General features: G+C 59.1%; 45 protein-coding genes, 1 rRNA gene and 1 riboswitch (1 of these 47 running past the window's edge). Of the genes, 38 read left to right on the top strand and 8 right to left on the bottom strand.

Annotated elements, in window-relative coordinates:
• From ACFQZG_RS19060 to argH, 16 genes are all read left to right on the top strand, one after another.
• On the top strand, nt 1–236 hold the final stretch of the coding sequence (locus tag ACFQZG_RS19060; protein ID WP_378155364.1) for a tetratricopeptide repeat-containing glycosyltransferase family 2 protein. Its footprint begins 826 nt before the window's first position; only the last 236 of its 1,062 coding nucleotides appear in the window; its start codon lies off the left edge, out of view; it ends in the stop codon at nt 234–236.
• 134 nt (nt 237–370) lie between these two features.
• Complete coding sequence (gene hpf, locus ACFQZG_RS19055) at nt 371–934, top strand: ribosome hibernation-promoting factor, HPF/YfiA family (RefSeq protein WP_378155362.1); 564 nt, start codon at nt 371–373, stop codon at nt 932–934.
• 156 nt (nt 935–1,090) lie between these two features.
• Nucleotides 1,091–3,607: a preprotein translocase subunit SecA gene (secA, locus tag ACFQZG_RS19050; RefSeq protein ID WP_378155360.1), complete on the top strand. Its 2,517-nt coding sequence runs from the start codon at nt 1,091–1,093 to the stop codon at nt 3,605–3,607.
• A gap of 49 nt (nt 3,608–3,656) precedes the next feature.
• A protein-coding gene (prfB, locus tag ACFQZG_RS19045) for a peptide chain release factor 2 (RefSeq protein WP_378155358.1) occupies nt 3,657–4,776 on the top strand; the annotation gives its coding sequence in 2 pieces (ribosomal slippage) (nt 3,657–3,734 and nt 3,736–4,776; 1,119 coding nt in all).
• 184 nt (nt 4,777–4,960) lie between these two features.
• On the top strand, nt 4,961–5,515 hold the full coding sequence (locus tag ACFQZG_RS19040) for a SiaB family protein kinase (protein WP_378155356.1): 555 nt from the start codon (nt 4,961–4,963) through the stop codon (nt 5,513–5,515).
• Between the two features lie 3 nt (nt 5,516–5,518).
• On the top strand, nt 5,519–5,920 hold the full coding sequence (locus tag ACFQZG_RS19035; protein ID WP_378155354.1) for a DUF1987 domain-containing protein: 402 nt from the start codon (nt 5,519–5,521) through the stop codon (nt 5,918–5,920).
• Complete coding sequence (locus ACFQZG_RS19030) at nt 5,917–7,749, top strand: SpoIIE family protein phosphatase (protein ID WP_378155352.1); 1,833 nt, start codon at nt 5,917–5,919, stop codon at nt 7,747–7,749. Before ACFQZG_RS19035 ends, ACFQZG_RS19030 begins: the two co-directional genes overlap by 4 nt.
• A gap of 53 nt (nt 7,750–7,802) precedes the next feature.
• Nucleotides 7,803–9,419, top strand: coding sequence for a bifunctional diguanylate cyclase/phosphohydrolase (locus tag ACFQZG_RS19025; protein WP_378155350.1), 1,617 nt, complete (start codon nt 7,803–7,805; stop codon nt 9,417–9,419).
• A 245-nt stretch (nt 9,420–9,664) separates the two neighbouring features.
• Nucleotides 9,665–10,492: a YitT family protein gene (locus ACFQZG_RS19020; protein ID WP_378155348.1), complete on the top strand. Its 828-nt coding sequence runs from the start codon at nt 9,665–9,667 to the stop codon at nt 10,490–10,492.
• Nucleotides 10,493–10,713: 221 nt separating this feature from the next.
• A complete protein-coding gene (gene argC / locus ACFQZG_RS19015) occupies nt 10,714–11,766 on the top strand; it encodes an N-acetyl-gamma-glutamyl-phosphate reductase (RefSeq protein ID WP_378155346.1) in 1,053 nt (350 codons plus the stop codon).
• A gap of 28 nt (nt 11,767–11,794) precedes the next feature.
• Entirely contained in the window at nt 11,795–13,024 is a 1,230-nt protein-coding gene (gene argJ / locus ACFQZG_RS19010; RefSeq protein WP_378155344.1) for a bifunctional ornithine acetyltransferase/N-acetylglutamate synthase, read from the top strand.
• Nucleotides 13,025–13,037: 13 nt separating this feature from the next.
• Entirely contained in the window at nt 13,038–13,829 is a 792-nt protein-coding gene (gene argB / locus ACFQZG_RS19005; RefSeq protein WP_378155342.1) for an acetylglutamate kinase, read from the top strand.
• A gap of 12 nt (nt 13,830–13,841) precedes the next feature.
• Nucleotides 13,842–15,035: an acetylornithine transaminase gene (locus tag ACFQZG_RS19000; protein ID WP_378155340.1), complete on the top strand. Its 1,194-nt coding sequence runs from the start codon at nt 13,842–13,844 to the stop codon at nt 15,033–15,035.
• A 44-nt stretch (nt 15,036–15,079) separates the two neighbouring features.
• Nucleotides 15,080–16,012 carry an ornithine carbamoyltransferase gene (argF, locus tag ACFQZG_RS18995; protein WP_378155593.1) on the top strand — a complete coding sequence of 311 codons (933 nt, stop codon included), beginning with the start codon at nt 15,080–15,082 and terminating at the stop codon, nt 16,010–16,012.
• Nucleotides 16,013–16,062: 50 nt separating this feature from the next.
• Complete coding sequence (locus tag ACFQZG_RS18990; RefSeq protein WP_378155338.1) at nt 16,063–17,307, top strand: argininosuccinate synthase; 1,245 nt, start codon at nt 16,063–16,065, stop codon at nt 17,305–17,307.
• A gap of 147 nt (nt 17,308–17,454) precedes the next feature.
• Nucleotides 17,455–18,870 carry an argininosuccinate lyase gene (gene argH / locus ACFQZG_RS18985; RefSeq protein WP_378155336.1) on the top strand — a complete coding sequence of 472 codons (1,416 nt, stop codon included), beginning with the start codon at nt 17,455–17,457 and terminating at the stop codon, nt 18,868–18,870.
• 344 nt (nt 18,871–19,214) lie between these two features.
• Here argH and ACFQZG_RS18980 read toward each other — a convergent pair whose 3' ends face one another.
• Nucleotides 19,215–20,654 carry a VanW family protein gene (locus tag ACFQZG_RS18980; protein ID WP_378155334.1) on the bottom strand — a complete coding sequence of 480 codons (1,440 nt, stop codon included), beginning with the start codon at nt 20,652–20,654 and terminating at the stop codon, nt 19,215–19,217.
• Nucleotides 20,655–20,958: 304 nt separating this feature from the next.
• Between ACFQZG_RS18980 and ftsE the strand changes: the two genes are divergently transcribed.
• The 7 genes from ftsE (at nt 20,959) to ACFQZG_RS18945 (ending at nt 27,827) form a co-directional block, all read left to right on the top strand.
• Nucleotides 20,959–21,645: a cell division ATP-binding protein FtsE gene (gene ftsE, locus ACFQZG_RS18975; protein ID WP_378155332.1), complete on the top strand. Its 687-nt coding sequence runs from the start codon at nt 20,959–20,961 to the stop codon at nt 21,643–21,645.
• A complete protein-coding gene (gene ftsX, locus ACFQZG_RS18970; RefSeq protein WP_378155330.1) occupies nt 21,635–22,552 on the top strand; it encodes a permease-like cell division protein FtsX in 918 nt (305 codons plus the stop codon). The genes ftsE and ftsX overlap by 11 nt, the downstream gene beginning before the upstream one ends.
• Nucleotides 22,553–22,582: 30 nt before the next feature.
• Nucleotides 22,583–23,758, top strand: coding sequence for a murein hydrolase activator EnvC family protein (locus tag ACFQZG_RS18965; RefSeq protein WP_378155328.1), 1,176 nt, complete (start codon nt 22,583–22,585; stop codon nt 23,756–23,758).
• A gap of 146 nt (nt 23,759–23,904) precedes the next feature.
• Nucleotides 23,905–25,380 carry a S41 family peptidase gene (locus tag ACFQZG_RS18960; RefSeq protein ID WP_378155326.1) on the top strand — a complete coding sequence of 492 codons (1,476 nt, stop codon included), beginning with the start codon at nt 23,905–23,907 and terminating at the stop codon, nt 25,378–25,380.
• A gap of 80 nt (nt 25,381–25,460) precedes the next feature.
• Nucleotides 25,461–26,885, top strand: coding sequence for a PDZ domain-containing protein (locus tag ACFQZG_RS18955; RefSeq protein WP_378155324.1), 1,425 nt, complete (start codon nt 25,461–25,463; stop codon nt 26,883–26,885).
• Nucleotides 26,886–26,925: 40 nt separating this feature from the next.
• A riboswitch (guanidine-I (ykkC/yxkD leader) is annotated at nt 26,926–27,039 on the top strand.
• Nucleotides 27,040–27,160: 121 nt separating this feature from the next.
• On the top strand, nt 27,161–27,508 hold the full coding sequence (locus ACFQZG_RS18950) for a DMT family transporter (protein WP_378155322.1): 348 nt from the start codon (nt 27,161–27,163) through the stop codon (nt 27,506–27,508).
• Between the two features lies 1 nt (nt 27,509).
• Nucleotides 27,510–27,827 carry a DMT family transporter gene (locus ACFQZG_RS18945; RefSeq protein ID WP_378155320.1) on the top strand — a complete coding sequence of 106 codons (318 nt, stop codon included), beginning with the start codon at nt 27,510–27,512 and terminating at the stop codon, nt 27,825–27,827.
• Here ACFQZG_RS18945 and ACFQZG_RS18940 read toward each other — a convergent pair.
• Together ACFQZG_RS18940 and ACFQZG_RS18935 are read right to left on the bottom strand one after the other, a co-directional pair.
• Nucleotides 27,824–28,942 carry a TFIIB-type zinc ribbon-containing protein gene (locus tag ACFQZG_RS18940; protein WP_378155318.1) on the bottom strand — a complete coding sequence of 373 codons (1,119 nt, stop codon included), beginning with the start codon at nt 28,940–28,942 and terminating at the stop codon, nt 27,824–27,826. The two genes, ACFQZG_RS18945 and ACFQZG_RS18940, sit on opposite strands and share 4 nt — an antisense overlap.
• A 3-nt stretch (nt 28,943–28,945) precedes the next feature.
• Nucleotides 28,946–30,061, bottom strand: coding sequence for an SPFH domain-containing protein (locus ACFQZG_RS18935; protein ID WP_378155316.1), 1,116 nt, complete (start codon nt 30,059–30,061; stop codon nt 28,946–28,948).
• A gap of 184 nt (nt 30,062–30,245) precedes the next feature.
• On the opposite strand from ACFQZG_RS18935, the gene uvrB reads away from it, so the two are divergent.
• The 3 genes from uvrB to gdhA all read left to right on the top strand — a co-directional run bounded on the left by uvrB (nt 30,246) and on the right by gdhA (nt 34,969).
• On the top strand, nt 30,246–32,246 hold the full coding sequence (gene uvrB, locus ACFQZG_RS18930; protein WP_378155314.1) for an excinuclease ABC subunit UvrB: 2,001 nt from the start codon (nt 30,246–30,248) through the stop codon (nt 32,244–32,246).
• Nucleotides 32,247–32,564: 318 nt separating this feature from the next.
• Entirely contained in the window at nt 32,565–33,539 is a 975-nt protein-coding gene (locus ACFQZG_RS18925) for a diaminopimelate dehydrogenase (RefSeq protein WP_378155312.1), read from the top strand.
• 47 nt (nt 33,540–33,586) lie between these two features.
• Nucleotides 33,587–34,969, top strand: a complete 1,383-nt coding sequence (gene gdhA / locus ACFQZG_RS18920) for an NADP-specific glutamate dehydrogenase (protein WP_378155310.1) — start codon at nt 33,587–33,589, stop codon at nt 34,967–34,969.
• 95 nt (nt 34,970–35,064) lie between these two features.
• Here the strand turns inward: gdhA and ACFQZG_RS18915 are convergent, their stop codons facing one another.
• Nucleotides 35,065–36,072: a dienelactone hydrolase family protein gene (locus ACFQZG_RS18915; protein ID WP_378155308.1), complete on the bottom strand. Its 1,008-nt coding sequence runs from the start codon at nt 36,070–36,072 to the stop codon at nt 35,065–35,067.
• A gap of 223 nt (nt 36,073–36,295) precedes the next feature.
• Between ACFQZG_RS18915 and uvrA the strand changes: the two genes are divergently transcribed.
• The gene (uvrA, locus tag ACFQZG_RS18910) at nt 36,296–39,154 is read left to right on the top strand and encodes an excinuclease ABC subunit UvrA (RefSeq protein ID WP_378155306.1); all 2,859 of its coding nucleotides are present in this window, start codon (nt 36,296–36,298) and stop codon (nt 39,152–39,154) included.
• Between the two features lie 71 nt (nt 39,155–39,225).
• Here uvrA and ACFQZG_RS18905 read toward each other — a convergent pair whose 3' ends face one another.
• The gene (locus tag ACFQZG_RS18905) at nt 39,226–39,768 is read right to left on the bottom strand and encodes a hypothetical protein (protein ID WP_378155304.1); all 543 of its coding nucleotides are present in this window, start codon (nt 39,766–39,768) and stop codon (nt 39,226–39,228) included.
• Between the two features lie 55 nt (nt 39,769–39,823).
• Nucleotides 39,824–39,970, bottom strand: a complete 147-nt coding sequence (locus ACFQZG_RS18900) for a hypothetical protein (RefSeq protein WP_378155302.1) — start codon at nt 39,968–39,970, stop codon at nt 39,824–39,826.
• A 242-nt stretch (nt 39,971–40,212) separates the two neighbouring features.
• On the opposite strand from ACFQZG_RS18900, the gene ACFQZG_RS18895 reads away from it, so the two are divergent.
• From ACFQZG_RS18895 to ligA, 10 genes are all read left to right on the top strand, one after another.
• Nucleotides 40,213–40,416 (top strand): hypothetical protein, encoded by a 204-nt coding sequence (locus tag ACFQZG_RS18895; RefSeq protein ID WP_378155300.1) that lies wholly within the window; start codon nt 40,213–40,215, stop codon nt 40,414–40,416.
• Nucleotides 40,417–40,602: 186 nt separating this feature from the next.
• Nucleotides 40,603–41,721, top strand: a complete 1,119-nt coding sequence (locus ACFQZG_RS18890) for a S1C family serine protease (RefSeq protein WP_378155298.1) — start codon at nt 40,603–40,605, stop codon at nt 41,719–41,721.
• Nucleotides 41,722–41,760: 39 nt separating this feature from the next.
• Complete coding sequence (locus ACFQZG_RS18885) at nt 41,761–43,683, top strand: stalk domain-containing protein (protein WP_378155296.1); 1,923 nt, start codon at nt 41,761–41,763, stop codon at nt 43,681–43,683.
• Between the two features lie 36 nt (nt 43,684–43,719).
• Nucleotides 43,720–45,636 carry a stalk domain-containing protein gene (locus tag ACFQZG_RS18880; RefSeq protein WP_378155294.1) on the top strand — a complete coding sequence of 639 codons (1,917 nt, stop codon included), beginning with the start codon at nt 43,720–43,722 and terminating at the stop codon, nt 45,634–45,636.
• Between the two features lie 157 nt (nt 45,637–45,793).
• Nucleotides 45,794–48,310 carry a U32 family peptidase gene (locus ACFQZG_RS18875; RefSeq protein ID WP_378155292.1) on the top strand — a complete coding sequence of 839 codons (2,517 nt, stop codon included), beginning with the start codon at nt 45,794–45,796 and terminating at the stop codon, nt 48,308–48,310.
• A gap of 82 nt (nt 48,311–48,392) precedes the next feature.
• The gene (galU, locus tag ACFQZG_RS18870; protein ID WP_378155291.1) at nt 48,393–49,268 is read left to right on the top strand and encodes a UTP--glucose-1-phosphate uridylyltransferase GalU; all 876 of its coding nucleotides are present in this window, start codon (nt 48,393–48,395) and stop codon (nt 49,266–49,268) included.
• Nucleotides 49,269–49,407: 139 nt separating this feature from the next.
• Nucleotides 49,408–50,931, top strand: a complete 1,524-nt coding sequence (locus ACFQZG_RS18865; RefSeq protein WP_378155289.1) for an FAD-dependent oxidoreductase — start codon at nt 49,408–49,410, stop codon at nt 50,929–50,931.
• Nucleotides 50,932–51,031: 100 nt separating this feature from the next.
• The gene (gene pcrB, locus ACFQZG_RS18860; protein WP_378155288.1) at nt 51,032–51,751 is read left to right on the top strand and encodes a heptaprenylglyceryl phosphate synthase; all 720 of its coding nucleotides are present in this window, start codon (nt 51,032–51,034) and stop codon (nt 51,749–51,751) included.
• Nucleotides 51,741–54,188 (top strand): DNA helicase PcrA, encoded by a 2,448-nt coding sequence (gene pcrA / locus ACFQZG_RS18855; RefSeq protein ID WP_378155286.1) that lies wholly within the window; start codon nt 51,741–51,743, stop codon nt 54,186–54,188. The genes pcrB and pcrA overlap by 11 nt, the downstream gene beginning before the upstream one ends.
• Before the next feature lie 35 nt (nt 54,189–54,223).
• Nucleotides 54,224–56,248: an NAD-dependent DNA ligase LigA gene (ligA, locus tag ACFQZG_RS18850; protein ID WP_378155284.1), complete on the top strand. Its 2,025-nt coding sequence runs from the start codon at nt 54,224–54,226 to the stop codon at nt 56,246–56,248.
• Between the two features lie 54 nt (nt 56,249–56,302).
• Here ligA and ACFQZG_RS18845 read toward each other — a convergent pair whose 3' ends face one another.
• Entirely contained in the window at nt 56,303–56,704 is a 402-nt protein-coding gene (locus ACFQZG_RS18845) for a hypothetical protein (RefSeq protein WP_378155282.1), read from the bottom strand.
• A gap of 116 nt (nt 56,705–56,820) precedes the next feature.
• Complete coding sequence (locus ACFQZG_RS18840; RefSeq protein ID WP_378155280.1) at nt 56,821–57,243, bottom strand: DUF4395 domain-containing protein; 423 nt, start codon at nt 57,241–57,243, stop codon at nt 56,821–56,823.
• Nucleotides 57,244–57,584: 341 nt separating this feature from the next.
• On the opposite strand from ACFQZG_RS18840, the gene ACFQZG_RS18835 reads away from it, so the two are divergent.
• Nucleotides 57,585–57,671 (top strand): 16S ribosomal RNA (locus ACFQZG_RS18835); the annotation flags it as partial.

Genomic DNA, 57,671 nt, shown 5'->3' with positions numbered 1-57,671 from the left:
CCACGCAGGACTATTCGGTCATCGGCAATATCGAGAACGGTTATCTGAAATGCTTGGAGCTTGGTCGTGCGGGGGTAAAAGAAATCGTCATCGGGGTCTCGACTTATTTGGCGGCGTACAACCTTGCCGGGTTCTACGAAGCGACCGGCAACGGGGCGAAAGCCAAGGAGTACTACGAGTTATCGGCTTCTTACGGGTACCAACAGGCCATAGACAGGCTTGCGGCAACCATCTGAAACTCGAACGTTACTCTCTCTTTTGCCAAAGAATGAGAGTTTTCTAAAAATTCAAATTTATTTGGCGAATGTTATGCAAGGGCTAATGCGGATGTGGTATGATGGAGGTGTAATCAGCAAAGGAGGCCTGCCGCATGAAATACAACATTCGTGGTCAGCGTATGGAAGTTACCGATGCTCTTCGTGATTATGTCGAGAAGAAGCTCAGTAGGCTAGAACGCTACTTTGAAGCCCCTCCCCAATCTGATGTTAACGTAACCTTAAGCGTAACGAAGGGCCAACAGGCCGTCGAGGTTACGATTCCGTTGTCGGGTTTTCTGCTCCGGGCGGAAGAGAAACGCGAAGACATGTATGCTTCGATCGACTTCGTTGTGGACAAACTCGAACGCCAGATCCGCAAGCATAAGACGAAGATCAACCGTAACTTCCGTCATCCGGAATCCGCAAGGGCGCTCTTCAAGGATGACTACGGTAACGGCAACGGCGTATCGACGCTCGTTCGCGAGGAAGAAGACGAACTCGAGCTCGTGCGGACGAAGAAGTTCAATATGAAGCCGATGGACATCGAGGAAGCGATTCTGCAGATGAACCTGGTCGGTCATAACTTCTACGTATTCGCCAATTCGGCGACCAAGGAGATCAGCGTCGTCTATCGCCGTCACGACGGCAAATACGGCTTGATCGAAGCCGCGGAATAACCTACCTACACAAGCGACACCCCGGTTGCCCATGCGGCGATCGGGGTTTTTATTGGTTGCCAGTGTCTCAAGCCCCCCTTTCCTTGCCCCCTTTTCTCCAAACTGTTAAAATGAGAAGATGCTGTATTACCCGCAGGAGAGAGGGGTACTTCCTATATGCTCGGATTAGTCAAAAAAATATTCGGCGACGCCAACGAACGAGAAGTGAAGCGACTCGCCAAAATCGTAGAAACGGTCAACGGCCTTGAATCGAACATTCAAGCGTTGAGCGATGACGCGCTGCGCGGCAAGACGGAGGAATTCCGCGGCCGACTCGCGAAAGGCGATACGCTGGAAGACATTCTTCCGGAAGCGTTCGCCGTCGTGCGGGAAGCTTCCAAGCGTACGTTGAACAAGCGTCACTACGACGTGCAGCTCATCGGCGGCATGGTGCTGAACGGCGGCAAGATCGCCGAGATGAGAACCGGCGAAGGCAAGACGCTCGTCGGCACGCTGGCGGTATACTTGAACGCGCTCGAAGGCAAAGGCGTTCACGTCGTCACCGTCAACGATTACCTGGCCCAGCGCGATAGCGCGGAGATGGGACAAGTCTATACATTCCTCGGCATGACCGTAGGCTGCAACCTTCACGGCTTGACCCACGAAGAGAAGCAGCAAGCGTATGCCTGCGATATTACGTACGGCACGAACAACGAGTTCGGGTTCGATTACTTGCGCGACAATATGGTGCTGTACAAGGAGCAGATGGTCCAACGTCCGCTCCATTACGCGATTATCGACGAAGTGGACTCCATTCTCGTGGACGAAGCGCGTACGCCGCTCATCATTTCCGGGCAAGCGCAGAAGTCCACGGAGCTGTATTACGCCGCGGACCGTCTCGTCAGCAAGTTGAACGACACGGAAGACTATACCGTAGATATCAAAATGCGCAGCGTCTCCTTGACCGAAACCGGCGTAACGAAGGTAGAGCGCGCGTTCAACATCGACAACCTGTTCTCCCACGAGCATGTTACGCTGAACCATCACGTCAGCCAAGCGCTGCGCGCCCGCAACATCATGAAGCGCGACGTCGACTACGTCGTCCAAGAAGAAGAAGTCGTCATCGTCGACGAATTCACGGGCCGCCTCATGGCGGGCAGACGCTATAGCGACGGGCTTCACCAAGCGATCGAAGCGAAGGAACAGCTCAAGGTTCAGAACGAGAGCATGACGCTGGCGACGATTACGTTCCAGAACTACTTCCGGATGTACCGCAAGCTGGCCGGCATGACCGGTACGGCGAAGACCGAGGAAGAAGAGTTCAAGCGCATCTACGGGCTCGACGTCATCCAAGTGCCGACGAACCGCGCGATGATCCGTAACGACATGCCGGATATCGTGTATAAGTCCGAGAACGGCAAGTACAAGTGGGTCGTCGAAGAGATCGTGAAGCGCCATGCGACCGGTCAACCGGTGCTCGTCGGTACCGTCTCGATCGAGAACTCCGAGCGGATCTCGGACTTGCTGAAGAAGAAGGGCGTCAAGCACCAAGTGCTGAACGCCAAGTACCATGCGGAGGAAGCCGCGATCATCGCGCAAGCGGGTCAACGCGGCACCGTTACGATCGCGACGAACATGGCCGGCCGCGGTACGGACATCCTTCTCGGCGAAGGCGTTGCCGATGTCGGCGGCTTGCATATCATGGGCACCGAGCGCCATGAATCCCGCCGGATCGATAATCAGCTACGCGGACGCGCGGGACGTCAAGGCGACCCGGGCTCCTCGCAATTTTACTTGTCGATGCAAGACGAGTTGATGCGCCGCTTCGGCGCCGACAATATTATGGGCATGATGGAGCGTCTCGGCTTTGACGAGGATTCGCCGATCGAGAGCCGTCTCATTACCCGCGCGGTCGAATCCGCGCAGAAGCGCGTCGAAGGCAGCAACTTCGATGCCCGCCGGATCGTCCTGCAGTACGACGACGTCATTAACCTGCAGCGGGAGAAGATCTACGGCGACCGCCGCGAGATTCTGAACGCCGAGAACATCCGCGACATCGTTACGCCGATGGTGCAATCCGTCGTTACGCGTTCCGTCGATAACCATTGTTCCGACAGCGACGTGCCCGAGGATTGGGACTTCGACGGCTTGGTCAGCTACGCGCACAGCCACTACTTGCCCGAAGATCGCCTGACCAAGGACGACGTGTGGGGCAAGGAGAAGGAAGAGATCGTCGAATTCTTGATGGGTCTCGTCGACCAGCTCTATAACGAGCGCGAAGAGTCGATCGGCGAAGAGACGATGCGCGAATTCGAGAAGGTCGTCGTGCTGCGCGCCGTCGACAGCAAGTGGATGGACCACATCGACTCGATGGACCATCTCCGCCAAGGCATCCACCTTCGCGCGTACGGCGGCAACGATCCGCTCCGCGAATACCAGTTCGAAGGCCACAACATGTTCCTCGCCATGGTCGAGCGTATCGAAGAAGAGGTTACGCTCTACATCATGAAGGCGAACGTCGAGAAGAAGCCGCAACGCGAAGCGGTCGCGGAAGGCCAAGCGGTCGACTCGAAAGCCGAGGAAGGACCGAAGCGTCCCGTCAAGCGCGACGATGCCGCCCGCGTCGGACGCAACGATCCGTGCCCATGCGGCAGCGGGAAGAAATACAAATTGTGCCACGGCCGCATAGATTAAGTGAACGGCGCCGCGCGGCGCTTAAGATAGCCATGAGGTGATTGCTTCCATGTACGAAATCGACGTGAAAGACAAGCAAGATCTTCGCGAGAACGCGAAGCGACTACAGCAACTTAGGGGGTCTCTTTGACTTAGATCTGAAGAAAGAACAGATCGAGAACTACGAAGTCAAGATGGCCGATCCGAATTTCTGGGACGACAACGACAAGGCTCAAGCGGTCATCGGCGAGATGAACGCGATCAAGACGGTCGTCGAGCAATACGAAACGCTCGAGAGCGAAGCGCGGGACCTGCTCGATATGCTCGACATGTTGCAAGAAGAGATGGACGAAGAGATGGCGGTCGAATGGGCGGGCAGCGTCGCGTCGCTAACGACCAAGATCGATTCGTTCGAGCTGACGCTGTTGCTGAATCAGCCGTACGACAAGCTCGACGCTATCCTTGAACTGCATCCGGGCGCGGGCGGCACCGAGTCGCAGGACTGGGCGTCCATGCTATACCGGATGTATACCCGATGGGCGGAGAAGCGCGGCTTCAAGGTAGAGCTGCTCGACTACTTGCCCGGCGACGAAGCCGGCATCAAGAGCGTGACGATCCAGATCAGAGGGCATAACGCATACGGTTATCTGAAGGCGGAGAAAGGCGTTCACCGGCTCGTCCGGATTTCGCCGTTCGACGCTTCGGGCAGACGTCATACCTCGTTCGTGTCATGCGACGTCGTTCCGGAAATCAACGAGGACATTCAGATCGAGATTCGCGCGGAAGACTTGCGTGTCGATACCTATCGCGCCAGCGGCGCGGGCGGCCAGCATATCAACAAGACCGACTCCGCGATCCGGCTCACCCACATTCCGACCGGCATCGTCGTCGCGTGCCAGACGCAGCGCTCGCAGATCCAGAACCGCGATAAGGCGATGAAGATGCTCCAATCCAAGCTCTACGAGCTGAAGATCCAGGAGCAGCAACAAGAGCTTGCGGCTCTGCGCGGCGAGCAGATGGACATCGCGTGGGGCAGCCAGATCCGCTCCTACGTGTTCCACCCTTACAGCATGGTGAAGGACCACCGCACCTCGGTGGAGACAGGCAACGTCGGCGCCGTCATGGACGGCGATCTGGATGCCTTCATCGACGGCTATTTGCGGAGTCAGATCCGGCAGCAGGAGAATTAAACTTACGCGGTCGACGCGTAAGCCCAATAAAGGCAGGGCAACCCGATGGGACGCCCTGCTTTTTTGCATTCATTTTCCTGCGACGATTGTCGCAACCTGTCAATTTGTTCCGGCGTATATGATATAATCGCATCAGACGAGCGCCGTCGCATGCGAGGCGCATACCGGAGGGGTACATTCCGCCATGAACGACAACCACTTGTTGGAAGTCCGAGATTTGCTTCGCAAGAACGGCATTCTGATCACGTTCTCCGGGAAGCTGTCCCAACAGCTGATCGAGGAATACGGAGAAGCGGTGAAGACGTACTTGGAGAACGAAGACCAGTCCACGAAGGAAATCATACATACGTTCTCGATCTTCATCGAGCAAACCCAGAACATCAAGAATTATTGCGCGACACGCGCGGAGAGCGCGGCGAAGGATCGGATCGCCCAATCGAGCATCGTGACGATCGGCATGAACGAATCGGGCAATTTCATCTCCTCGGGCAACTTAATCGAGAATGCGGACCTGCCCGCCCTGAAGTCTAGGATCGACGCGATTCTGCAGTTGGACAAGGACGAACTGAAGAAGCTGTATAAGGAGCGGCTCAGACAAGGGCTTTCCGATAACCCGGCGGAAGCCGGCGCGGGCGTCGGTCTGATCGACATGGCGCGCAAGGCGTCTTTGCCGCTCGAATATACCGTTACGCCGCAGGGCGACGAGCTATCATTTTTCACGTTAAAGGCGGTCGTATAGGATATGGCAACGTTAAGCGAAATCCGCCTAGAGGCGACGAGAAGCACGCCGGAAGTGCGCTTCGATTCCGTCGGCAACCGGCTATCCGTCATCGGCCAATCGTATCCGGAGAACGCGTTCGCCTTCTACCAACCGCTGCTGCAATGGTTAGACGACTATTTCGCCCAGCTTGCGCCGGGTACCGAAGTGTCCGTGGAGCTGCAGCTTCCCTATATCAATACGACAAGCACGAAATGTTTGCTGATGTTTCTCGAGAAGCTGGAGGAAGCGCACGCGGACGGACATCGCGTCTCCGTACGGTGGCTGTACGACGAAGATAACGAGAGCGAGCTGGAGTGCGCGGAAGAGTTCAAGGAGGATCTAACGCTGCCGTTCGACATCATCGCGAAGTCGGCCGACCAATGAGCGGTGGCGGGCGCGCGAAGCTGAAGTACGATCGGAGCGTGTTCCGGGTCATCGTTCTCGCGGGTATCCTGCTGGTGTTCGCGACGAGCATAACCGGCATTCTGTCTTATCGCATCGCCGAGAGCGAAGTGCTCGAGAGGTTGAAGGCGAACGATCTCGTCCGCACCGCCAAGTCGATCTCGAACCAGGTCGAAGCGAGAATCGAGCGCGCCATCGAGACGTCCGTCATGTTGGCGCAGGATCCGGCCGTATCCGAATGGGTAAGCGAAGGAGAACGGGACGGTCGGTTAGGCGAGATCGTGCTGGAACAACTCGTCTCTCTTCCGAAGTCCTTCGACTATACTAACTCCTTCGTCGTGAGCGCCGTCACGAACCAATATTGGGCGGAGACCGGCCGCATGTTCAAGGTGATCGACCGGAACAAGGCGGACGACCAATGGTTCTTCCAGACGTTGGCCTCGGGGAAGCGGACGCACGTCGTCGTCGATACCGACGAGAGCAGACAGGATACGTTCGTGTTCGTCAACGTGCTAATCGGCGACTTGGCGAATCCGCTCGGCGTCGCCGGCGTAGGCATGAGCCTGAAGGCGCTGTCCGAGGAATTCGTGAATTACAAGTACGGTCCCGACAGCCATCTGTGGATGGTCGGTCCGGACGGCACCATTCATCTGTCCGATTCGTTCGCGCAGACGGGGGATAAGATCGGCGAACACTTGGCGTACGAGACGATCGATCGCTTGCAGCTCGCGAAGCCGGGCGAACAGCTCATTCTCGAAGCCGAGAACAAGGAAGGCAAGCGGGTCGACATGATCAGCTATCCGATCCAATCGGCGGACATGCGGCTGATCGCCCAAATTCCGCGCAGCGAGACGGTCGGGTTCCTGAATTCAATCAAGCTGAACACCGCGCTTGCCGTGCTCGTCTCGGTCGTGCTTATCGTATTCTTCTTCGTCTATATCTCTCGGAAGCTCGCCGACCCGTATAAGCAGGCATTGCTCATGAACGCGGAGCTGGAGCGTAACGTGCAAGCCCGCACGAAGGAACTGGCGGAGCGCAACAAGGAGATGACCGACAGCATCGTTTACGCGAAGCGGATTCAAGAGTCCGTATTGCCTCCTTCCGAGTCGATGGCCGGCAGTTTCGCCGATCATTTCGCTATATGGAAGCCAAGGGACGTCGTCGGGGGAGATTTCTATTGGGTCAAGCAAGTCGGCGACGTCCGATGGATCGCCGTAGGCGATTGTACCGGCCACGGCGTGCCGGGAGCGCTCATGACGATGCTGAGCGTCTCGTTGCTCGACCGCATCGCGGACCAGGGCGGCAACGCATCGCCTGCGGTCGTGCTTGGCAAGCTGAATGTGTTGTTGAAGGAGACGCTCAATCAGATGGATCGGGATCGGGACGGATTGTCCGACGACGGACTCGATCTCGGCTTGATGTTCCTCGCCGGCGATAGCGCCGTCTATGCGGGCACCGGCGTTACGCTGGCGGTTGCCGGTCGCGACGGGATGAGCAGCGTCAAAGGGGACAAGCGCAAGATCGGTTACCGCCGAACGCCGGTCGACATCGCGTATACCGATCACCGGTTCGAGGCGGCGCCCGGACAAGTATTCTATCTCTTCACCGACGGCATCGTAGACCAGAATACGATAGGCAGCACGTCTTCGCTAGGTAGAACGCGGCTGATGGAGTGGCTGTCGCGGCATCGCGACAAACCGCTCTCCGAGCAACGCGAACGGTTCGAGAGCGAGTTGGCCGCTTACATGGGCAGCGAGCCGCAACGAGACGACATGACGCTGGTGGCTTTCTTGCCTAAGCCGAAGGCATAACGCTGACACGGCAAGGGCAACGACAACCGAAATACGCAATGAGGCGGTGACGCATGGGAAAGCGGAAGAAAGAGCTGGAAGTATTCGCGGACGAGCGCCGGGCGATCGCCGCGGCTCGCAGAGAGCTGCAGGCGGACATTCACCAGTCGAACGAGCTGAAGGCCGGCTATGCGGCGCTGCTGGAGAGATACGAGAAGTTCATGCGGGAGACGGGCAAGATCTGGAACATCAGCGACTCGCAGAGCCTCGCGCTCATGCGGATGGAGACCGAGCTGAAGTCGATGCTAGACAGCGCCGGTCAAGGGTTCCTGACGATCGACGGCGACTTGAAGGTTCAGAAGCAATCCAGCGCCGAATGCAAACGGATTCTCGGTCGCAAGCTGGCGGGGCAACCGTTCGCCGAGCTGATCTGGCCGAACGATCCGGACCGGCGAGGGGAGGCTGAAGCCCTCCTCGCCCATATGCTGGAGAACGAGGCGGACGCGGAAGCTTACGCCAAGCAACTGCCTTGCGAGTTCGAGAGGAACGGGCTGCTCGTACGGATCGAATACAAACGAATCGTGAAGAAGGCGGGAGACGAAGACGACGCGCGGATCATGATCATTCTGACCGACGTGACCGAGCAGCAGCAATCCCGGGAGCGGCTTGAATATCTGAGTACGCACGATACGTTGACCGGCTTGTACAACCGCAGCTATATCGAGCGGCGAATGAACGAAGGGCGGGAGCCCGTCGACGCGCCGCTTAGCATGATCATGACCGACATGAACGGACTTAAGCTCGTGAACGACGTGTTCGGACATCTGCGCGGCGACGAGCTCTTAGTCCGCAGCGCCTCGTTGCTGAAACGATCGTTCGGCGCCGAAGCCGTCTGCGTCCGGTGGGGCGGCGACGAGTTCCTCGTATTGCTGCCGGGAGCGGACGCCAAGGCTTGCGCGGAGAAAGTGGCGCTCCTGAACGAAGCATGCGCGGCCACGGCGCCCGATCCGATCAAGATCAGCATGGCGATCGGAACGGCGACGGCGAGACCCGGCGCGCGCGATTACGCGCAGCTGTTCCAGCAAGCGGAGAAGGAGATGTACAAGAAGAAGCTCATCGAGAGCCGCAACGTCCGCAAGAAGCTTATCGAGGATATTTCCGAGACGATGTACGAGACGGGCATCGAGGATCCCGCCCACATCGAGCGGCTGACGACGATGGCGGTCGAGCTCGCGGAGCGCCTCGGCATCTCGCGCAATTCCGCCCAGATGAACACGCTGCAGCTTCTCGTCAAGCTTCACGACGTAGGCAAGATGGCGATTCCGCGAGAGGTGTTCCGGCACGATCGCGACTTGACGCCGCAGCAATGGGACATTATGCGCACGCACAGCGAGATCGGCTACCGGCTGGCGTTCTCTCTCGGAGAGCCCGCGCTGGCGGAAGCGATACTGTCTATGCACGAGCGATGGGACGGCAAAGGCTATCCGTACGGGCTTCAGCAGGAGCAAATCCCGGAGATGTCCAGGCTGCTCGCGCTCGTCGACGCGTACGATATCATGACGCACGCGCAGTCTTACCGCAAGCCGTTGACGAAGGAAGAAGCGATCGGCGAGATTATGGAGAAGAGCGGCACGCAGTTCGATCCGCTCGTCGTAGAGGTGTTCGTCAGCTGGATCGACAAGGCCATGTAAGCCTAACGAACGTCGGTATAGACGTTATAAACGAATAGGCACCGCATAACGGAAGATCTGCTCGCATCCGAGGCAGATCTTTCATATTTTGTACAATACGGGTACAAGCTGTACATGACGACACGAGGAGGTGCGCATCAGAAGCGATGACCCGACAATCATCCCATCCAAGCAATCAACGACACTCGCCGCAAGGGCCAAAAAGGGACCGGCGCAGACGAACGGCATCGCCGGCGCTCCGGACGATGTTCAACTATGCGGCGCTGCTGATCGGGGCTTTCCTGATCGCCGTCAGCTTCAATCTGTTCCTGTTGCCCAACAAGATCGCCTCGGGCGGCGTATCGGGTATTTCCGTCATCGTCAATTCGCTCTTCGATATTCCGCCCGCTTACGTGCAATGGACGCTCAATATTCCGCTGTTCATCGCGGGCATTCTCGTGCTCGGCAAGCAATTCGGCGTCAAGACGGCGGTCGGATCCGTGCTGTTGCCGCTGTTCGTCCTGCTCACTTCCCATTGGGAGCCGCCGACGCACGAGCCGCTGCTCGGCGCGCTGTACGGCGGTCTCGGCGTCGGACTCGGACTCGGGCTCGTGTTCCGCGGCCGGGGCTCGACGGGCGGTCTCGATACCGCGGCGCAAATCCTGCATCGCCTGACCGGTCTGCGCCTAGGCCTTGCCGTCGCCGTGTTCGACGGCTGCGTCATCCTGTCGGCGGGCTTATTCATCTCGCTAGAGAATGCCCTCTACGCGCTGATCGGATTGTTCGCGACGAGCAAGACGATCGACTTCGTGCAGACGGGCGCGCAATCCTCGAAGGCGGCATTCATTATCTCGAAGCAGCCGGATATCGTATCGAACGCGATTCTGCACGATTTGGACAGAGGCTTGACGAGGTTGCAGGGAGTCGGCGGGTATACGGGGGACGAACGGCCGGTGCTGCTCGTCGTCGTCGGGCAGAACGAGGTGACGCGTTTGAAGCTGCTCGTGCGCGACGCGGATCCGGACGCTTTCGTCATCATCAGCAATGCGGCCGAGGTGTTGGGCGAAGGATTCTACGACGACAAGCAACTCTAATAAGGTGGACGGCAATTCGTGAAAATGTTGTGAATATTGTTGTATAAATAATACTTCGAGTGTATAATAATTCATCATCAGTCCTTGCGAAATCGGCTTTCATTCCTTCCATTTATTCGGTACAATGAGTGTGGTTTTCTATGGACGGGACGGGGTTGCAGGCTGTTTATGGACACACGCTCGCGCGTCCGAATATCGCGAATCGGCATGGAGGAATGACAATGAATACTGCGCATATCCGCGCTGCGATCGTCGGTTCTACCGGCTATGGCGGCGTTGAACTCATTCGACTGCTTCAATCTCATCCTTACGTAACGGTAACGTCGGTCATCTCGTCGTCGGCTGCCGGCACGTCGCTTGCGGATTCGTTCCCGCATTTGACGGCCGTTCACACGGACCTGCTCGACGGCGTCGACGCGGAGCTCATCCGCGGCAAAGCCGACGTCGTGTTCCTCGCGACGCCGCACGGCGTCAGCATGAAGCTCGCGCCGGAATTCCTGGCCGCCGGCTTGAAGGTCATCGACCTGTCCGGCGACTACCGCTTGAAGGACGGCGAGACGTACCGCAAGTGGTATAAGCACGAGCCGGCGCAACAGGCCGATGTCGAGCGCGCCGTCTACGGTCTCTCGGAAGTGTACGGCGACCAAGTGGCGAAGACGGACTTCGTCTCCAACCCGGGTTGCTACACGACGACGTCGCTGCTCGGCCTGTATCCGGCGGTTCAAGCCGGCTGGATCGATCCGGACAGCATCATCATCGACGCGAAGTCCGGCGTATCCGGAGCGGGACGCGGCACCGGCCTCGGCACTCATTTTTCCGAACTGAACGAGAATTTCAAAGCTTACAAAGTCAACGCGCACCAGCATACGCCCGAGATCGAGCAAGTGCTGTCCGAAGCGGCGGGACGGCCGGTCATGGTTACGTTCACGCCCCATCTCGTGCCGATGACGCGCGGCATCCTATCGACGATGTACGCCAAGATGACGGAGAATCGCAGCGCGGAACAGTTCAACGAGCTGTACCGTCAATTCTACGAAGGCAGACGGTTCGTCCGGATTCGTCCGAACGGCCAATTGCCGGCGACCAAGGAAGTCTCGGGTACGAACTATTGCGATATCGGCTTCTCCGCGGACGAGCGGACGGGGCGCATCACGATCATTTCGGTTACCGACAACCTGGTCAAGGGCGCGGCGGGTCAAGCGATTCAGAACTTGAACCTGACGATGGGCTGGGACGAGACGCTCGGGCTGGCGTTCACGCCGGTCTATCCATAATTCACGGACGAGAGGGAAGACGGACATAATGGGACAACAGCTGTTTACGATCGTGCAGGACGGCGGCGTCACGACGCCCAAGGGCTTCAAGGCGGCCGGCTTGCACTGCGGATTGAAGAAGACCGATCGCAACGACCTCGGCGTCGTCGTCTGCGATGTTCCGGCGGCCGCGGCCGCGGTATATACGACGAACCTATTCCAAGCGGCTCCGCTGCTCGTGACGCGCGAGAGCTTGAACGAAGGCGGCACGCTCCGCGCGATGCTCGTCAACAGCGGCAACGCCAACGCTTGCACGGGTGCGCAGGGCGAGGCGGACGCTCGCGAGATGCAGTCCCGCATGGCCGAAGCGCTCGGCGTGAGCAAGCACGAAGTAGCCGTCGCTTCCACGGGCGTCATCGGCGTCCTGCTCAAGATGGATAAGGTGAACGCGGGCATCGCGCAGCTGCCGTCTAAGCTGCAGGGCGACGAGCAAGCCGCGGAAGAATTCTGCAAGGCGATCCTGACGACCGACTTGGTGAAAAAAGTAAGCTGCGTGCAGCTGACGATCGACGGAGAGTCCGTCACGATCGCAGGCGCGGCGAAGGGCTCGGGCATGATTCATCCGAATATGGCGACGATGCTCGGCTTCGTGACGACCGACGCCAAGATCGGCTCCGGCCTGCTGCAGCAAGCGCTTCGCGAAGTAACGAACCTGAGCTTTAACATGATCACGGTAGACGGCGACACGAGCACGAACGACATGCTCGTCGCGATGGCGAGCGGACTCGCGGGCAACCGCGAACTGACGCAAGACCATCCGGACTACGCGGCGTTCTTCGCGGGACTCACGCACGTATGCCAAGAGCTGGCGAAGATGATCGCCCGCGACGGCGAGGGCGCGACGAAGCTGATCGAGACGTCCGTCGTCGGCGCCGCGAGCGACGAGGACGCGCAGGCGATCGCGAAGACGATCATCGGATCGAGCCTCGTGAAGTCGGCCGTCTACGGCGCGGACGCGAACTGGGGGCGGATCATCGCAGCCGTAGGCCGCGCGGGCGTGCCGGTCGACGTGAACACGGTCGATATCCGTCTCGGCGACATTCTCGTTCTGGAGCAATCGAGCCCGGTCGTCTTCGATGAAGACGTCGCGCTGGAATACTTAAAAGGCGATACCGTCGAAATCCATGTGAACCTGAACATGGGCAGCGGTAAATCGCTCGCTTGGGGCTGCGACCTGACGTACGATTACGTGCGCATTAATGCCGCCTATCGGACGTAAGGGAGCGACGGACATGAGTACACAACGATTCGTGATGAAATGCGGCGGAAGCACGCTGGCCGCGCTACCCGACGCGTTCTTCGAAGATTTGCGCGAGCTGCAGGAGCGGGGCGTTCAGCCGGTCATCGTGCACGGCGGCGGCCCGGCGATCAACGAGACGCTCGGCAAGCTGGGCATCGAGAGCCGGTTCGTGAACGGCTTGCGCGTAACCGACGAGGCGACGCTCGACGTCGTGGAGATGGTGCTCGCCGGTCGCATTAATAAGGAGATCGTGCGCAAGCTTGGCAAGAACGGTGCGAAGGCGATCGGCCTGTCCGGCACGGACGGCAACCTGATCGAAGCGAAGCCCGTCGCCAATAGCGACGAAGTCGGCCTCGTCGGCGACGTGACCGGCGTGAACGCGGCGATTATCGAAGGGATCATCGCGCTCGGCTACTTGCCCGTCATCGCCCCGATCGGCATCGACGGTGCGAGCCAGCGCTATAACATTAACGCGGACACGGCGGCCGGCGCCGTCGCTTCGCATCTCGGCGTCGACACGATGATCGTCGTCACCGACGTACCGGGCATTATGCGGACGGTGAACGGCGAGAAGACGGTGCTGCCGGAAGTCACGTTCGCGGATATCGAAGAGATGATCGCCAGCGGCGAAATCTACGGCGGAATGATCCCGAAGGTGCGCGCCGCGATGAGCTGCTTGCACGGCAACGTTCAAGAAGTATTGATCGTGGACGGCTCGGCGGAACGCGTGTTGAGCCGGGCGGTAACGGAAGGCCGAATCGGAACGCGGATCAAACGCGGATAAGGGGAGATCGACATGAGCGAGAGCGCATTGTTTAACACGTATGCCAGCTATCCCATCACGCTGGTGAAAGGGAAGGGAACGCGCGTATGGGACGACCAAGGCAAGGAGTACCTCGACTTCATGAGCGGTCTGGCCGTGGCCAACCTCGGCCATGCCCCGGATAGCGTCAAGAACGCGGTCCAGGCCCAACTCGAAGAGCTGTGGCACGTTTCGAACCTGTTCGGCAACCCGAACAAGGAGAAGGCGGCGAAGCTGCTCGTCGAGAACAGCTGCGCCGACGCGGTGTTCTTCTGCAACAGCGGCGCCGAAGCGAACGAAGCGGCGATCAAGCTTGCTCGCCGCTATCAGCAGAAGGTCAGAGGCGTAGACCGTTACGAGATCATCACGTTCACGCAGTCGTTCCACGGACGTACGTTGGCGACGCTGACCGCGACCGGCCAAGACAAGGTCAAGGAAGGTTTCCAACCGCTGCCGCAGGGCTTCAACTACAACGTGCCGCTGCACGATATTCCCGCTCTGGAAGCGGCGATTAACGAACATACGGCGGCGATCATGCTCGAGCTCGTGCAAGCGGAAGGCGGCGTCATTCCGGTCGATCCGGACTTCTTGCGCCAAGTCCGCGCGCTGTGCGACAAGCACGGCCTGCTGCTCATCATCGACGAGATTCAAACCGGCATGGGACGCACGGGCAAGCTGTTCGCCCACGAGCACTACGACGTGCAACCGGATATTTTCACCCTTGCCAAGGGCATCGGCAGCGGCTTCCCGGTCGGCGCGATGCTGGCGAAGGGTGACGTCGTGAACGGCTTCGTGCCGGGCGCGCACGCGACGACGTTCGGCGGCACGCCGATCGCCATGGCGGCGGTCGTCGCGACGATCGAGACGTACTTGAAGGACAACGTCGTCGCTCGCGCGGCTGCCGCATCGGAGTATCTCCTCGCGCAGCTGCAAGAGAAGCTCGGGGGACTGCCGATCGTCGATCAAATTCGCGGCAAAGGGCTGCTGATCGGCATTCTGTGCAACGAACCGGTCGCGGATCTGGTATCGGAGCTGCACAAGCGCGGTTTGCTCGTCGTCACGGCGGGCCCGAACGTCATTCGCTTGCTGCCTAGCCTGATCATCACCAACGAAGACATTGATACCGCGGTGAACCTGATCGCGACCGTATTGACGGAGCACGTCGCGGCGACCGCCGCGCGTCCATAGGAAGAGAGGGATTTCCATTGCATACGACGCTTAATCAAGAAGAGATGGCTTTGCGCCTGAAGGGCAGAGACTTCCTCGGACTTAGCGATTATAGCCCCGAAGAGATCCGTTACCTGCTCGATCTCGCGATCGAGCTCAAGCGCAAGCGCAATGCCGGCGAAGTTTACCAACCTCTGCTCGGCAAGACGCTAGGGATGATTTTCGAGAAATCGTCTACGCGCACACGAGTGTCGTTCGAGGTCGGCATGTTCCAGCTCGGCGGCCACGCGCTGTTCCTAAGCAAGAACGACATTCAGATGGGCCGCGGCGAGACGATCAGCGACACGGCGCAGACGATGTCCCGCTACCTCGACGGCATCATCATCCGCACGTTCGGTCACCGCAACGTGATCGAGTTGGCGCGGGGAGCGACGATTCCGGTCATCAACGCGCTGTCCGATCAATCCCATCCTTGCCAAGCGCTCGCCGACTATCAGACGGTGCTCGAGAAGAAGGGACGTCTGGAAGGGCTCAAGATCGCCTACATCGGCGACGGCAACAACATGACGCACTCGCTCATGATGGGCGCCGCCAAGCTCGGCATGAACTTCGCTAGCGCTTCCCCCGAAGGGTACGACCCATCCGCGGAAGTCGTCCGTCAATCCCGCGAAGTCGCGGCGCAAACGGGCGGCCGCGTCGACATCGTGCGCGATCCGCGCGAAGCGGTCGAAGGTGCCGACATCGTCTACACCGACGTCTGGGCGAGCATGGGCTTCGAAGAGGAGCAGAAAGTCCGCGAGCAAGCGTTCAAGAGCTACCAAGTGAACGAGAACCTCGTCGGATCGGCGAAGTCCGACTACCTGTTCATGCACTGCCTGCCTGCCCATCGCGGCGAAGAAGTGAGCGAAGGCGTCATCGACGGCAAGCATTCCGTCGTCTTCGACGAAGCGGAGAACCGGCTGCACGCGCAGAAGGCCATCATGGCCGCGATCATGTAATCCAGAGATAAGCAATTATTTTAACGATACGAAGGAGCTTCAACGAACCCATGGCTAAAGAAAAAATCGTTCTCGCCTACTCCGGCGGTCTCGACACCTCGGTCATCCTGACGTGGCTGAAGGAAACGTACGACGCGGAGATCATCACCTTCACCGCGGACATCGGCCAGAAGGATGAGCTGGACGGCCTCGAGGAGAAAGCGATCAAGACCGGCGCGTCCAAAGTATACATCGACGACCTGCGCGAGGAATTCGCGAAAGACTTCATCTACCCGATGTTCCAAGCCGGCGCGCTGTACGAAGGCCAATACTTGCTCGGCACGTCCATCGCGCGTCCGCTCATCGCCAAGCGCATGGTCGAGATCGCCATCGCCGAAGGCGCGACCGCGATCGCGCACGGCGCGACGGGCAAAGGCAACGACCAAGTCCGCTTCGAGCTGACGGCAGCCGCGCTAACGCCGGACATCCGCGTTATCGCGCCGTGGCGCGACGAAGCGTTCCGCGAAGCGTTCCCGGGACGCGCGGAGATGATCGCCTACGCCGAGAAGCACGGCATCAACGTGCAAGCGTCCGCGGCGAAGTCCTATTCGATGGACCGCAACCTGCTGCACATAAGCTTCGAGAGCGGCGTGCTCGAGGATCCGTGGTTCGATTCCAGCGCGGACGACGTTCAGGACATGTACGTATTGAGCGTATCGCCTGAAAAAGCGCCCGACGTGGCAGAATACGTAGAGCTCGATTTCGAAGGCGGCAACTGCGTGGCGTTGAATGGCGAGGCGCTCAGCCCGCTGGACGTCATGGAGAAGCTGAACGAGCTGGGCGGCAAGCACGGCATCGGACGCGTCGACATGGTCGAGAACCGTTTCGTCGGCATGAAGAGCCGCGGGGTATACGAGACGCCGGGCGGCAGCATTCTGTTCGCCGCTCATCGCAAGATCGAATCGCTCACGATGGATCGCGAAGTGATGCACTTGCGCGACTCCCTCATCGCGAAATACAGCTCGCTCGTCTACAACGGGTTCTGGTTCGCGCCGGAGCGTCTGGCGATCCAAGCGCTCGTGAACGAGAGCCAGAAGAACGTGACGGGCACCGTCCGCCTGAAGCTGTACAAGGGCAACATCATGGCCGCAGGCCTGAAGAGTCCGGTCAGCTTGTACAATCCGCATATCGCGACGATGGAAGCGGATCCTACGAAGGCGTACGACCAAGGCGACGCTACCGGCTTCATCCGCTTGAACGCGCTGCGTCTGAAGGTATCTTCCGGCGTGAACGGCGCTTCGGGCATTAATCGATAAGCAACACCAAATTGGGAGAAAGGGCCGCGAGGCCTGCCGAACCATCCCCCGCCTCGGGCGGGGCTATGCGGGAGGCACCCTCGCGGTTCCGGCTCCCCTTTTGCCGTTATCGGCGAGTTTAACATTCCGAGGGGTAGGGGTAACGCAATGAGCAAGCTGTGGGGCGGAAGATTCACGAAGCAAACCGACCAACTGGTCGAAGAATATACGGCGTCGATCACGTTCGACAAGGAGCTGGCCGAGGAAGACATCCAAGGCAGCCTGGCTCACGTAACGATGCTCGGCAAGTGCGGCATTCTGCCGGCGGACGACGTCGAGAAGATCAAGGACGGCCTGCTCAAGGTTCGCCAGAGCATCCTGCGCGGCGATCACCAGTTCGTCGTGGCCGACGAAGACATTCACATGAGCATCGAGAAGGCGCTGATCGACGAGATCGGACCGGTCGGCGGCAAGTTGCACACCGGGCGCAGCCGCAACGACCAAGTCGCGACGGACATGCACCTGTACTTGCGCAAGCGCGTCGTGGAATTCGTCGAGCAGCTCCGCAAGCTGCAAGAAGCGCTCGTCGGACAAGCCAAGCAGAATCTCGACACGATCGTGCCGGGCTACACGCACTTGCAGCGCGCGCAGCCGATTCTGTTCGCGCATCATCTGATGGCGTACGTGTCCATGTTCGGACGCGACATCGAGCGCCTGCAGGACAGCTACAAGCGCATCGACGCGCTGCCGCTCGGAGCGGGGGCGCTCGCGGGCACGACGTTCGCGATCGACCGCCATTTCACGGCGCAGCAGCTGAACTTCGGCCGCGTGTACGAGAATAGCCTCGACGCCGTCAGCGACCGCGACTTCATCGTCGAGTTCCTCGCGAACGCGTCGCTGATCATGACGCACTTGTCGCGCTTGAGCGAAGAATTGATTCTCTGGTCGTCGACCGAGTTCCAATTCGTCGAACTGGACGATGCGTTCTGCACCGGCTCGAGCATTATGCCGCAGAAGAAGAACCCGGACGTGCCGGAGCTCGTGCGCGGCAAGACCGGCCGCGTGTACGGCAACCTCGTCGGCTTGCTGACGGTGCTGAAGTCGCTGCCGCTCGCTTACAACAAGGACATGCAGGAAGACAAGGAAGGCATGTTCGACACGGTGAAGACGCTGCAGGGCGCGCTTCAACTGTTCGCTTCGATGATCGAGACGATGAAGGTGCGCAAGGAGAACATGCGCCGCGCGGTCAACCAAGACTTCTCGAACGCGACCGACATCGCCGACTTCCTCGTGAACAAGGGGATGCCGTTCCGCCAAGCGCACGAAGTCATCGGCAAGACGGTGCTGTACTGCATCCAGCAGGGCAAGTTCCTGCTCGATCTGAAGCTGGAAGAGTTCAAGCAGTTCTCGTCGTTGTTCGACGAGCGCATCTACGACGTGCTCCAGCCGGAAGCGGTCGTCAACGCGCGCAACGTCTACGGCGGCACCGCGACTCCGCAAGTCGAAGCGGCCATCGGCCGCGCCGAGGCGGACCTCGCCGGCGTAGCGTCGTGGGTCGAGGCATACGCGGCGAAGGCGAAGTAAGGGTTAAAATGCGGAGAGGGTTAACGCATCGGAAGAATTTCCGGAGTGTTAACCCTCTTTTTGCATCGTAACTCGATATCATCGCGCTATTGCGAGACGCCGAGCCTAGGTTTCCCGAGTAACTCGGTACCACCGCGCTATCAGTAACCCGGAATACCCGTGCTAAATCGTCCCAAGCGGTGGATTCCTTCCCAGTAACCTGGAATACCCGTGCTAAATCGCCGCGAGCCGCGGAATCCCTCCCAGTAACCCGGAAATTCCGCGTTACTTCCGATTCCACCCCCGCACCAAATCAAAAAGACCCGGGCACATGCCACACATGCCCGGGTCTTTCCCGCAATTCCTCACACCGGCTCGATCGGCCCCGCGTCCGGCGTAGGCGCCGGCTTGCCGTCGTCCGCCGGCTGCAGCCGCTCGTCGGCCGGGTTGACCGCGACGAGCGCGTCGGTCGCGCGGTACGTGTCCTTGGACAGCCGCTTGCGTTCGGCGACGACGCCGTCGACGAGCTTGATCCGGTACGACTCGACGATGAAGCCGGGCTCGCCCTTCTGCACGGTGTTCGTTTTGCCGAGCGTAAGCTTGTCGTTGGCGACGTACACCGTCTTCGGCGGATTCATCTTGATCTCCACGGTCTCGGTCTTGTAGGTCACGTTCTCGGGCAGCGTGCCGAACAGCTTGACGGTCAGCTTCTTGTTCTCGACGACGGTGCGGATGAGCAGTTGCTTGCCGGTCGAGTTGCGAAACTTGAAGTTGATGTAGCCGTCCGCGTAAGTCGCGTCGAGCCCTGCCGGCAAGTAATGCACGGCGAGGGAATGGTTGCGGCGCTCCACGATATCGAGACCGGCGAGGAGCGCGGCGTTGTACAGCGTGCTGGACACTTGGCATATGCCGCCGCCGATGCCCGGCGTAAGCTTGCCCTTCAAGATGACGGGCGCTTCCTTCCAGCCGTACTTGTCCTCGGCCAGCTGCACGATCTTGCCGTAGTCGAACACCTCGTCCGGCATGAGCAACGTCTCGTTAAGCGCTTTGGCGGCCGCGGTGACGTTATGGGACCGTCCTTCGCCGCTCGTCGTGAACGACGTCGTGAACTCGGCGATTTTCCGCTCGAGGCCTTCCGCCTTGAGCTTCTCCACCGTCACTTCCGGATACGATTCGAAAATAGTCAGCTTCAGCTCGTGCGGCTCGATCGCCGGATCGCCCGCGAGAGACGAGGGAGCGAGCTCGCGCACCTGGTCCAGCATCCCGGCGACGTCCAGCGTTCGGCCGAGCGTCTCGGGCGTATAGACGACCTCGTCCCGCGCGTTGATCGTTCTCGTCGCGTCCTTCGGCTGTCCGATGACCAGCGGGCGCCAGGTCCGGTTCGCCGCGTCCCGGAACGCGGACTCGTCCCAATTCACCTTCATGCCGTAGGTTCCGCCGACATCCCCGCGGTACCTCGTCTTCGCTCTGTCCCACCAGCCCAGATCGCGGAACCTCTCGATCGCGGCGACCCCATCCGAGACGTCGATGCTCATTCCGAGCTCCTTGACCGTCAGCGAGGGCGCTCCTAAGCGCGAGCCGGCGGCATCCGATACGGCGACCGATTCGGCTTCCCATTCCGCCACGCGAGTGTGCACCCGGTCCAGCGCGATGCCGGCCGATACGCCTCCGAGATCCAATCCGGCCACCGCGAACCCTTCCGGCAACGCGTCTTCGCTTCCGTACGCCATCGCGCCTCCGATCGCGATGCCGAAGCCCGCGATCGCGAACGCCAATACCCCCGTTAAGATCCACCCTTTTCTCATCTGCATCCCTCTCCCGTTCCTTGCTATCCGCAGACTGAGCGCGCGCCATCGTACCGAAGTCCTCCCGTCGCCGGGACGAACGGACCCCTCGTACATTTCTCTACTCATATATACATAAGCGCCCGCGAATGGTTCTCCTCCAAGATTAAAAAATTTTTAAAAATTAGTTAAAGTCGTTGCCGGACTAAGGCGCTCGGGCTTTATATCGACAGATTTCCCTATCGATTCATCGACAAAGAGAGGAATATAGGTCATGATGTCGAAGTATCTAAGGTCTGAATCTTAACAGGAAGTGATCCTAACCGTGATAGATATGCAGGACATCTGGAAGACCTACCCCGATGGAACCACGGCCCTACAGGGCATTAACATCGTCATAGACCGCAACGAATTCGTATACGTCGTCGGACCGTCCGGCGCGGGCAAGTCTACCTTCATGAAGCTCATTTACCGCGAAGAAGTGCCGACCAAAGGACAGATTTCCGTCAACGGATTCAATATAGGCAAGCTTAAGCATCGTAAAATCCCGTTCGTACGGCGCAATATCGGCGTTATTTTCCAAGATTACAAGCTGCTTCCGAACTTGACCGCGTACGAGAACGTCGCCTTCGCGATGGAAGTCATCGAGACGCCTCGCCGCGTCATTCGCCGCCGCACGATGGAAGTGCTCGAGCTCGTCGGACTGAAGCACAAAGCCAACAGCCTGCCCGCCCAGCTGTCCGGCGGCGAACAGCAGCGCGTCGCGATCGCCCGCGCGATCGTCAACAGCCCCGCCGTAATCGTAGCGGACGAGCCGACCGGCAACCTGGACCCCGAGACGTCGTGGGGCATCATGAAGCTGCTCGAGGAGATCAACTTCCGCGGTACGACCATCGTCATGGCCACGCACAACAAGGAGATCGTGAACACGATGCGCAAGCGCGTCATCGCGATCGAGAGAGGCAATATCGTGCGCGACGAGATGAGGGGGGAATACGGCTATGAAATTTAGCACCGTAGCCCGCCACCTCCGGGAAGGCGTCAAGAACGTCGGCCGCAACGGCTGGATGTCCATCGCCTCGATCAGCTCGATCGCCGTCTCGCTGTTCATCCTCGGCATCTTCATGCTGCTCGCGCTGAACGTGAACAAGATCGCCGATCAAGTCGACAGCCAAGCGCAGATCAGCGTCTACCTCCAACTGGACATCAACAAGACGAAGACGGAGGAGATCGAACGATCGATCAAGCGCATTCCCGAAGTGAAGAGCGTCACGTTCGTCTCGAAGGTGGAAGGGCTCGAGCGGTTCCGCGAGAGCATGGGAGACGCGGGCAAAGCCGCGCTCGAAGGCTACGAGGACGAGAACAATCCGCTTCCGGACATGTTCGAGGTCGAAGCGTTCGATCCTCAGAAGATCGGGTTCGTCGCCAAGCAGATCGAGGCGCTGAACGAGACCGACCCGCAGAAGTCGATCATGGAAGTGAAGTACGGCAAGGACGCGATCGAACGGTTGTTCAAAATCACGAACGCGATCCGCAACATCGGCCTCTTCATCGTCGTCGGCTTGGCGGCCATGGCCATGTTCCTTATCTCCACCACGATCAAGATGACGATCATCGCCAGACGCCGCGAAATTTCGATTATGAAGCTCGTCGGCGCGACGAACAGCTTCATCCGCTGGCCGTTCTTCATCGAAGGCGCGATCATCGGCTTCATCGGCTCGTTCCTTACGACCGCCGTCCTGATGTTCGGCTACAGCAAGATGATGAGCGAGACGAGTTCGACGATCGGGCTGTATCAGATCGAATATTTGTCGCTGAACGAAGTGGGCTTCGTGGTCGGCGGTTCGATCCTCGCGCTGGGCACGTTGCTAGGCATATGGGGCAGCACGCTGTCCGTACGCAAGTATTTGAAGGTCTGACGTTAGGTCAGAAGGAGGATACACATACACGTGACAAGGAAAATCGCGCTGCTGCTCGCCATGCTGGTCGTAGCCGCCATCGTCGTCCGTCCCACCGAGGGTCAAGCCCTTACGCAGATTCAGAAGATCGACCAGGAGCTGAACGCGCTAAAGAAGGAGATGGAACGCGCCCAGAACAACCAGAAGGCCGCGGACAGCAAGGTCCACAAGCTGAACGGAGACAAGGCCGCGACCAAGGAAGACATCGACAAGCTGAACGCCGACATCCAACAGGTACAGAAGAAGCTGAATGACACGCAGGATAAGATCGACGCGGCGGAAGAGAGAGTTCGCCTGACCGGCCAGGAGCTGGAGAACGCGATCAAGCAGCGCGATCTGCGCCTCGAGCTGATGGACAACCGCGTCCGCATGGCGTACATGGCCGGGCCTGCCTCGTTCCTTGACGTGCTCATGGATTCGTCCGACCTGCCCGACTTCTTGACGCGGCTCGATTCGGTCGAGGCGATCGTCAAGCAAGATAACGATATCGCCGAGCAAGCGAAGGACTACAAGGAAGAAGTCGAGCTGAAGAAGCAACAGGTCGAGACCGAGCTTAAGAACGTCAAAGACCTGTACGCGGAGATGCAAGCGAATAAGTCCGAGCTCGAAGCGAACGAGCAGGCGAAGGAAGCGATGCTCGCGAACATCGCCGAGCAGATCCACGAGATGGAAGAGATCAGCGAGGAAGCGGAAGCCCAGCTGAAGGAATTCGCGAAGAAGTCCGCGCAGCTGCAGGCGAAGAAGAAGGCGCTCACGCAATACTACAAGGGCGGCAAGCTCGGCATGCCGCTGAAGACCGAATACCGTCTTACCTCGGCGTTCGGCTATCGGACCCACCCGATCTACAAGACGAAGCGTCTGCACACCGGCATGGACATGGCCGTCGCGAGGGGAACGCCGATCTACGCGGCGGAATCCGGACGCGTCATTACGGCCCGCTCGATGAGCGGCTACGGCAACTGCGTCATCATCGATCACGGCGGCGGCCTGTGGACCGTATACGGCCATATCATGAACGGAGGCATTCTCGTCAAGGAAGGCGAGGAAGTCAAGCGCGGCGAGAAGATCGCGTTAGTCGGCTCGACGGGCGATTCGACGGGCAACCACTTGCACTTCGAAGTCCGCAAAAACTCGGAGCCGGTCAATCCGGCGCCGTACTTGAAATAATCGCTCACGGAAGAAGACAGCCGATCCCCCGACGAAGTGGCCGGGTCGGCTGTTTTTTTATGGCAACCGTTCGCGCTTGGTCTTGATGGAATCGGCGTCGCTTGTCATAATCAATAAGAGGGCACAACACAGGGAGTGGGAACGACGTGTGGGTTCGAGGACGCACCGTATTGGCGTTAATGGTGCTTGCGGCCGTTGCGGCGGGCATGACCACTTACGCGGCCATGCGATATCCGGGGTTTCTGGCGATCGATACGCAGAACGGGGAAGAACCGGCGATCGCTTCGCCCGAACAAGGAATCAACGAGAAGGAACTAGAGAAGTTGAATAAAGCGTTCGGTCTCATCCGGGAGCGGTTCCTGTTGCCCGCCGACCGCGAACGGTTAATGGACGGGGCCATTCAAGGCATGGTCGAAGCGTTGAACGACCCGTATTCCGTCTACAAATCGGAGTCGGAGTCGGAGGCGTTCTCGGACGAACTCCAAGGCGCGTTCACGGGCATCGGAGCGAACTTGACGTTGGTGAAGGGAACCGTCGTCGTCGAGTCGACGATCAAGGGAACGCCGGCGGAGCGAGCGGGCTTGAAGTCGAAGGACGTGCTGCTGTCGGTCAACGGGGAGAGCCTGCAGGGGCTGACGCTGAGAGACGCGATCGCGAAGATCCGCGGCCCGAAAGGGACGAAGGCGAAGCTGGGCGTGAAGCGCGAGGGCATCGAAGGTACGCTCGACCTGGAGCTCGTGAGAGACCGAATCGACGCGGTTACGGTGAACTCGGAAATCGCCGAAGAAGGCATCGGTTATTTGGCTATTCATAAATTTACGTTCGATACCGCGAGAAGCGTGGCGGAGGAGTTGGCGCTGCTCGAGCAGAACGGCCTGAAGGCGCTCGTCATCGACGTGCGGGACAATCCCGGCGGCACGGTGCAGGCCGCGGGGGAAGTCGCTTCCCAGTTCGTCGTGAAGGGCAAGCCGATCATGCAGAATGAATATCGCGACGGCACGTTCCAAACCGATTACGCGGAACAGGGATTGGCTGAGGCGAAGCCGTATCCGATCATCGTCCTGATCAACAGGGAAAGCGCGAGCGCCGCGGAAATTCTCGCGGGCGCGCTGAAGCAGTCCGCGGGGGCGCTTCTCGTCGGCGAGACGACCTATGGCAAGGGAACGGTGCAAATCCCGTACGAAGAGGAACTCGGGGACGGCAGCATTATGAAGCTGACCGTGTACAAGTGGCTGCTGCCGGACGGCGCATGGGTGAACGGAACGGGCATCAAGCCGGACGTCAAGGTGTCCCAGCCGGATTACTATTACGCGTTGCAGTTGCCTAGAGGCGTCGTCATGAAGCAGGACGACGCGGGCGAGCAGGTGGCGAATCTGCAGACGGTGCTCGAAGGCGTCGGCTTCCCCGCCGACCGCCGCGACGGCTACTATAGCGAGGGCACGCGGGAAGCGCTGGAACGATTCCAACGGCAAGAAGGTCTTCAGGCGACGGGCGCCGTCGACGACGCGACCGCCGTCCGGCTGGAGGAAGTGCTGTATGAAAGGCTTCAGCACAAGGAATACGATAAGCAACGGCTCGCCGCGTTGAGCCAAGCCCGCGACCGGATCGGCGCCGGCGAATAACAGGAATCGGGCGGTCGCGGGTCGAATACGTATAGGCCGGCTTCGGCCGCACACAATGTAACGACAGAGGAGACGGGCGGATGGAGCCTTATCTGGATCTATTGCGCGAAGCGGGACAAGCCGCGATTCGGCTGTTCGCGCAACCTTATCTATATATCGCGGTACTGATCGTCTATTGGCACGCGAGGCAAGGGTCGCTGTTGCAACGAAGATTGTTCCACGTCCGGCTGTACGGGGCGCTCTACTTGTCGATGCTGCGCGTCTTGGCGGGCTTGGGCGTCGGCGTCGCGCTGTCGCTCGCGGGGCTTGCCGCCGGCGCGGAATTGACCGAGGGCACGCTGCTCTGCGTATGGATCGCGATGGGCGTGCTCGCCATCCTTCGATTGCGCTATATTTGCCTTGCTTACGCGGCGGGAGCGCTCGGAGTGCTGCAAGTCGCGCTCGATGCCGTCGGAACCGATTCGCTGTCGCAAGGATTCTGGCTGGACGTCGTTAACGAAGTGGACGCGATCAGCGTCCCGAGCCTGTTGTTCCTGGCCGGCGTCCTGCACGTCGGGGAAGGCGTGCTCGTGCGGCTGCAGGGCGCGAAGCAAGCGATTCCGCTATTCCTCGAAGGGAAGCGGGGCAAGCCGATGGGGGCGTTCGCGCTGTCCGGCGCCTGGCCGATTCCGCTGCTCTGGCTCGTGCCGTCCGGCAGCGGAATCGCGTTGCCGTGGACGCCTTTGTTCGGGCAAGCGGACGGCATCGCCGGCTGGAGCTTGATCGCGTTCCCGGTATTGATCGGCTTCAGCGACCGGACGTGGACGCAGTGGCCGGAGAAGAAGGCGAAGACGTCGGGCAATCTGCTCGTCGTCTATGGCGTCTTAATAGCGGGCTTGGCGGCCGGCGCCGAATTCTGGTCGCCTCTGACGATCGTCGCGGCCGTCGCCGCGTTCGCGCTTCATGAAGGGCTGCTTCTGTTCGGCAGAAAGCGCGAGGAAGGACGCGGTCCGATCTTCGGGCAGGACGGCTCGGGCGTGAGGGTATTGGCGGTATTGCCGGGTACGCCGGCGCAAGAGATGGGCTTCCAGTCGGGCGAGATCATCAAGAAGGTGAACGGCGCGTCCGTCCGGACGAAGGAAGAGCTTCACGCGGCGATCGGGAAGCAGGCCGCGTTCACGAAGCTGGAGGTCGTGAACCGCGAAGGGCATATCCGCTTCGTTCAACGCGCCAAGTACGAAGGCGAGCATTACCAGCTCGGCTTGATTCTGGCGCCGGACGAAGACGTCGATTACGTCGCCGCGCCGCGTTCCGCCTCGATCTGGCAGGGACTGAGGGAAGCGGGCGCCAAGCGGAGATTCGGACGCACCGAGGCGGCCAAAGCCCGAGCCCGGTACGACGCCGAGCGAGCGGCTGCCGAGCAGGCCGCCGCGATAGCCGCCGAAGCGGAAGCCGAAGCGCTGGCGAACGAATCCGCCGATTCGGGACTGCCGTCGCGCGTCGCCGCTTCCAAAAAGAAGTATTGACTTCGTCGCTCTCAGGAGCTATTTTATAATGAACCATTCACAAACGGCTCCCTAGGGTTCCACGCCATGCCCCGCGCATGGCGGTTCGGTCCGAGAGGGGGCGCGTCTTCCGCAGCGGCGGGGACGGACACGGAGGGACAAAAGCCCGGGAGTATCGTGATGACGAACGCGAAGGAAGCGCCAAGCTTCCCTTGCGATCGCCGATACTTCCGGGCTTCTCTGCGTTCAGGGGCCGTAATGGGACACAATGTATGACGTAAGGAGGCGCGAAGCGCATGGAAATGAATCGGTATTGGTTCGTCTTATTGTTCGGCGGATTGTGCGAGATCGGATGGGTATCGGGGTTGAAACACGCGGACGCGTTCGGAGAGTGGGCGTTGACGCTGGTCGCGATCGTCGTCAGCTTCGGCGCTATCGCTTACGCGATGAGCGCGCTGCCGGTCGGCACGGTATACGCCGTATTCACGGGAATCGGAGCCGCGGGGACGGTGTTCGCCGAAGCGATCTTCTTCGACTTGGAGTTGAAGCCGGACAAAGTCGCGCTCGTTATTCTGTTGATCATAGGAATCGCGGGCTTGAAGCTGACGACTCCGAAACCGCAGGAAGAGAAGGGGGAGTCGTAACATGGCATGGATTTCGTTAATCGTGGCGGGACTGTTCGAAGTCGTCGGCGTGCTCGGCATGAATCGCGTGAAGGCGAAGCGCAGCGCCGGCAACATCCTGCTTGTCATAGGAGGATTCATCTGCAGCTTTACGTTGTTGTCCGTGGCCATGAAGTCGATCTCGATGGGAACCGCGTACGCGATCTGGACCGCGATCGGCACGGTCGGCGGGACGCTCGTAGGCATGTTGTTCTACGGTGAATCCCGCCAACCGGTCCGCATCTTCTGTCTGGCGCTCGTCATCGCGTCCGTCGTCGGACTGAAGGTGATCGGGGATTAAGCCGGCGTCTGCTGGCCGATGAAGAACAACGCGATCGCGCCGGCAACCGCAAGGCATGCTAGCGTGAACAACGCAATTTTCCACGCGCTTCGCGGCACGTAGCCGGAGACGGTACCCGTCTGGCCGTTCACCATGTAGTGGTAAGACTTGCCTTGGTACGTATAGCTCGCGTTCCATACGGGCAGCAATAAGTGCTTGTAAGTAACGTCGCTGTAAGTCGTCCGAATGTCGAGGCTTCGAATCTCGTCTCCGCCTATACGCCCCCGGATCTCGCGTTCGAGCCGCTCCTCGGCTTCGTTCTGCGCGCGCTCCCAGCCTTCCTCGCACGTGACCGAATACTTCTCGGAGATGTAGCCGCTCAAGTACTCCGGCTTATACGGCAGCAACTGCCCGAGATCGAAGTCGCCGAGCTTCTGCAGCAGCTTCGCGTTATAGTGTCCGGAAGCGGGGACGAGCATGTCGTCGAACGCCCGGTCGTGGTCGCCGTTGACCCGCGTCCACACGGTATAGCGCTCCTGTTCCGTCGTCGTCTCCGTCTTGCCGTTCACGATTCTCGTCTTCTGCACCGTGCGGTAATGGTAGTCGCCGCGTTCGGCCGAATAGACGGAATACGTGTCCGTGTCGTACGTCCAGTACGGGATATAGATACTGCTTAGCTGGGAACTGACGTTCATCCGCTTGAATGCGCTCGGCAGGAACCACCGTTTTTTCTTCCAAGCCGCGAACGACGCGCGGGCCTCTTCCCCCGAGATTTGAAAAGGAACGAGCGTCTCCGGGCGAATCGTCTCGGTGTCCTCCTGCTCGAGCACTTTGGGCGAGCCGCAGAAGGCGCAGGAGCCCGTCGTCTGCCCGGCCGGAATGAGCGTCTCCCCGCCGCAGCTCTCGCAATGGATCGCCGTCTGCTTCGTGCCCCAATCGCGCAGCCCGGGAGAATCGCCCGCGCCGCCGAACGGATGCTCTCGCGGCTCGGCCAGCGCGTTCTCGATCGTCTTGTCCGCGCCGCAATACCGGCACTTCAGCCCTTGGGTTTCGGAATCGAACGCCATCGGTCCCCCGCACCCGTCGCAAGGGAAGCGGACGGCCTCGGCCGGCGCGTTCATCGTGTCCGCGCTCATCCGCTACGCCTTCGTTCCGCAGTCGGAACAGAACTTCGCCGTCGCCGCCAGCTCGCGGCCGCACTCCGAGCAGAACCGCTTCTGCGGCCGCGGAGAACCGCATTCCGCGCAGAACTTCTCGGCCGGCTGAAGGAGGTGGCCGCACGCGGCGTTGGAGCAGGCAACCCCGCCGGCCGCCGCCGCGGGAGCCGCCGTTTGCCCGGCCTGAGCTTGCTGCTGCGCTTGCGGAGCACCCGCGCCGGCGTTCGAGCCCGCGCCGATGTTCGGCTGGAACAGCTGTCCCATCGTTTGCCCGATCGCCATGCCCGCGCCCATGCCCGCTCCTAACCCGGCGCCTCCGCCGCCTTCGTTGTTCGCCGCGTCGCGGATCGCTTCGGCGGTCTGGAACTTCATGTAGTTGTCCATGTTGCCGAGCACGCCCATCGACGAGCGCTTGTCGATCATCTTCTCCACTTCCTCGGGGAGGGAGAGGTTCTCGATCGTCAGCGCCGTCAGCTTGAGGCCCATCGCTTCGAATTTCGGCTGCAGCCGAAGCGCCGCCTGCTCGCCGAGCTCCTCGTAGGAGCTGGCCAGATCGATCGCCGGAATTTTCGATTCCCCGATCAAGTCGCTGACGCCGGAGACGATGATCGATTTCAGGAAGCCGGCGATGCTCTCGGTCGAGAATTCTTTCCTCGTGCCGAAGATTTCGCGCAGGAACGCGGCCGGATCGCCGACCTTGACCGCGTAGCTGCCGAAGCCGCGCAGTCTCACGACGCCGAAGTCGGCGTCCCGCATCATGACCGGGTTCGTCGTGCCCCATTTGAGATCGGTGAAGTTCGCCGTGCTGACGTAGAAGACGTCCGCTTTGAACGGCGAGTTGAAGCTGTATTTCCATGATCTAAGCGCGGTGAGCACCGGCATGTTCTGCGTGCTGAGCGTGTACGTGCCCGGGCCGAACACGTCGGCGAGCTGGCCTTCGTTCACGAAGATCGCCGCCTGCGATTCGCGGACGACGAGCTTGGCGCCCATCTTGATCGCGTTGTCGTACGCCTCGAACCGGTGCACGAGCACGCCCTTGTCGTCCAGCCATTCGATGACCTCGATAAATTGCCCTTTAATGAAATCCATGAATCCCATCGCGCGTCTCTCCTTTTTCGGGTGGTCCTGTTCCTCTCTATTCAGTCTAAGCGATTCCGCGCATATTACAAGGTTTGCCACGTTCGTTTTGACGCGCTCCGCGCAAAAAGTTATAATAAAACGAGAACACACATTCGTGAAAAAACGACATCGGAGCGTTCATTCGAAGGGAGTTATGCCTAGCATGTCGGATACGGAAATAGTGAACCGCCCCTTTAAGCTCGTGTCGGAATATACGCCGCAGGGCGATCAGCCGGAGGCGATCCGCGAGCTCGCGGAAGGCATCGAGACGGGGAGAAGGCACCAGACGCTGCTCGGCGCGACCGGCACGGGCAAGACGTTCACGATCGCTCAGACGATCGCCAAGGTGAACAAGCCGACGCTCGTCATCGCGCACAACAAGACGCTCGCCGCGCAGCTGTGCAGCGAGTTCAAGGAGTTCTTCCCGGAGAACGCCGTGGAATACTTCGTCAGCTACTACGACTACTACCAACCGGAAGCGTACATTCCTTCGACGGATACGTATATCGAGAAAGACTCCAGCATCAACGACGAGATCGACAAGCTGCGCCACTCCTCGACGTCCTCGCTGTTCGAACGCCGCGACGTCATCATCGTGGCCAGCGTCTCGTGCATCTACGGCCTCGGTTCGCCGGAAGAGTACCGCGATCTGCGGCTCAGCTTGCGCGTCGGCATGGAGCGCTCCCGCAACGCGATCCTGCACAAGCTGGTCGACATTCAGTATCAACGGAACGATATCAACTTCACGCGCGGCACGTTCCGCGTACGCGGCGACGTCATCGAGATCTTCCCGGTGTCGCGCAGCGACCAGGCGATCCGCGTCGAGATGTTCGGCGACGAGATCGAGCGGATTACCGAGATCGACGTGCTGACGGGCGAGATTACCGGCACGCGCGATCACGTCGTCATCTTCCCGGGTTCCCACTTCGTGACCGGCGAAGAGAAGATGAAGCGCGCGCTCGTCAACATCGAGCGGGAGCTCGAGGAGCGGCTCGCCGAGCTGCGCGAGGACGGCAAGCTGCTGGAAGCGCAGCGGCTGGAGCAGCGTACCCGCTACGACCTGGAGATGATGGCCGAGATGGGCTTCTGCTCCGGCATCGAGAACTACTCGGGTCCGATGACGTTCCGAGAACGGGGCGCGACGCCGTATACGCTCATGGACTTCTTCCCGGACGACTATCTGATCGTCATCGACGAATCGCACGTAACGCTGCCGCAAGTGCGCGCGATGTACAACGGGGACCAAGCCCGCAAGACGGTGCTCGTCGACCACGGCTTCCGCCTTCCTTCCGCGAAGGATAACCGGCCGCTGCGGTTCGAGGAGTTCGAAGAGAAGGCGAAGCAACTCGTCTACGTGTCCGCGACGCCGGGGCCTTACGAGATGGAGCAGTGCCCGACGATGGTACAGCAGATCATCCGGCCGACAGGCCTCGTCGATCCGATCATCGAAGTTCGTCCGACGAAGGGACAGATCGACGATCTACTCGGCGAGATTCGCGTACGCATCGCGAACGACGAGCGCGTGCTCGTGACGACGCTGACGAAGAAGATGTCGGAGGACCTGACGGACTACTTGAAGGAAGTCGGCATCAAGGTCCGCTATTTGCACTCGGATATCAAGACGTTGGAGCGGATGGCCATCTTGCGGGATTTGCGGCTCGGCACGTTCGACGTGCTTATCGGCATCAACCTGCTGAGGGAAGGCTTGGACTTGCCGGAGGTTACGCTAGTCGCCATTCTCGATGCGGATAAGGAAGGCTTCCTGCGCTCGGAACGCTCGCTCATCCAGACGATCGGGCGCGCGGCGCGCAACTCCGAAGGTCGCGTCATTATGTACGGGGACAAGATCACCGAATCGATGGAGAAGGCGATCGGAGAGACGGAACGCCGCCGCGCGATCCAGACCGCGTACAACGAGAAGCACGGCATCACGCCTCAGACGATCCGCAAGAAGGTGCGCGACGTCATCGAGGCGACGAAGGTCGCCGAGCAGAAGAGCTCGTATTTGACGGGCAAGGACGACCTGGGCAAGTTGTCCAAGAAAGACCGTCTGTCCGTCATCGAGCGCCTCGAAGCCGAGATGAAGGAAGCGGCGAAGAGCTTGCAGTTCGAGCGGGCCGCCGAGCTTCGGGACGCCTTGCTGGAATTGAAGGCGGGACTGTAAAAGTTACGAATAGCGAACATCCGATGAATAAGGAAGCTGACAAGACGAATGTCTTGTCAGCTTTTGCTGTTAGATTAGCTATACATGTGGTCGAAATTTGTGATAAATATAGCAAAATGTTACAGTTCCATGGATTTTTCTACATAAAGTTTGTTCTTTTCCTGTAAAAAACGCTTTTTTCTCGGACTGTCATGAGTTAATATAGTAAAGGTATTGAAGCTCATGTCAGCTTTGTAGGATTTCAACGATTTTCTTCGTCACGGGCGACGGAATCGATGGATATAGCTAACAAATCAACGATGGAAAGGTACGTGGATTATGAGTGCTGAGCAAGTGAAAGTCGGTATCGTCGGTTACGGCAATCTCGGCCGCGGCGTCGAAGCCGCGATTCGCCAAAACCCGGATCTTGCGCTCGTGGGCATCTTCACGCGCAGAAGTCCGGAAGCGGCGGGCAACGGGTTGATCTCGATCTCCGAGATCGAGTCTTACAGAGGGAAAATCGACGTCTTGATTCTATGCGGCGGTTCTGCGACGGACTTGCCGGATCAAGGGCCGGCGCTGTCCAAGCTGTTCAACACGGTAGACAGCTTCGATACGCACGCGCGCATTCCGGAATACTTCGCGAAGGTCGACGAGTCCGCCCGTTCCGGCGGCAACGTCGCCGTTATCTCCACCGGCTGGGATCCGGGCCTGTTCTCGCTTAGCCGCCTGCTCGCGGAAGCGGTGCTTCCGGAAGGCAACGAGTACACGTTCTGGGGCAAAGGCGTCAGCCAAGGCCACTCCGACGCCATCCGCCGCGTGAAAGGCGTGAAGAACGGCATTCAGTACACGATTCCTCGCGAAGAAGCGGTCGCTCGCGTCCGCGGCGGAGAGAATCCGAAGCTGGAGACGCGCGAGAAGCATCTGCGCGAATGCTATATCGTGCTGGAAGAAGGCGCGAACGCGGACGCGATCGCGGAAGAGATCCGCAACATGCCGAACTACTTCGCCGATTACGACACGGTCGTTCACTTCGTCAGCGAAGAGACGCTGCGCGCCGAACACGGCACGATGCCGCACGGCGGCAACGTCATCCGCAGCGGCCGTACCGGTCAAGGCAGCAACCAGATCATCGAGTTCAGCTTGAAGCTCGACAGCAACCCGGAATTTACGGCAAGCGTGCTCGTGGCTTACGCCCGCGCCGTTTATCGCATGGCTAAAGACGGGCAGAAGGGCGCAAAGACGGTATTCGACGTACCGTTCGGCTTGCTCTCTCCGAAGTCGGCGGAAGAACTGCGTAAAGAGCTTCTCTAAGTGTTGTCGCAACGCCAAATTATATAAAGAAAGAAGACGAGAAACGAATGAGTATCGCTCAAGAGATCCGGTCTACAGACTTGCAGGCTGCTAAAGCTTACGTCAACGAAGTGTACGAAACGGTTAAGAAACGCAATCCCGGCGAGAACGAATTCCACCAAGCGGTCAAAGAAATTTTCGATTCCCTTGTTCCCGTCTTCGCGAAGCACCCGAAATACAAAGAGAACGCGATCCTCGAGCGCATCTCCGAGCCGGAAAGAATCGTCTCGTTCCGCGTGCCTTGGACGGATGACCAAGGCAAAGTGCAAGTGAACCGCGGCTTCCGCGTTCAGTTCAACAGCGCGATCGGACCATACAAGGGCGGCCTTCGTTTCCACCCGTCCGTTAACGCGAGCATCATCAAGTTCCTCGGCTTCGAGCAAATTTTCAAAAACTCGCTGACGGGACAATGGATCGGCGGCGGCAAAGGCGGATCGGACTTCGATCCGAAAGGCAAGTCCGACGCGGAAGTCATGCGCTTCACCCAAAGCTTCATGACCGAGCTTAACAAGTACATCGGTCCGGACGAAGACGTGCCGGCCGGCGACATCGGCGTAGGCGGACGCGAGATCGGCTTCATGTACGGCCAGTACAAGCGCATTCGCGGCGGCTACCCTGCCGGCGTATTGACGGGCAAAGGCGTCGGCTACGGCGGAAGCTTGGCTCGTACCGAAGCGACGGGCTACGGCTGCGTCTACTTCGTGGACGAAATGCTGAAGGATCAAGGCATGAGCTTCAAGGACAGCACGGTCGTCGTCTCCGGTTCCGGCAACGTATCGATCTACGCGATCAAGAAGGCGCAAGAGCTTGGCGCTACGGTCGTCGCTTGTTCCGACTCCAACGGCTACATCTACGACAAGAACGGCATCGACCTGAAGACGGTCGTTCAGTTGAAGGAAGTCGAGCGCAAGCGGATCAAGGAATACTTGGTCACGCATCCGAGCGCGGAGTACTTCGAAGGCTGCGAAGGCATCTGGTCGATTCCTTGCGACATCGCGCTTCCTTGCGCGACGCAGAACGAGATCAACGAGGAATCCGCGAAGGTTCTCGTCGCTAACGGCGTCAAAGCGGTCGGCGAAGGCGCGAACATGCCGTCCACGCTCGAAGCGATCGACGTGTTCCTGAACAACAAAGTGCTGTTCGGACCTGCCAAGGCGGCGAACGCCGGCGGCGTATCCGTATCCGCGCTGGAAATGTCCCAGAACAGCATGCGCCTCTCCTGGACGTTCGAGGAAGTCGACGCGAAGCTGCACGAGATCATGCGCAACATTTACCGCAACAGCATGAGAGCGGCGAACGAGTACGGCCACCCGGGCAACCTGGTCGTCGGCGCGAACATCGCGGGCTTTACCAGAGTCGCGGACGCGATGCTGGCTCACGGCGTTATCTAATAGCTATCCATAACGAATACCGCAATTTTTTCATAAGAAAGACGACCGTCGATTCAATGACGGTCGTCTTTTTCGATTTATGGGGAATATCCGGGTTACAGCCGCCCGAACCAATCGTACGCTTTCGCCCCGGATATTTCATGGCCGCGGTCGAAGACGTCGATGTCGAGATTGCCGTCCGCGCCGGCTACCCGGTACATCTCCTGCAGGCGAGGGTAGGAAGCGTTCACCGCCTCGATCGGGAAGATGTGGTCCTTCGTACCGGCTTCGATCAGCAGCGGACGCGGCGCGATCAGGCCGAATAGGTCGGGAAGCTCGGCGATCAGCGACAAGCCCGGCACGTAGTTATCGACGCAATGGTGCATGCCGAGGATGCTGGCCTCGAATGTATTGAAGAAGCCGCTGACGACCGCGGCGCGAAGACGATCGTCGATCGCCGTCGCGAACGTCGCGACGAGACCGCCTCCGGAGATGCCCATGCATCCGATCCGGTTGCCGGCGACGTAAGGGAGCGTCTGTAAATAGTCGATGCAACGCAGCGTCTCGAAGACGCGCGCGCCAGCCATCGTCTTGCCCACGGCGAGCAGGAACGTGGAGATCCGGTGGCAGGACGCGTAGTTGTTCGCGTCTTCGGCGAGCTTCCGATCGCCGAAGCCGAGCAGTTCGGGGACGAGCGCGACGTAACCCGCCAGCGCAAGACGCTCGGCGAACTTGCGGTGGTAGCCGCCGTCGCCCTCGTTCGGCGTGCCGTCCTCGTTCAGGCCGACGGCGTCCTTGCTTCCGAAGCCGTGTCCGTGCAGGGCGATTACCGCGGGACGAGGCTCGTCGATTCCTTTGGGGACGAGCAGGTAACACGGCATGCGCAGGCTGTCGAACGTGCCGAGTTCGACCCGGTGCCGTACGTATTCCCCGCAGTCGACGGACTCCAACGGTTTCGGGTCAAGGGGCGCGGGCTCGCCCGGCGCGCCGCCGAGAGCGGCCGCGAACCGCTCGCGAAGCCGGCTTTGCCAATCGGCGAGTTCCTCCTGCGACGCTGCCGCGAACGCAAACTCCGGCTTGGTCCGGGCAAGCAAGTCTTGCAAGTAACGGTCTGGATTCCACATATTCGATCGTCTCCAATAGATGAGGAATAGGTACTTATAACTCTTAGCGTAACGCACGATCGTCTTGTTGTGCAGTCCCCTCTTGGCAGAATGCGGCGCGAAAATCGATTTGCATGACCGTTCGCCGTCCGCTATAATGAATGGGAACGTACATTCTTATTCGGATCGACTGCGGTTGGCGACATCGAAGCCCCCCGCGCCGTCGCGAAAGGGGCTTTATTCGTTGGCCAACGAGAGTATCGTAATCAAGGGCGCCCGCGCCCATAATTTGAAAAATATCGACGTGACGATACCGCGCGACAAGTTCGTCGTGTTGACCGGGCTGTCCGGTTCCGGCAAGTCGTCGCTCGCATTCGATACGATTTACGCCGAGGGCCAGCGCAGATACGTGGAATCGTTGTCCGCGTACGCGCGCCAATTTCTCGGCCAGATGGACAAACCGGACGTCGACTCGATCGAAGGTCTGTCGCCGGCGATATCGATCGACCAGAAGACGACGAGCCGCAACCCCCGCTCGACCGTCGGCACCGTTACGGAAATTTACGACTACCTGCGTCTGATGTTCGCCCGCGTCGGCCGTCCGCATTGCCCGGAGCATGGCATCGAGATCACCTCGCAGACGGTCGAGCAGATGGTCGACCGGATTATGGAATATCCGGAGCGTACGCGCCTGCAGATTCTCGCTCCGATCGTCTCCGGACGCAAGGGCGAGCACAGCAAGCTGCTTCAGGACGCGCAGAAGCAAGGGTTCGTGCGCGTGCGCGTGAACGGCGAGATTCGCGACCTGTCCGAGAAGATCGAGCTGGAGAAGAACAAGAAGCACTCGATCGAGGTCGTCGTCGACCGGATCGTCGTGAAGGACGACGTCGCGACGCGTCTGGCAGATTCCCTCGAGACCGGACTCAAGCTGTCCGGCGGACAGATTATCGTGGACGTCATCGACAAGGAAGAGCTGCTGTTCAACTCCAATCTCGCTTGTCCGCAGTGCGGCTTCTCGATCGACGAGTTGGCGCCGCGCATGTTCTCCTTCAACTCGCCGTTCGGAGCTTGCCCGACGTGCGACGGATTAGGGGCGAAGATGGTTGTCGACCCGGACTTGCTCGTACCCGACCGCACCCGGAGCATCGACGACGGCGCGTTCGAAGCGTGGGCGGGCAGCACGTCCAACTACTACCCGCAGTTTCTGGCGGCGGTGTGCGCCCACTACGGCATTCCGACCGACAAACCGATCGAAGGATTGAGCGACAAGCATCTGAACGTCATTCTCTACGGTACCGGCGGCGAGAAGATCCGGTTCCGTTACGAGAACGAATTCGGACATACCCGGGACGCGCAGGTGCCGTTCGAAGGCGTCGTGCACAATCTCGAGCGCCGTTACCGGGAGACCGGCTCCGAAGGCATTCGCGAATTCATCGAAGCGTACATGAGCGCCCAGCCTTGCGCGTCCTGCAAAGGACAACGCCTGAAGAAGGAGTCGCTGGCCGTCACGATCGGCGGCGAGAACATGGGCTTCGTGACGTCGCTGTCTATCGGGGACGCGCAGAGGTTCTTCGACGGCTTGACGCTGACCGAGAAGGAACAGACGATCGCGAATCTCATCCTGAAGGAGATCAACAACCGGCTAGGTTTCCTGGTGAACGTCGGCCTAGACTACTTGACGCTGTCGCGTTCGGCCGGTTCGTTGTCGGGAGGCGAAGCGCAGCGCATTCGCTTGGCCACGCAGATCGGCTCGAGCCTGATGGGCGTCCTGTACATTCTCGACGAGCCGAGCATCGGTCTGCATCAACGGGATAACGACCGTCTCATTCAGACGCTCGAGCATATGCGCGATCTCGGCAATACGCTCATCGTCGTCGAGCATGACGAGGATACGATGATGGCGGCCGATTATATTATCGACATCGGGCCGGGCGCGGGCATCCACGGCGGGACGATCATCTCTCAAGGAACGCCGGCGCAAGTGATGGCGGACGAGAAGTCGCTTACCGGCGCGTACCTGAGCGGCCGCAAGTTCATCCCCGTTCCGCTTACTCGCCGCAAGCCGAACGGCAAGTGGCTCGAGATCAAGGGCGCCAAGGAGAACAACCTGAAGAACATCAGCGCGAAGATTCCGCTCGGCGTCTTCACGGCGGTGACCGGCGTGTCCGGCTCCGGCAAGTCGACGCTCGTCAACGAGATCCTGTACAAGACGCTGGCCCGCGATTTGAATAAAGCCAAGACGCGTCCCGGCGAGCATAAGGAGATCGCGGGCATCGACAACCTCGAGAAGGTCATCGATATCGATCAATCCCCGATCGGCCGAACGCCGCGATCCAACCCGGCGACGTATACCGGCGTATTCGACGACATCCGCGACGTATACGCGATGACCAACGAGTCGAAGGTGCGCGGGTATAAGAAGGGCCGCTTCAGCTTCAACGTGAAGGGCGGCCGCTGCGAAGCGTGCAAGGGCGACGGCATCATCAAGATCGAGATGCACTTCCTGCCTGACGTCTACGTTCCTTGCGAGGTGTGCAAGGGCAAGCGCTACAATCGCGAGACGCTCGAGGTGAAGTACAAGGGCAAGAGCATCTCCGAGCTGCTCGAGATGACGATCGAAGACGCGACGGAGTTCTTCGTCAATATCCCGCGCATTCACCGCAAGATGCAGACGCTTATGGACGTCGGACTCGGCTACATGAACCTCGGGCAGCCGGCGACGACGCTGTCCGGCGGCGAGGCGCAGCGGGTGAAGCTGGCGGCCGAGCTGTACCGGCGGAGCACGGGCAAGACGCTGTATATCCTCGACGAGCCGACGACCGGCCTCCATGTCGACGATATCGACCGTCTGCTGCAAGTGTTGCACCGTCTCGTCGATTCCGGCGAGAGCGTGCTCGTCATCGAGCACAATCTGGACGTCATCAAGACGGCCGACTACTTGGTCGACCTCGGACCGGAAGGCGGCAACGGCGGCGGCACGATCGTCGCGACCGGCACGCCGGAAGACGTGACGAAGGTCGAGAAGTCTTACACGGGCCGTTATCTCGGCCCGGTTCTCGAGCGCGATCGCGCGCGTACCGAAGCGGCTTTGGCGAACGTATAACGAACGATCGCACGAATGAACGCAAAACCGCCAAGGGCATCGCGAGATGCGCCTTGGCGGTTTTGTCTTCGTTATTGCTCCGCGTGGAAATGCGTGCTGGCGGAAGGCTTCATGAGCAGCAACAGCTGTTGCTGGAGCTTCAATATGCCCTTTTGGTTCTCGAGAATTTGCTGCTTCTTTTGCACGATCGTCTGAAGGTCGTTTTTCGCTTCGCTCCATTGCTTCTCCTTGGAGTGCGAATGGAAGCTGTCCCAGGATACGCGTTTTTGGTCGCGCAGCGTATGGATCGAATCCCGGGTCGACTTCATTTGCTCGATAATTTTCTGGGCATCCTTCTTCAGCGTTTTGCGCTGATTGTCGGATAGCGATTTGCGCGCGTCCCGGATTTGCCGGTGCTGGTCTTTCATTTGGACGAACAGCCCTTTTTGTTGGTCGCGAATATCGTCCAGTTGAACTTTCAGCGCTTGGATCTCGGCCGGGTACGCTTTCCAATCCAGCGAAGGCCGGGGCTCGGAATTGCGTTTGTCGCCGTCGGGCGTTGCGGCAGCGGCCATCAATGGGGCCGATACGGTCATCAGGACGACAACGAGGAGCATGAGCAGTCGTTTGTTCACGAGAGGTTCCTCCCAATTGTTGGATTCCCCTCTAGTATGGACATCTTATCCGGTTTCAATCAGTCTGCACGCGATTGTCGAGATCGTACGCGATCAACGCGATCGTATGGCCGGTCCGTTCGGAGAGTTGTTGCTCGATCCGTTGGATCTCGCCGAGCTCGTCCTGAGACAGACTGGCGATCGTCGGGCTGTCCTCGTTCATGGGTTATCCCTCCTGCGATTCAATCTAAGCGCGGCGATCGGATGATCCTATTCGTTCCCGCTTCGACTAAATTTCGCGAATGCCGCGAATAATATCCAAGCGGTTCTTCTTCCTTTTTACCGAACGGGAACGGATGTGTGACAAAGTTGTTACGGGGCTCAATTCGGACTTGCAACAAGGCTGTCCAGAAGCTAACATAGATAAAGATGGGTTCAGAAGGTCAGATAAAGGAGGTCACCCTTATGTTCCTTGCGGAAGCTGCGGAGAATAGCAGCACCTACACGCCGTTCGACGTGTTCATGATCATCTTCACGGTACTTATCGCGGCAGGGTTGGTTCGCCTGCTTATGCAACGCCCTCGCAAAAACATATTCGCGATCGGATTTGCCACGGTCTCGTTGCTCGTATTCCTTGCTGCGGATTTCAAGATGATCAGCGGCTGGTAACGACAAGAGAGCGACTTACATTCGATAACGAACGAACAGGCCCGGCTTGCGCCGCGGCTTGTTTTTTTTATGCGTTTTTTATCGTCAAAAAAATCTTGGAACGGTTCCTAACTTCCCTTAATTATGGTAAAGTATACCTGTTTGATTAACAATGTTAACGCGCGGTAGCGCTAGGGGAGTGGCGGATTGAAGAGCAGGGGACATCGGCTCGTATTGGCGGGCTTGGCGCTAGCCGTCATGCTGACGGGAGCGGGCACCGCGATCGCGGCGGGCACGGGGGGCAACAAAGTCGCGTTGGACGCGAAAGTCATCAACGGAGAAGTGTACGTCAAGGCTTCCTCGTTAACGGCGCAAGTCGGCGGGTCGGGAACCTACGACGCGAAGACGAAGAAGTATACATACGATACGACGGCCATCGTGCCGGACGTCATCAAGAAAGTATCCCCGTCGGTCGTCGCCATCATCGGCAAGCCGGACGACGAATACGCGGACAATCGCTTCTCGCTCGCGCACGGCACGGGAGTCATCGTGAAGAGCGACGGATGGATCGTGACGAACGCCCACGTCGTGAAGGATATGAAGAAGATCGTCGTCGTGACGGCGGACGGCAAGGAATATGCCGGCACGCGCAAGCAGATCGACGAGAAGAGCGATCTCGCGCTCGTGAAGATTAACAAGACGGGACTGAAGCCCGCGGCGTTCGCGAAGTCGCCGCTGCAGTTGCAGGTCGGGGAGACGGCGATCGCGATCGGGACGCCGGTGTCGTTCTCGTTGCGGAATACGGCGACGGTCGGCGTCGTTAGCGGCATGAACCGTTCGATCTCGTCCGATTACAACTTGATCCAGACGGACGCGGCGATCAACCCGGGCAACAGCGGCGGGCCGCTCGTCAACCTGAAGGGGGAAGTCGTCGGCATCAACTCGATGAAGTTCGTCGACGTCGATATCGACAGCATCGGCTTCGCGATTCCGGCCGACACGGTGCAATACGTGCTGAACCACTTCTATAAGTACGGCAAGGTGAAGCGCGCGTCGCTCGGCCTCGAGCTGGAGGAGAGCTGGTCGGCCGTCGTAGGCTTGCCTACCGAGGAGCCGATGACGGTCGTCTCGACGCGCACGGATGCCGCTAGGAAAGCAGGTTTCGCGGAAGGGGACCAAATCTTCGCGATCGGCGGCAAAACCGCGTATACGGAAGTCGAGCTGACGGAGCTGCTCAAGGCCTACTTGCCGGGCGATACCGTGAAGGTCGAAGTATTGTCGGACGGCGATCTGGTAACGCGCAGTCTTGTGTTGTCCGAAGGTTAACCAGCGTCATTTTTCCTATTCGAGAGGAGCACTTATTCCATGAATTTTAGCATTCGTTCGAAGCGTCCGTTCGCGATATTGCTCGCGTTCGTTCTGTTCTTCATCGCGGCGTTGCCCGTTCAAGCGGCCGAAACCGCAAGCAAACAAGTCGAGGTTCGCGTAAAGGTCGGCAGCGGCCAGATGAGCGTGAACGGGGAGACAATCAAAATTCAACCGCCGTACAATGCCGGCAAAATCGCGATGGTGCCGCTCAGCGTGTTCACGAACGCGAAAGGCTTCGGCGCAACGCTCAAGCCGTCGGGCAAAAATATCCAGCTCGCGTACCTGAAGCATAAGCTCGTTCTGACGAAGGGGAGCAAGGTCGCGACGTTCGACGGCAAGAAGGCTACGTTGCCGGTTGCGCCGGTCGACAAGGCGGGCGTCACGATGGTTCCGCTCGACGCGATCGCGAAGGCGCTCGGCTTGAAGCAGTCTACGGACGCGAAGACGAAGGAACTCGTCCTCAAAGGGGCGAGCGCGACGGCTGCTCCGGCGGGCAACGGCATCGATTCGGACGCGGGGAAGAACAAGATCGGTGACAGCTACTATAAGTGGTCGATGAATTATCCGACCGGACTCGTTCAGGATACGCAATCCGAGAACGGCGACTCGCTCGTGTTCCGCGACGTGAAGAAGGAGTACTACTTAGGGATATTCGTAGAAGAAGCGGAAGAAGACCTGACGACGACGGAGAAACGCGAGCGGCTGCAAGCGTACGTGCAGAAGGACGAAACCGTCATGGATAAGCGTACGGTGAACGTATCGCTTGGAGTCAGCTACGAGAAGATCGTGACGAAGAACAAGTCCGGTTTCTTCTACGAGCAACGCGGCATTCAAGCGAATAAACAGTTTTACGTCATTATTTTCGGTAAAAAAGCTTCGAGCATCGCCGAATTGAGCAAGGAGACCGGTATCCTGGACAGCTTCAAGACGTTGTTCAACGCCTCCGACAAGTCGTTGAAGGACATGACCAAGATCATCGGCGGCTTCAAGTCGCTTAAATACGAGGATTACGGACTGACGCTGCAGTTGCCTAAGGCATGGGCTTCGGATCCGGAGGTTACGTATCCGTACTATTCGAACGACGGCGCTTATTTATGGATGGACGTGTCGAGTCCGGAAGCCGGCATGACGACGGACGAGTGGATCGAGCGCAAGCTGAAGCGGTTTACCGATTATTTCAGCGCGGAGTACGGTCAAGTCGTCGAGCATATCGACGTCGTATGGAACGGCATTCCGGCGAAAGCGGTCAAGCTCAAGTACTCCTACGATACGTACGAGTGGTGGGAAGAGTACGAGATTTTCGCGCTGAACGGCAAATACAGATACTACACGGAATTCGCGTATACGGACGCGATGAAGGACAAGAAAGGCATTACTCTTGATCAGTTGCTGAAGACGATGAAGGTCGATTTCGCGACGGTCGAGGGGAACTTCGGAGAAATTCCGGACGAATACTTGACGTTGGACCGTACGAAAACGTCGGTGAAGACGAACGTTAAGTATAAGTATTCCATGACGCTTCCCGATCATTGGACGATGGATTCGAAAACGCTGGAAACGGACGATCTCGACTTCTCGTTCTTCGGCGGCAATTTCACCGTTAACGTCTATGAAGGCGTATCGGACGCTCGTCCGACTTACGAGGATGTTCGGAGGCAAATGAATGAATTAGCTGCCCAAGATAGCAAGTATCGTCTTCTGGAATCGACGCAGACGACTTTCGCCGGCCAGACCGCATACAAACTCGTCGTCGAAAATAAAAACAATAATGATGAAGTCACTCCGTATCATTCGATCAGCTACTTGTTCGTATATAACGGAAACTTCTATGTCGTCGAAGGTTCGTACTTCCTGGCCAACTCCTCGACGTTCATTGTGAAACAACTGGAAGACGCATTCGCCTCGTTCAAGGTTAACTAAGGATCGGTGGGCGATTCCCGAGAGGAGCACTTATACATGATCCGTACGATGAATGCAAAGACGCCTTATCTCCTCCTGCTTACGTTCATACTGCTCATCCTGTCCGCGCTGCCCGTCCATGCGGCCGCAACCCCGGCCCCCAAGGCGGTCGAGGTCCGCGTGAAGATCGGCAGCGGCCAGATGAGCGCGAACGGGGAGAAAATCAAAATTCAACCGCCGTACAATTCCGGCAAAATCGCCATGGTCCCGCTCAGCGTATTCACGAACGCGAAGGGCTTCGGCGCAACGCTTAAGCCAAGCGGCACGAGCTTGAAGTTAACGCATCTGAAGCATACGGTCGTCCTTACGAAGGGAAGCAAGGCCGCGACGGTCGACGGCAAGAAGACGACGCTTCCGGTAGCTCCGGCCGATAAGGCGGGCGTCACGATGGTGCCTCTCGACGCGATCTCGAAGGCTCTCGGTTTCAAGACCTCAACGGATGCAAAGACCAAAGAACTCGTCGTGAAGGGCACGAGCGCATCGCCGGGGGCATCGGGCAGCGGTATCGACTCGGATGCCGGCAAGAACAAGGTCGGCGACAGCTACTACAAGTGGTCGATGAACTTGCCGACGAATCTGGCGCAAGACGAGCAATGGAGCAAGGGCTCGAGAATTTCGTTCGCCGACGTGAAGGGCGAGTTCTACATGGCGGTTTACGTCGACGAGGCGAAGGAGCCTCTCGATGCGGAGGAACAGAGGGAGTTGCTGAAGAGGGGCGTGTACGGCAGAACGCTCGTCGACGTGTCGGCGGTTACGCGAGGAACGGATACGTTCCAACGCCTCGTCATGAAAGACGACAACGGCTTCTTTTACGAGTACCGCGGCATTCAGCGCAACGGTAACTTCTACACGGTCGTATTCGGCAAGAAGGCGAAGTCGAAAGCGGAGTTGGACGCTTACAAGACGCTTCTCGATAGCTTCAGGACGTCGTTCGATTCGGCGAACAAGTCGCTGAAGGATCTGACGATCGTCAACAACGGAAAGATTTCCTATGCGAACGCGACCTATGGATTGCAACTGAAGCTGCCGGTTTCCTGGAACGAGAATGTCTATTACGATGAGGACGAAGAGGCGGGCCCCTCCTACGAAGGCCCGGAAGACGAGACGCTGAAGATCATCGTTAACTCGGTTATGCCGGGCGATACGATCGACGCATGGGTAGAGCGGGACGTTCGGTATCTTGAGGATATGATACTCGAGCCGTATCGCAAAGTGGAAAAGATCGATTCGATCACGTGGAACGGCGTTCCCGCGAAGGCGGTGTACGTCTCCTTCTCCGAAGATGCGAAGAACTGGACCCATGCGGTATCGGTCTACGCGATGAAAGGCGACTACAAATACGATGTAACGTTGTCCTACCCGCAGGAGCGGAAGGCTGCGGTCGCGGATGTGTTGCAAGAGATGACTTCGGGCTTGAAAATCGATTTCGCGGCCGTCGAGAACAACTTCGGACAGGTGCCGGACGAGAACGATACTCGCGACGTGAACGTGCTTGTGACGAAGACGAGCAAGGCATACGGTTACAGCATCACTGTTCCGAAGCATTGGATCGGATCCGCTTCCGACATGGAAGAGAGCGAGGTCACCTTCGAAAGCTTCGGGAACGGTATCTATATTTCCATTGAAGAAGGGGCTTTGTCGAGCCAGTACGAGGACGGCATGGAGGAGATGTTCGCTTCCATGCTGAAGCTGAAGCTGGAGTCGAAGACGAAGGTGACGTTAGCCGGGGCTGAGGCGACGCGAATTCGGCTATCGTCGACGGAAGCATCGGAGGTAGCCGGTACGGTGGACGTTTACTTGTTCGAGAAGAACGGGAATACGTTCATGCTAATGTCGATCTCCAGTACGGTTTCCGCGACCCCATTGAACACGAAGCAACTCGAAGACGCGCTGAACTCGTTCAAGTTCAACTAATACCCGATTCGCCCAAGCTGCCCTTACGGTCGGAGTTTCTTCCACCGTAAGGGCAGTTTCGCGCTTGCAATACACTTCCATAGCCCCGTCTTGCGGACTTTGCTATACTAACAGTAGTACATTGCCGCCACGGAGCGGCTTGGAGGGTAACGAGATCATGATAGACAAAGCCGCGTTGCGGCGTGAAGATATCGAATTGTTGGCGCCGGCCGGAGATTGGGAGTGCATGCGGGCCGCGGTCGCGAACGGAGCGAACGCGATCTTCTTCGGCGTGGAGAAGTTCAACGCTCGCGCGCGGGCGCACAACTTCCAGACGAACGAGCTGCCGGAGATCATGAAGTTTCTGCATAAGTACGGCGTGAAGGGCTTCCTCACGTTCAATATTCTCGTATTCGAGGACGAGTTGCCGGAAGCGCGCAAGCTGATCGAAGCTTGTATCGACGCCGGCGTCGACGCTGTTATCGTGCAGGACCTCGGCCTCGTGAAGATGATCCGCGAGATCTCGCCGGACTTCCCGATTCACGGATCGACGCAGATGACGATCACTTCTCCGGAGGCGGTCGAGTTCGTTAAGCCTTGGAACCTGGAGCGGGTCGTATTGGGACGCGAGAATAACCTGAAGCAAATTCAGCAAATCGGCGTCCAGGCGAAGCTGCCGATGGAAGTGTTCGTGCATGGCGCGCTGTGCGTGTCGTACTCCGGACAATGCCTGACTTCCGAGATGTGGGGCGGCCGATCCGCGAACCGCGGGGAATGCGCGCAAGCTTGCCGCTTGCCGTACGACTTGATGGTCGACGGCGTGCATCAACCGATGGGCGATATCGCGTACTTGCTGTCCCCGAAGGACTTGGCTGCGATCGACATCGTGCCGGAGCTGATCGAAGCGGGCGTCACTTCGTTCAAGATCGAAGGACGGCTGAAGAGCCCCGAGTACGTCGCGAACGTCGTCAGCAAGTACAACAAGGAGATCGACAAGTACTTCGAAGGCGACGAGACCGGCCCTTCGAAGGAAGAGGTGCGCGAGCTGCAGCAGAGCTTCTCGCGCGGCTTCACGCACGGGTTCCTGGACGGCACGAACAACAAGCAGCTCGTCGAGGGCACGTTCCCGAAGAGCCGCGGCGTCTACTTGGGTAAGGTCGAGCAGATCCTGCGCGACGGAGTCGTCTGCAAGCTGGAAGCGCCGCTGAAGCGGGGCGACGGCATCGTGTTCGACGCGGGGGATCCGACGAAGAAGGAAGAAGGCGGCCGCGTGTACGACGTGCGCCGCAACGGGCTGAAGCTGGAGAGCGAAGCGCCTGAAGGCGACCGGATCGAGATCATTCCCGGGCGCAACGACATCGACCTGAATCGCGTTCGCGTCGGCGACCGTATCTGGAAGACGAGCGACCCGGCGCTGGATCGCCGGCTGCGTACGACGTTCGAGACGGAGAAGCCGCTGCGCACGCTGCCGGTTGCCGTATCCGTATTCGGACAAGAGGGTATTCCGCTTCGCACGATCTGGACGGACGTTCGGCTGGGCACGACGGTGGCGATCGAATCCGAGATGCCGCTCGAACGCGCGGAGAAGCGTCCGCTCGGTCACGAGGTGCTGAACGAGCAGCTTGGCCGCCTCGGCGGGACGATCTACCATCTGGAGCAGCTCGAGGTCGGGCTGAAAGGCGACGTCATCGTGCCCAAGAGCGAGCTGAACAGGATGCGCCGCGAAGCCGCCGAGCAGTTGGAGCTGCTCCGCGAGCAGCCGCCGAAGTATATCAAGCATGACATCGATACGTACGGGGATTCGCATGAAGAAGCCGACTCCGTGCCCGTCGGTTCCGCCGCGCTTACCGCGCTTTGCCGGACGCTCGAGCAAGTGGAGGCGGTCGTGGACACGGACGTTTCGCTCATCTACGCGGATTTTGAATTCATCAAGCAGTTCCCGGACGCGGTCAAGCTGTGCCGAGAGAAGGGCAAGCGCATCGCGCTCGTCACCCCGCGCATTCATATGCCGGGAGAGAACGGCTACCACCGCAACATTCTGAAGCTGCAGCCGGATGCCGTGCTCGTCCGCAATACCGGCGCGATGTACTTCTACTTGAAGGAACGGATGGAGAAACCGGACCAGAAGCATCCGATGCTGATCGGCGATTTCTCCCTGAACGTGGCGAACCACAAGACGGTCGATCTGTTCCGCGAAGCGGGCTGCGATTGGGTAACGCCGTCGTACGACCTGAACATTCAGCAGATGGTCGACATGCTGCGCCGGGCGGATACGACCCGCTTGGAGATCGTCCTTCACCAGCACATGCCGATGTTCCATACGGAGCATTGCGTCTACTGCACGTTCATGAGCGAAGGCACGAACTACACGAACTGCGGCCGTCCTTGCGAGGAGAAGCGGGCGTCGCTGCAGGACCGGATCGGCATGTCCCACCCGGTTCGCGTGGACGAAGGCTGCCGCAATACGGTGTACAACGCGGTCGAGCAATCGGGCGCGGAATACTTGAGCACGTTCATGGAACTGGGCGTTCGCTCGTACCGGGTTGAATTCTTGGAGGAGACCGCCGATAAAGTCAGAGAGGTGCTGTCGCTGTATCGCGCGGCGCTCGACGGCCGGATCGGCGGCGGGGAAGTGTGGCGCAAGCTGAAGGCGACGAACCAGCTCGGCGTCACTCGCGGACAATTGGTGAAGTAAGAAGGTAGTCTTGGCGCCCCGGGGGCTGCGACGACGGTCGCGGCAACCGGCACGCCTTACATAGGGAGAGGTGTCGTCGGTCATGAAAATCCGCAAAGCGATTATACCCGCGGCAGGTTTAGGCACAAGGTTCTTGCCGGCTACGAAAGCGATGCCGAAGGAGATGCTGCCGATCATCGACAAGCCGGGCATCCAGTATATCGTCGAAGAGGCGGTCGCGTCCGGCATCGAGGATATTCTGATCGTTACGGGCAAGGGAAAGCGCGCGATCGAGGACCACTTCGACAGCTATTACGAGCTCGAGCAGAACTTGCGCATGAAGGGCAAGCTCGACTTGTTGTCCGAGGTGCAGAAGGCGTCCGATCTGACGGACATTCACTACATCCGGCAGAAGGAAGCGCGGGGACTCGGCCACGCGATCTGGTGCGCGCGCAAGTTCATCGGCGACGAACCGTTCGCCGTATTGCTCGGGGACGACATCGTCCGGAACGAGGGAGGGACGCCGTGCCTGAAGCAAATGATGGACGTCTACGACAAAGTGAAGAGCTCCGTGCTGGCCGTGCAGAATGTGCCGGACGACGAAGTTTCCCGATACGGGATCGTCGATCCGGATCCGAAGGGCGGCGATGGCGACCGGATTATCAAAGTGCGCGGCGTCGTGGAGAAGCCTTCGAAGGAGAAGGCGCCGTCTAACGTCGCGATTATCGGCCGTTATATTTTAACTCCGGCTATCTTCGATATCCTGGAGACGCAGGACGTCGGAGCGGGCGGCGAGATTCAACTGACCGACGCGATCTTCCGGCTCATGCAGGACGAGTGGGTGTACGCCTATAACTTCCATGGCAAACGCTACGATACAGGCGAGAAGCTCGGCTATCTGAAGACGATCATCGACTTCGCGCTCGAGCGTCCGGATTTGAAGGACGAGATCAGAGAGTACCTTCAGAGCAAGCTGTAGCATTCATAGGAAATAACGAAGCCCGCATGCCAAATGCGGGCATTTTTGTCTACAACCTCTCATTTACGCCAGCCTTTTACCCGGCATATCATTAACGGTAGAAATGATTCGCTTGAGGCGTAAGGAGAACGGAAACCCAGTGGGACGTATCGGACTTTTTATCGTTATGATGTTCATTCTTGTATTCTCTCGCGGTATCGTCGTTGCGACGGAGGCGGAGACGGAAGCGGTCGTTCGGCCGGTTACCGGTTCTTCCGATCCGGTTCATGCGGACGTCGTCGTTATCGGTTCGGAGATCGAAGGCGTCTATCTAGCGAAGGCGGCTGCGGAGGCCGGGCTGTCCGTCGTCATACTCGACCCGAGAGACGAGCCGGGCGGCCAATTGCTTCAGGGCGAGATGCTGTTTCTGGACGAGCCGACGAACGATAACGGCCAATCGCTGCTTCAAGGCGGCATGAAAGAACTGTTCGACCGGTACAAGCAAGGCGACATTCGCAAGCCGGCCGAATTCCGCCTCTATTACGAATCGCTAATCGAAGGCATTCCTATCGAATCGGGTGTCGTTCTCCGGTCGATCGATATCCGGCCGGCAACGTCGAACCATTCGCGCAAGTCGGTCGGCACGATCGTCTATTCCACGAGAGACGGCGTGGAGAAGCGGATTACGGCAACGTATTATGTGGAAAATACCGATCACGCCGCATTGACCAGCCGTCTCGGGCTGCGGCGCATTCCGGGAATCGAGACGATTTTCGGAGGCGGTCCGAAAGATTATATGGCCGCGACATTGATGATGAATTTCAGGAACGTCGACTGGAATCGGTTCCGGCGCGAAGTGATGGTCTTGCCCGGCGAAGAGCGAGAACGGCGGTACGGGAGCTTGACGACGGTAACGGCTTCATCCACTTGGGGCTTCGGCAATGTCGGCAGAAGCTATGCGCCTAGCTCGGAGGAGTGGATGCTGCGCGGCCTGAACATCATCAACCAAGGCGATGGAGAAGCCGCGATTAACGCGCTGCTCGCCTATAACGTCGATTCGGCGGATCCGGACGACATCCGGCGCGCGATGGAAGAAGGCAGGCGGGAAACGCGGCGCGTGCTCCTCCATCTCCGGCAATCGTTGCCGGGCTGGGAGCAAGCGGAGATCAACGGTTATCCGAGTTACTTGTACGTCCGGGATTGCGACCGTTACGAGACGGAGTACGTCTTGAAGGGCACCGACGCGATGAGCGGCACGATGTTCTGGGATAACGTAAGCATCGCGGGTTACGCCATCGACCTGCAGGGCACGATGCACCGCAAATGGGGCTTGCACAAAGGCAAGCCCGACCGATACGGCATGCCGCTTCGCGCTTTTCTATCGAAGGGCTACGACAACGTCATCGTCGCCGGCAAAGCCATAGGCGCGTCCGCGGTCGCTTACGGAAGCGCGCGGATTCAGCCGAACACCGCGCTGGCCGCGGAAGTCATCGTCATCATGCTAGGAAAGCTGCAGGGCGATCGGAAGCTGATCGACCTGGACGAGGGGCAAATGGCGAGCCTGCGGCAATACGTTCGGCAGAAGCACGGCATCGCCCTGGACGAGGCTCCCGGCGCGAATAAAATCCTCGGGTTAAACGCTCGGCAAGTGCAATTATTCGATCAAGGTTTGCTTCAGGCATAATTGCGTATCGTCGCGAAAAAACGGATGGCGTTCGCTTGGAACGCCATCCGTTTTCCTGTACACTAGAAGGTAACATATGTTCTTATTTTCCGGAGGCGCAATGATTCATTCGATGGTTAAGCAGTGGAGGCATGTCTTCAAGCTGGACCCCGAGAGGGACATAAGCGAAGAATCGCTCGATCGGCTATGCTTGTCGGGCACGGACGCGATTCTCGTCGGCGGCTCGAGCGGCGTGACGTTCGACAACACGGTCGATTTGCTCGCCCGCATTCGCAGGTACGAGGTGCCTTGCGCGCTCGAGCTGTCGGACGCGTCGTGCGGCGTGCCGGGTTTCGACGGGTATTTCGTGCCGAGCGTGCTCAACGCCGGCAGCGCGGATTGGCTGATCGGCCGGCATGCGGCCGCCCTCGCGGATTTCGGCCATCTGCTTCCGTGGGAGGACGTCGTCGGCGAAGCTTATCTCGTGCTTAATCCGGATTCGACGGTGGCGCGGGTCACGAATGCGCGAACCGATCTCACCGCCGCGGAAGCAGTCGCTTACGCCCAAGTCGCGGACAGACTATGGAACGTCCCGGTGCTCTACGTCGAGTACAGCGGAACGTTCGGCGATATGGCGTTAGTCGCGCGCGTCCGCGATAGTTTGAAGCAAGCTCACTTGATCTACGGAGGCGGCATCGATTCCCCCGAACGCGCGCGCGCGGCGGCGGAAGTCGCGAACACCGTCGTCGTCGGCAATATCATCTATTCCAACCTCGAAGCCGCGCTGTCCACGGTGACCGCGGCGAACGAACCGATAAAGGAGCAAGGGCATGTTTTTTGAGAAGGGACCATCCGACGAACTCGATATGGAAGCGGCGATCAACAAGCTGAACCCGAAGCAGCGCGAAGCGGCGATTACGACGCAAGGGCCTTTGCTGATCATGGCCGGCGCAGGGTCGGGCAAGACGCGCGTGTTGACGCACCGCATCGCTTATATTATCGGGAAGCGGCTAGCCGCTCCGTGGAGCATTCTGGCCATCACCTTTACGAACAAAGCGGCTCGAGAGATGCAAGAGCGCGTGTCCAAGCTCGTCGGACCGTCCGGCCGGGACATCTGGGTGAGCACGTTCCACTCGATGTGCGTGCGCATTCTTCGCAAGGACATCGAGCGGATCGGCTTCAGCTCGAACTTCAGCATTCTCGATTCCGCCGATCAATTGTCCGTCGTCCGCAATATCATGAAGGACAACAATATCGACGTGAAGAAGATCGAGCCGAAGACGGTGCAGGCGGCGATCAGCGCCGCGAAGAACGAGCTCGTGGCTCCCGACAAGTACGAGCAGACGGCGGGAGACTATTTTCAGAAAATCGTCGCCAACGTCTATACCCAATACCAGAAACGACTGAAGGCGAACAACTCCTGCGACTTCGACGACCTGATCATGCTGACGATCCAGCTGTTCAAGGACGTGCCGGAAGTGCTCGACTTCTACCAGAACAAGTTCCGTTACATCCACGTGGACGAATATCAAGATACGAACCGCGCGCAGTACATGCTGTGCAAGCTGCTCGCGTCCAAGCACCATAACCTGTGCGTCGTCGGCGACAGCGACCAGTCGATCTACCGTTGGCGTGGCGCGGACATCACGAACATCCTCAACTTCGAGAAGGATTACCCGAACGCGACGACGGTTCTACTCGAGCAGAACTATCGTTCGACGTCCAACATTCTCGACGCCGCGAACTCGGTCATCAAGAACAATCTGGGACGCAGAGCCAAGAACCTGTGGACCGACCAGAGCGGCGGCGATAAGATCACCGTCTACCAAGGCGATTCCGAGCACGAGGAAGGCTACTTCGTCGCAGGCGAGATTCGCCGCAACCGTCAGAACGCCCGCCGTTTCGACGATCATGCGATTCTGTACCGCACGAACGCGCAGTCGCGGGTCATGGAGGAAATTCTGATCAAGTCGGAAATTCCGTACCAGATCGTCGGCGGCATCAAGTTCTACGATCGCAAGGAGATCAAGGACATTCTCGCTTATATGCGGCTTATCTCCAATCCGGACGACGACATCAGCTTGCTGCGGATCATCAACGAGCCGAAGCGTGGTCTCGGGGACACGACGATGGCGAAGGTGCAGGCGGAGGCGCAACAACTAGGCGTGTCGATCTTCCGGTTCTTGAACGAAGGGGACGGGCTGCTCGGCGACGGGCTGTACCACCTGGATATACAGGCCCGGGCGAAGGCTGCGCTAGGTTCGTTCCGAGACATGATGCGCGCGCTGACGTCCATGGTCGAGTATCTATCGGTAACCGAGCTGACGGAGAAAATGCTGGAGATGACCGATTTCCGCGCCGAATTCATTCGGGAGAACTCGCTCGAATCGAAGTCGCGGCTCGAGAATATCGAGGAGTTCCTGTCGGTTACGCAGGAGTTCGAGAACCGCAACGAGGACAAATCCCTCGTGTCGTTCCTGACGGACCTCGCGCTCATCGCCGATATCGATTCGATGAACAACGATGGGGAGGAAGCGGGCGACGCCGTCGTGCTCATGACGATGCACAGCGCCAAAGGGTTGGAGTTCCCGGTCGTGTTCATCGTCGGCATGGAGGAGGGCGTCTTCCCGGGCAACCGCGCGTATCAAGACAACGAGGAGATGGAGGAAGAACGGCGGCTCGCTTACGTCGGCATTACGCGGGCGGAGAAGAAGCTGTTCCTGACCTGCGCGCGCAGTCGGCTCCTGTACGGCCGAACGAACAACAACGCGCCGTCGCGGTTCCTTGAGGAAATTCCCGAATCGCTCAAGGAAGTATCGGGTTCCGCGGCCGGCAGATCGGGCGGTTCTTATGGCTCCTACGGCGGTTACTCGTCGCGCCTCGGCGGCAGCGGCAATGGGACGGGCGGCGGCGGATTCGGCGCTCGAGGCGGCACTTATGGCGGCGGGTCATCGGGCGCAAGTCCGTTCGGTAGCGGCGCGACGAGCGCGGGCGGCGGATTCGGCGCAAGGCCGGCCGCCGGTGCCGGAGCTTCGGCGCCTCGTCCGGCGGCGGCATCGCGGCCGGCCGTCGCTTCGCCGGCACCGTCTGCGGCGCGCCCTGCCGGGGAAGGCTTGAATGTAGCGGCGGGGGACAAGGTGCAGCACGCCAAGTGGGGCATCGGTACGGTCGTCGCGGTCAAAGGCGCCGGCAACGACATGGAGCTGCAGATTGCGTTCCCTGCACCGGTCGGCGTGAAGCGGTTGCTCGCTGCGTTCGCTCCGGTTACGAAAGTATAAGCAATCATTTATCGACGGGAAGAGGTTGAGGGCGGATGGCGATCACGGATGCCACGGCAAGAATGCGCGAGCTCGTAGAAGAGCTGAACGCGCACGGTCATCGCTACTATACGGAAGACGAACCGACGATCAGCGACAAGGAGTACGACGTGCTCTACGACGAGCTGGTCGCGCTGGAGCAATCGAGCGGTACGGTGCTGCCGAACTCTCCGACGCGCCGAGTGGGCGGAGAATTGCTCAAAGGCTTCGAGCCGCATCGCCATCTGTCCCGGCTGTGGAGCTTGGACAAGGCGCAGAACACGGAAGACTTGCTCGCCTGGGCGGCTCGAGCCAGCCGGTTGATTCAGGATTATAATGCGAAGAACCCCGATCAGCCGCTGCCTCCGCCGGAGTACGTCGTCGAGCTGAAGTTCGACGGTCTGTCGCTCAACTTGACCTATTCCGGGGGCGAGCTTACGCAAGCGGCGACGCGCGGCAACGGGGAAGTCGGCGAAGGCATTCTCGCGCAGTCGCGGACGATTCGCACGGTGCCGCTGACGATCGGGTTCGAAGGCGGTACGATCGAGGTGCAGGGAGAAGGCTTCATGCGGCTGTCCGTGCTCGAAGAGTACAACAAGACGGCGGCGGAGCCGTTGAAGAACGCGCGCAACGGCGCGGCCGGCGCCCTGCGCAACCAGGATCCGAAGCTGACGGCCGCGCGGAGATTGGATGCTTTCTTCTATAACGTCGGTTACGCGGATGGAGTTTCGTTCGGGAACCATCGCGAGATGCTGGATTTCCTTCGGGACAATCGCTTCCCGGTCAACCCTTACGTCGCTTATTTCTCTACGGTGGAGGAAGTCGTCGCCGAGCTCGAGCGCGTCGTGGCGCGCCGGGACCAGCTCGATTACTTGATCGACGGAGCGGTCGTCAAGCTGACGGACATGCGCACGCGCCAAGCGCTCGGTTATACGGACAAGTTCCCGCGCTGGGCGGTCGCGTTCAAGTTCGAGGCGGAAGAGACGACGACGGTGCTGGAGTCGGTATCTTGGGAAGTCGGCCGCACGGGCAAAATCACGCCGCTCGCTCGCGTCGAAGCCGTCGAGCTGGCAGGCGTAACGGTGCAAAACTGCACGCTCAACAACATCGGCGACATCGAACGGAAGAACCTGATGCACGCGCTCGGAACCCGTGTATTCATTCGGCGTTCCAACGACGTCATTCCCGAGATTCTCGGCAAAGCCGACGACGAGCCGGGCGCGACGATCGAAGTGCCGATCGTATGTCCGGGTTGCGGATCGCCGCTCGAGATGCGAGGGGCGCATCTGTTCTGCTTGAACCGGCTTGGCTGCAAGCCTCAGACGATCGGTCGCATTACGCACTTCGCTTCCCGCGATTGCATGGACATCGAGACGTTCAGCGGCAAGACGGCGGAGCAGCTGTACGACGAGCTGGAAGTACGCGATCCGGCCGATCTGTACGCGCTCGCGCTGGAGGATCTCGTGAAACTCCAGCGGTTCGGAGAGAAGAAGGCGACGAACCTGGTCGCCGCGCTGGAGAAGTCCAAGTCTCGAGAGCTGGGGCAGTTCTTGAACGCTCTCGGCATTCCGAATACGGGCAAGGCGACGGCCAAGATGCTAGCGGACCATTACGGAGACCTGGACCGATTGATGGCCGCGGAAGCCGAGGAACTGCAGGGACTGCCGGACGTGGGCGGCATCGTCGCGGAGAGCATCGCGAGCTTCTTCCGCGACCCGCTCATGGTCGAGAGCATTCGGCGTATGCGCGAAGCGGGAGTGAAGGCGGAAGCGTCGCGTCCGGCGGCGGCGACCGCGGACGCGAGTCATCCGTTGTTCGGCAAAACCGTCGTCCTGACGGGTACTTTGTCGGTGATGACCCGCGACGAGGCGGCCAAGAAGCTGGAGGCGCTCGGAGCGAAGATATCCGGCAGCGTGTCCAAGAAGACCGATCTCGTCATCGCCGGCGAGAGCGCGGGCAGCAAGCTGACCAAAGCGCGCGAGCTTGGCGTAGAGGTGCTCGAAGACGAGCAGGAGCTGCTGCGGTTGCTGGGCGAGGCGTAACGATTAGAAAGCCGAAAAACGCTCTCCGATTCATCGGAGAGCGTTTTTGCGTTGTCAGAGGACGGATTTGATTATCGCGCCGAGTTCTTCGTTTAAGTGGACATAACCGCCATGAATCGAGGAGATGACTTCGACCGTCGGTTTATCCGGCGTTGACCAAATGTTGTAAATACGGGGCTCGGCGGAAGCCGTAGGGGAATCGTTCACGATCTCGATGACATCATCCGGACCGCGCGACATCGAGACGAAGCTGTTGCTCTCATCCGACCGTCGCAATATCGCATATAGTTCATTCGCTTTCTGGGGGTCCTTGATTTCTTTGTACGTGTCGCCGGTCTGTCCGTCCACGACTTTGTGAAGACGCGCAATTAAGGGATCGTAAGCAGGGCCCTCCTCGGCGTGGCCGCCGCAGCCCGTAAGTACGATCGCGAGGATCAAGAGGATCAAGGCTTTCAAACGAATCAGCTCCTTTAGGTTTGGTAACGTTGGGAGGACGTATAAGGTTGCGAATAAAAAAGGAAGCGCATCCGACGGATGCGCTTCCTGGTTGGCTCGACTATGCGGTTGATCGATTAGGACTGCTTGATTCCTCTGCGAGCAAGCAATTGCTTGAATTGGAAGTAGAGCGTGCAGCCGATGCAGTAACCGAGCAGAGCGACGCCGGCGGCGATGAGCAGCATGGCGGCGAACGCGACGCCGGCGATCGTCCATCCGATAGCCCATGAGATCAGGGAGAACGTCAGGAACAAGATCGCGAGCGTGTTATTGAAGCGTTGCAAGACGACGGCTTGCATCTCGACGTTGCCTTGCGCGGGATAGAACCGTCTCGCGAGCGCGGCGAAAGGGTTGAGCCGTCCTTCCGTGGCGAGACCGACGACTTGAATGATCCATAACGCGGCCAGAACCCAAGGCTCGTGCAACGCCAGCGCGACGATAACGAAGAGGACGATTCCGGCTTGATTGGCTTTGACGTAACGCATAGGAACTTCCTTCATAGGGATGCACCTCTTAATCCGAGTAGTTTACTTAGTTTTAATATACGAGCAACCGCGACGATTATCAATAGGGAGTTCGTAGAGGGCGCGCAAGATGCGTATCGCATCGTGAATTCACTGTATTAAATTTCCTGCAGAAAAAGGGTTGCAATCCGCTTTCGATCCGTGATATATTCTTATAGCTGCTTCGCGAGACGCACGGCGGCAACGAAAGAGAAACACCGAGCTTGTTCTTTGAAAACTGAACATCGAGCGTAATTTACGGTAATAAATCGTTCACTTCGGTGAACAAACCAGCAATACAGATTGAGCCTTCATGGCTCTTCGATAAAAGTTTCACTTTTATGGAGAGTTTGATCCTGGCTCAGGACGAACGCTGGCGGCGTGCCTAATACATGCAAGTCGAGCGGAGTTATTCCTTCGGGGAT

Origin of the sequence: Cohnella sp. GCM10027633 (assembly GCF_042675445.1) — a bacterium.
GTDB lineage: Bacteria > Bacillota > Bacilli > Paenibacillales > Paenibacillaceae > Cohnella.
This window is presented reverse-complemented; position numbering and strand designations above follow the sequence as displayed.

Coding starts and splice junctions, on each gene's coding strand:
- ACFQZG_RS18990 (WP_378155338.1), top strand. CDS start 16,063: ATGGCTAAAGAAAAAATCGTTCTCGCCTACTCCGGCGGTCTCGACACC.
- argC (WP_378155346.1), top strand. CDS start 10,714: ATGAATACTGCGCATATCCGCGCTGCGATCGTCGGTTCTACCGGCTAT.
- ACFQZG_RS19020 (WP_378155348.1), top strand. CDS start 9,665: ATGTTCAACTATGCGGCGCTGCTGATCGGGGCTTTCCTGATCGCCGTC.
- ACFQZG_RS18935 (WP_378155316.1), bottom strand. CDS start 30,061: ATGGGATTCATGGATTTCATTAAAGGGCAATTTATCGAGGTCATCGAA.
- ACFQZG_RS19040 (WP_378155356.1), top strand. CDS start 4,961: ATGAACGACAACCACTTGTTGGAAGTCCGAGATTTGCTTCGCAAGAAC.
- ftsX (WP_378155330.1), top strand. CDS start 21,635: ATGAAATTTAGCACCGTAGCCCGCCACCTCCGGGAAGGCGTCAAGAAC.
- ACFQZG_RS18955 (WP_378155324.1), top strand. CDS start 25,461: ATGGAGCCTTATCTGGATCTATTGCGCGAAGCGGGACAAGCCGCGATT.
- ACFQZG_RS18895 (WP_378155300.1), top strand. CDS start 40,213: ATGTTCCTTGCGGAAGCTGCGGAGAATAGCAGCACCTACACGCCGTTC.
- pcrB (WP_378155288.1), top strand. CDS start 51,032: ATGATTCATTCGATGGTTAAGCAGTGGAGGCATGTCTTCAAGCTGGAC.
- ACFQZG_RS19000 (WP_378155340.1), top strand. CDS start 13,842: ATGAGCGAGAGCGCATTGTTTAACACGTATGCCAGCTATCCCATCACG.
- argH (WP_378155336.1), top strand. CDS start 17,455: ATGAGCAAGCTGTGGGGCGGAAGATTCACGAAGCAAACCGACCAACTG.
- ACFQZG_RS18940 (WP_378155318.1), bottom strand. CDS start 28,942: ATGAGCGCGGACACGATGAACGCGCCGGCCGAGGCCGTCCGCTTCCCT.
- argF (WP_378155593.1), top strand. CDS start 15,080: ATGGCTTTGCGCCTGAAGGGCAGAGACTTCCTCGGACTTAGCGATTAT.
- uvrB (WP_378155314.1), top strand. CDS start 30,246: ATGTCGGATACGGAAATAGTGAACCGCCCCTTTAAGCTCGTGTCGGAA.
- galU (WP_378155291.1), top strand. CDS start 48,393: ATGAAAATCCGCAAAGCGATTATACCCGCGGCAGGTTTAGGCACAAGG.
- ACFQZG_RS19035 (WP_378155354.1), top strand. CDS start 5,519: ATGGCAACGTTAAGCGAAATCCGCCTAGAGGCGACGAGAAGCACGCCG.
- ACFQZG_RS18915 (WP_378155308.1), bottom strand. CDS start 36,072: ATGTGGAATCCAGACCGTTACTTGCAAGACTTGCTTGCCCGGACCAAG.
- ACFQZG_RS18925 (WP_378155312.1), top strand. CDS start 32,565: ATGAGTGCTGAGCAAGTGAAAGTCGGTATCGTCGGTTACGGCAATCTC.
- gdhA (WP_378155310.1), top strand. CDS start 33,587: ATGAGTATCGCTCAAGAGATCCGGTCTACAGACTTGCAGGCTGCTAAA.
- ligA (WP_378155284.1), top strand. CDS start 54,224: ATGGCGATCACGGATGCCACGGCAAGAATGCGCGAGCTCGTAGAAGAG.
- argB (WP_378155342.1), top strand. CDS start 13,038: ATGAGTACACAACGATTCGTGATGAAATGCGGCGGAAGCACGCTGGCC.
- ACFQZG_RS18880 (WP_378155294.1), top strand. CDS start 43,720: ATGATCCGTACGATGAATGCAAAGACGCCTTATCTCCTCCTGCTTACG.
- ACFQZG_RS18900 (WP_378155302.1), bottom strand. CDS start 39,970: ATGAACGAGGACAGCCCGACGATCGCCAGTCTGTCTCAGGACGAGCTC.
- secA (WP_378155360.1), top strand. CDS start 1,091: ATGCTCGGATTAGTCAAAAAAATATTCGGCGACGCCAACGAACGAGAA.
- ACFQZG_RS18980 (WP_378155334.1), bottom strand. CDS start 20,654: ATGAGAAAAGGGTGGATCTTAACGGGGGTATTGGCGTTCGCGATCGCG.
- ACFQZG_RS18875 (WP_378155292.1), top strand. CDS start 45,794: ATGATAGACAAAGCCGCGTTGCGGCGTGAAGATATCGAATTGTTGGCG.
- ACFQZG_RS18945 (WP_378155320.1), top strand. CDS start 27,510: ATGGCATGGATTTCGTTAATCGTGGCGGGACTGTTCGAAGTCGTCGGC.
- hpf (WP_378155362.1), top strand. CDS start 371: ATGAAATACAACATTCGTGGTCAGCGTATGGAAGTTACCGATGCTCTT.
- ACFQZG_RS19025 (WP_378155350.1), top strand. CDS start 7,803: ATGGGAAAGCGGAAGAAAGAGCTGGAAGTATTCGCGGACGAGCGCCGG.
- ACFQZG_RS19030 (WP_378155352.1), top strand. CDS start 5,917: ATGAGCGGTGGCGGGCGCGCGAAGCTGAAGTACGATCGGAGCGTGTTC.
- ACFQZG_RS18950 (WP_378155322.1), top strand. CDS start 27,161: ATGGAAATGAATCGGTATTGGTTCGTCTTATTGTTCGGCGGATTGTGC.
- pcrA (WP_378155286.1), top strand. CDS start 51,741: ATGTTTTTTGAGAAGGGACCATCCGACGAACTCGATATGGAAGCGGCG.
- ACFQZG_RS18885 (WP_378155296.1), top strand. CDS start 41,761: ATGAATTTTAGCATTCGTTCGAAGCGTCCGTTCGCGATATTGCTCGCG.
- argJ (WP_378155344.1), top strand. CDS start 11,795: ATGGGACAACAGCTGTTTACGATCGTGCAGGACGGCGGCGTCACGACG.
- ACFQZG_RS18840 (WP_378155280.1), bottom strand. CDS start 57,243: ATGAAGGAAGTTCCTATGCGTTACGTCAAAGCCAATCAAGCCGGAATC.